At 73.1% G+C, this 57671-nt stretch carries 48 protein-coding genes, 1 tRNA gene and 1 pseudogene; 35 read left to right on the top strand and 15 right to left on the bottom strand.

Going from position 1 to position 57671, the window contains the following annotated elements:
- Nucleotides 1–264 precede the first annotated feature (264 nt).
- The 3 genes from ABZ920_RS15870 to ABZ920_RS15860 all read right to left on the bottom strand — a co-directional run bounded on the left by ABZ920_RS15870 (nt 265) and on the right by ABZ920_RS15860 (nt 3050).
- Nucleotides 265–1761: a vanadium-dependent haloperoxidase gene (locus ABZ920_RS15870; RefSeq protein ID WP_361504174.1), complete on the bottom strand. Its 1497-nt coding sequence runs from the start codon at nt 1759–1761 to the stop codon at nt 265–267.
- Nucleotides 1762–2270: 509 nt separating this feature from the next.
- Nucleotides 2271–2705 carry a cupin domain-containing protein gene (locus tag ABZ920_RS15865; protein ID WP_361504172.1) on the bottom strand — a complete coding sequence of 145 codons (435 nt, stop codon included), beginning with the start codon at nt 2703–2705 and terminating at the stop codon, nt 2271–2273.
- Nucleotides 2706–2976: 271 nt separating this feature from the next.
- Nucleotides 2977–3050, bottom strand: a tRNA-Gly gene (locus ABZ920_RS15860).
- Nucleotides 3051–3790: 740 nt separating this feature from the next.
- Between ABZ920_RS15860 and dcd the strand changes: the two genes are divergently transcribed.
- Together dcd and ABZ920_RS15850 are read left to right on the top strand one after the other, a co-directional pair.
- Entirely contained in the window at nt 3791–4366 is a 576-nt protein-coding gene (gene dcd, locus ABZ920_RS15855) for a dCTP deaminase (RefSeq protein WP_361504169.1), read from the top strand.
- Nucleotides 4367–4377: 11 nt separating this feature from the next.
- A complete protein-coding gene (locus tag ABZ920_RS15850; protein WP_361504166.1) occupies nt 4378–4887 on the top strand; it encodes a phosphoribosyltransferase in 510 nt (169 codons plus the stop codon).
- A 165-nt stretch (nt 4888–5052) separates the two neighbouring features.
- Here ABZ920_RS15850 and ABZ920_RS15845 read toward each other — a convergent pair whose 3' ends face one another.
- Nucleotides 5053–6246: an alcohol dehydrogenase catalytic domain-containing protein gene (locus tag ABZ920_RS15845; protein ID WP_361504163.1), complete on the bottom strand. Its 1194-nt coding sequence runs from the start codon at nt 6244–6246 to the stop codon at nt 5053–5055.
- Between the two features lie 306 nt (nt 6247–6552).
- On the opposite strand from ABZ920_RS15845, the gene ABZ920_RS15840 reads away from it, so the two are divergent.
- From ABZ920_RS15840 to ABZ920_RS15830, 3 genes and pseudogenes are all read left to right on the top strand, one after another.
- Nucleotides 6553–6762 carry a hypothetical protein gene (locus ABZ920_RS15840; protein WP_361504160.1) on the top strand — a complete coding sequence of 70 codons (210 nt, stop codon included), beginning with the start codon at nt 6553–6555 and terminating at the stop codon, nt 6760–6762.
- Between the two features lie 98 nt (nt 6763–6860).
- Nucleotides 6861–7322, top strand: a pseudogene (locus ABZ920_RS15835) (Na+/H+ antiporter NhaA); the annotation flags it as partial.
- Nucleotides 7323–7385: 63 nt separating this feature from the next.
- A complete protein-coding gene (locus tag ABZ920_RS15830) occupies nt 7386–7685 on the top strand; it encodes a hypothetical protein (RefSeq protein WP_361504157.1) in 300 nt (99 codons plus the stop codon).
- A gap of 526 nt (nt 7686–8211) precedes the next feature.
- Here ABZ920_RS15830 and ABZ920_RS15825 read toward each other — a convergent pair.
- On the bottom strand, nt 8212–9210 hold the full coding sequence (locus ABZ920_RS15825; protein WP_361504154.1) for a Yip1 family protein: 999 nt from the start codon (nt 9208–9210) through the stop codon (nt 8212–8214).
- Nucleotides 9211–9351: 141 nt separating this feature from the next.
- On the opposite strand from ABZ920_RS15825, the gene ABZ920_RS15820 reads away from it, so the two are divergent.
- Nucleotides 9352–9729 (top strand): antibiotic biosynthesis monooxygenase, encoded by a 378-nt coding sequence (locus ABZ920_RS15820; protein WP_361504151.1) that lies wholly within the window; start codon nt 9352–9354, stop codon nt 9727–9729.
- A 112-nt stretch (nt 9730–9841) separates the two neighbouring features.
- Here ABZ920_RS15820 and ABZ920_RS15815 read toward each other — a convergent pair whose 3' ends face one another.
- Nucleotides 9842–12109, bottom strand: coding sequence for a (Fe-S)-binding protein (locus ABZ920_RS15815; RefSeq protein ID WP_361504148.1), 2268 nt, complete (start codon nt 12107–12109; stop codon nt 9842–9844).
- A gap of 282 nt (nt 12110–12391) precedes the next feature.
- On the opposite strand from ABZ920_RS15815, the gene ABZ920_RS15810 reads away from it, so the two are divergent.
- The 7 genes from ABZ920_RS15810 to ABZ920_RS15780 all read left to right on the top strand — a co-directional run bounded on the left by ABZ920_RS15810 (nt 12392) and on the right by ABZ920_RS15780 (nt 21020).
- Complete coding sequence (locus ABZ920_RS15810; protein WP_361504145.1) at nt 12392–13720, top strand: undecaprenyl/decaprenyl-phosphate alpha-N-acetylglucosaminyl 1-phosphate transferase; 1329 nt, start codon at nt 12392–12394, stop codon at nt 13718–13720.
- A 94-nt stretch (nt 13721–13814) separates the two neighbouring features.
- Nucleotides 13815–15659 (top strand): molecular chaperone DnaK, encoded by a 1845-nt coding sequence (gene dnaK, locus ABZ920_RS15805; protein WP_361504142.1) that lies wholly within the window; start codon nt 13815–13817, stop codon nt 15657–15659.
- Nucleotides 15656–16369 (top strand): nucleotide exchange factor GrpE, encoded by a 714-nt coding sequence (gene grpE, locus ABZ920_RS15800; RefSeq protein WP_361504139.1) that lies wholly within the window; start codon nt 15656–15658, stop codon nt 16367–16369. The genes dnaK and grpE overlap by 4 nt, the downstream gene beginning before the upstream one ends.
- Nucleotides 16370–16405: 36 nt before the next feature.
- Nucleotides 16406–17581, top strand: a complete 1176-nt coding sequence (gene dnaJ / locus ABZ920_RS15795; protein ID WP_361504137.1) for a molecular chaperone DnaJ — start codon at nt 16406–16408, stop codon at nt 17579–17581.
- A gap of 5 nt (nt 17582–17586) precedes the next feature.
- Nucleotides 17587–18042 (top strand): helix-turn-helix domain-containing protein, encoded by a 456-nt coding sequence (locus ABZ920_RS15790; RefSeq protein ID WP_361504239.1) that lies wholly within the window; start codon nt 17587–17589, stop codon nt 18040–18042.
- Nucleotides 18043–18467: 425 nt separating this feature from the next.
- Nucleotides 18468–19571: a substrate-binding domain-containing protein gene (locus ABZ920_RS15785; RefSeq protein ID WP_361504236.1), complete on the top strand. Its 1104-nt coding sequence runs from the start codon at nt 18468–18470 to the stop codon at nt 19569–19571.
- Between the two features lie 405 nt (nt 19572–19976).
- Nucleotides 19977–21020 (top strand): helix-turn-helix transcriptional regulator, encoded by a 1044-nt coding sequence (locus ABZ920_RS15780; protein ID WP_361504134.1) that lies wholly within the window; start codon nt 19977–19979, stop codon nt 21018–21020.
- Nucleotides 21021–21069: 49 nt separating this feature from the next.
- On the opposite strand, the gene ABZ920_RS15775 is transcribed toward ABZ920_RS15780, so the two are convergent.
- Nucleotides 21070–22053, bottom strand: a complete 984-nt coding sequence (locus tag ABZ920_RS15775; RefSeq protein ID WP_361504131.1) for a helix-turn-helix transcriptional regulator — start codon at nt 22051–22053, stop codon at nt 21070–21072.
- Nucleotides 22054–22208: 155 nt separating this feature from the next.
- Between ABZ920_RS15775 and ABZ920_RS15770 the strand changes: the two genes are divergently transcribed.
- Both ABZ920_RS15770 and ABZ920_RS15765 read left to right on the top strand, forming a co-directional pair.
- Nucleotides 22209–22442 (top strand): hypothetical protein, encoded by a 234-nt coding sequence (locus ABZ920_RS15770; RefSeq protein ID WP_361504129.1) that lies wholly within the window; start codon nt 22209–22211, stop codon nt 22440–22442.
- Between the two features lies 1 nt (nt 22443).
- Nucleotides 22444–22779, top strand: coding sequence for a hypothetical protein (locus ABZ920_RS15765; RefSeq protein ID WP_361504126.1), 336 nt, complete (start codon nt 22444–22446; stop codon nt 22777–22779).
- Nucleotides 22780–22946: 167 nt separating this feature from the next.
- On the opposite strand, the gene ABZ920_RS15760 is transcribed toward ABZ920_RS15765, so the two are convergent.
- The gene (locus ABZ920_RS15760; RefSeq protein WP_361504124.1) at nt 22947–23360 is read right to left on the bottom strand and encodes a TIGR03618 family F420-dependent PPOX class oxidoreductase; all 414 of its coding nucleotides are present in this window, start codon (nt 23358–23360) and stop codon (nt 22947–22949) included.
- A 131-nt stretch (nt 23361–23491) separates the two neighbouring features.
- On the opposite strand from ABZ920_RS15760, the gene clpB reads away from it, so the two are divergent.
- Both clpB and ABZ920_RS15750 read left to right on the top strand, forming a co-directional pair.
- Nucleotides 23492–26089 carry an ATP-dependent chaperone ClpB gene (gene clpB, locus ABZ920_RS15755; protein ID WP_361504121.1) on the top strand — a complete coding sequence of 866 codons (2598 nt, stop codon included), beginning with the start codon at nt 23492–23494 and terminating at the stop codon, nt 26087–26089.
- A gap of 226 nt (nt 26090–26315) precedes the next feature.
- A complete protein-coding gene (locus tag ABZ920_RS15750) occupies nt 26316–26846 on the top strand; it encodes a YbjN domain-containing protein (protein ID WP_361504119.1) in 531 nt (176 codons plus the stop codon).
- A 229-nt stretch (nt 26847–27075) separates the two neighbouring features.
- Here ABZ920_RS15750 and ABZ920_RS15745 read toward each other — a convergent pair whose 3' ends face one another.
- Nucleotides 27076–28281 (bottom strand): pyridoxal phosphate-dependent aminotransferase, encoded by a 1206-nt coding sequence (locus ABZ920_RS15745; protein WP_361504116.1) that lies wholly within the window; start codon nt 28279–28281, stop codon nt 27076–27078.
- Between the two features lie 150 nt (nt 28282–28431).
- Here ABZ920_RS15745 and ABZ920_RS15740 point away from each other — a divergent pair, with 150 nt between their 5' ends.
- The 15 genes from ABZ920_RS15740 to ABZ920_RS15670 all read left to right on the top strand — a co-directional run bounded on the left by ABZ920_RS15740 (nt 28432) and on the right by ABZ920_RS15670 (nt 45394).
- Nucleotides 28432–28815, top strand: coding sequence for a hypothetical protein (locus tag ABZ920_RS15740; RefSeq protein WP_361504114.1), 384 nt, complete (start codon nt 28432–28434; stop codon nt 28813–28815).
- Nucleotides 28816–29172: 357 nt separating this feature from the next.
- Nucleotides 29173–29694, top strand: a complete 522-nt coding sequence (locus ABZ920_RS15735) for a DUF2617 family protein (RefSeq protein ID WP_361504111.1) — start codon at nt 29173–29175, stop codon at nt 29692–29694.
- Nucleotides 29695–29880: 186 nt separating this feature from the next.
- On the top strand, nt 29881–31497 hold the full coding sequence (locus ABZ920_RS15730; protein WP_361504234.1) for a polyamine aminopropyltransferase: 1617 nt from the start codon (nt 29881–29883) through the stop codon (nt 31495–31497).
- Nucleotides 31498–31642: 145 nt separating this feature from the next.
- Entirely contained in the window at nt 31643–33097 is a 1455-nt protein-coding gene (locus ABZ920_RS15725; RefSeq protein ID WP_361504109.1) for an SRPBCC domain-containing protein, read from the top strand.
- A 69-nt stretch (nt 33098–33166) separates the two neighbouring features.
- Complete coding sequence (locus ABZ920_RS15720; protein WP_361504106.1) at nt 33167–33955, top strand: aldose 1-epimerase; 789 nt, start codon at nt 33167–33169, stop codon at nt 33953–33955.
- Nucleotides 33956–33965: 10 nt separating this feature from the next.
- Nucleotides 33966–34538 carry an orotate phosphoribosyltransferase gene (gene pyrE / locus ABZ920_RS15715; RefSeq protein WP_361504103.1) on the top strand — a complete coding sequence of 191 codons (573 nt, stop codon included), beginning with the start codon at nt 33966–33968 and terminating at the stop codon, nt 34536–34538.
- Between the two features lie 171 nt (nt 34539–34709).
- Nucleotides 34710–35741, top strand: coding sequence for a class II fructose-bisphosphate aldolase (gene fbaA, locus ABZ920_RS15710; protein ID WP_361504101.1), 1032 nt, complete (start codon nt 34710–34712; stop codon nt 35739–35741).
- A gap of 277 nt (nt 35742–36018) precedes the next feature.
- Nucleotides 36019–37542: an MFS transporter gene (locus ABZ920_RS15705; RefSeq protein ID WP_361504098.1), complete on the top strand. Its 1524-nt coding sequence runs from the start codon at nt 36019–36021 to the stop codon at nt 37540–37542.
- Nucleotides 37543–37588: 46 nt separating this feature from the next.
- Complete coding sequence (locus tag ABZ920_RS15700; RefSeq protein WP_361504095.1) at nt 37589–38002, top strand: DUF3151 domain-containing protein; 414 nt, start codon at nt 37589–37591, stop codon at nt 38000–38002.
- 161 nt (nt 38003–38163) lie between these two features.
- The gene (locus ABZ920_RS15695) at nt 38164–39072 is read left to right on the top strand and encodes a tryptophan 2,3-dioxygenase family protein (RefSeq protein WP_361504092.1); all 909 of its coding nucleotides are present in this window, start codon (nt 38164–38166) and stop codon (nt 39070–39072) included.
- Nucleotides 39065–40321, top strand: coding sequence for a kynureninase (gene kynU, locus ABZ920_RS15690; RefSeq protein WP_361504089.1), 1257 nt, complete (start codon nt 39065–39067; stop codon nt 40319–40321). The genes ABZ920_RS15695 and kynU overlap by 8 nt, the downstream gene beginning before the upstream one ends.
- A 528-nt stretch (nt 40322–40849) precedes the next feature.
- On the top strand, nt 40850–41788 hold the full coding sequence (locus ABZ920_RS15685) for an alpha/beta hydrolase (protein ID WP_361504086.1): 939 nt from the start codon (nt 40850–40852) through the stop codon (nt 41786–41788).
- A gap of 185 nt (nt 41789–41973) precedes the next feature.
- Entirely contained in the window at nt 41974–43341 is a 1368-nt protein-coding gene (locus ABZ920_RS15680) for a histidine kinase (RefSeq protein WP_361504083.1), read from the top strand.
- Nucleotides 43338–44090 carry a response regulator transcription factor gene (locus ABZ920_RS15675; RefSeq protein ID WP_361504080.1) on the top strand — a complete coding sequence of 251 codons (753 nt, stop codon included), beginning with the start codon at nt 43338–43340 and terminating at the stop codon, nt 44088–44090. Before ABZ920_RS15680 ends, ABZ920_RS15675 begins: the two co-directional genes overlap by 4 nt.
- 80 nt (nt 44091–44170) lie before the next feature.
- Nucleotides 44171–45394 (top strand): cytochrome P450, encoded by a 1224-nt coding sequence (locus ABZ920_RS15670; protein WP_361504077.1) that lies wholly within the window; start codon nt 44171–44173, stop codon nt 45392–45394.
- Between the two features lie 7 nt (nt 45395–45401).
- Here ABZ920_RS15670 and ABZ920_RS15665 read toward each other — a convergent pair whose 3' ends face one another.
- Together ABZ920_RS15665 and ABZ920_RS15660 are read right to left on the bottom strand one after the other, a co-directional pair.
- Nucleotides 45402–47036, bottom strand: a complete 1635-nt coding sequence (locus ABZ920_RS15665) for an ABC transporter permease (RefSeq protein WP_361504074.1) — start codon at nt 47034–47036, stop codon at nt 45402–45404.
- A complete protein-coding gene (locus ABZ920_RS15660; RefSeq protein WP_361504071.1) occupies nt 47033–48010 on the bottom strand; it encodes an ABC transporter ATP-binding protein in 978 nt (325 codons plus the stop codon). The genes ABZ920_RS15665 and ABZ920_RS15660 overlap by 4 nt, the downstream gene beginning before the upstream one ends.
- 195 nt (nt 48011–48205) lie before the next feature.
- On the opposite strand from ABZ920_RS15660, the gene ABZ920_RS15655 reads away from it, so the two are divergent.
- Nucleotides 48206–48703, top strand: coding sequence for a helix-turn-helix domain-containing protein (locus tag ABZ920_RS15655; RefSeq protein ID WP_361504068.1), 498 nt, complete (start codon nt 48206–48208; stop codon nt 48701–48703).
- A gap of 55 nt (nt 48704–48758) precedes the next feature.
- Here ABZ920_RS15655 and ABZ920_RS15650 read toward each other — a convergent pair whose 3' ends face one another.
- Nucleotides 48759–49616, bottom strand: coding sequence for a diacylglycerol kinase family protein (locus ABZ920_RS15650; RefSeq protein ID WP_361504065.1), 858 nt, complete (start codon nt 49614–49616; stop codon nt 48759–48761).
- A gap of 187 nt (nt 49617–49803) precedes the next feature.
- On the opposite strand from ABZ920_RS15650, the gene ABZ920_RS15645 reads away from it, so the two are divergent.
- Entirely contained in the window at nt 49804–51087 is a 1284-nt protein-coding gene (locus ABZ920_RS15645; protein ID WP_361504062.1) for an adenylosuccinate synthase, read from the top strand.
- Between the two features lie 172 nt (nt 51088–51259).
- Here the strand turns inward: ABZ920_RS15645 and ABZ920_RS15640 are convergent, their stop codons facing one another.
- From ABZ920_RS15640 to ABZ920_RS15630, 3 genes are all read right to left on the bottom strand, one after another.
- Complete coding sequence (locus ABZ920_RS15640; protein WP_361504059.1) at nt 51260–51910, bottom strand: hypothetical protein; 651 nt, start codon at nt 51908–51910, stop codon at nt 51260–51262.
- 222 nt (nt 51911–52132) lie between these two features.
- Complete coding sequence (locus ABZ920_RS15635; RefSeq protein ID WP_361504057.1) at nt 52133–52834, bottom strand: GntR family transcriptional regulator; 702 nt, start codon at nt 52832–52834, stop codon at nt 52133–52135.
- Between the two features lie 116 nt (nt 52835–52950).
- Entirely contained in the window at nt 52951–54306 is a 1356-nt protein-coding gene (locus ABZ920_RS15630; protein ID WP_361504054.1) for an aspartate aminotransferase family protein, read from the bottom strand.
- A gap of 371 nt (nt 54307–54677) precedes the next feature.
- On the opposite strand from ABZ920_RS15630, the gene ABZ920_RS15625 reads away from it, so the two are divergent.
- Nucleotides 54678–57149 (top strand): serine/threonine-protein kinase, encoded by a 2472-nt coding sequence (locus tag ABZ920_RS15625; protein ID WP_361504051.1) that lies wholly within the window; start codon nt 54678–54680, stop codon nt 57147–57149.
- The last annotated feature ends 522 nt before the right edge of the window (nt 57150–57671 follow it).

Here is a 57671-nt window from a genome sequence, read left to right as displayed (position 1 = left end):
GTCAATGCGTCACCTTCCGCGATACCGCACGCGGGGCTGCCGGTCAGGGCGGCAGCGCTCGCCCGCCGCCGGATGACCCGCCGGTCACGCGGCACGAAGACCGGCGATCGGCCGGCGCCCGGCCGCACTGCTTGACGCGGCCCCGGGCGTCCGGAAGTCGCCGGAGAGCCGGACTTCTCCCGGCCTGGGCCCGGACCCGCTGTGCGAGCCCAGGCCCAGCGCTGTTCCCGGGCGGTAGCCGACCCGGGCGAGAGGGGCGGAACGTCAGACGGCGAGGGTGCTGCCGTCGAACCGGCTCAGGGTGAACACCGCGTTCTCGAGGGTGACTTCCTTCGTCTCGCGCAGCACGCCGATGGCGATCTCCTCACCCAGCCGCACGGCCTCCGTGAAGTCGGTGCGCCAGTGCACACCGGCCATGTTGCGGCCCGTAGCGATGTTGGCGGCGACCTTGTTCAGCTCACCGCCGACCGTGAGCCGCCCGGCGTCCGGGCCGGTGTACGGCTCCAGGGCGGTGCCGTCGGTGCTGGGCACGACCGGATCGGCCAGGACATGCGACTCGTCGAACCACGCCTTCAGGATCGTCACGCACGCCCCCGCGACGGTGGCGTGCCCGGACCCGTACGAGGGATGGGTCGGGCTGCCCTCCGGGAACGCCTGCGGCAACAGGTAGCTGCCGTACTTCTCGAACACCCGCTTGACCGCGACGGAGTCCAGCACCTCACCGTCGATCGGGTACTCGCGCTGCCCGCGCAGCTGCTGGTGGACCCGCCCGCCGAACTCCTCCGGCCGCAACCGCCGGTGCACGTACCACTTCTGGAACCACGCCGCCTTCAGCGCCCGGGTGGCCACCTCGGTGACGAGCGAGAGGATGTGCGGCCTGCCGTACGTCCCGAAACCGATCTGGTTGCGCGAGAAGTTGTACGGATTGCCCGGATCCGCCGGCGCGTTCATGCCCAGCAGGATCAGAGCGGCGTTGAGATACGCCTCGTACAGAGCGTCGAAGTGCACGTAGTGCGCCAGGTCGCGCGGAGTCTGGATGTAGCGCCGCGTCGCAAGGTCCCGCTCGTCCTCCTCGGGTTCGGAGCCGTTCTGCACTTCCAGCCAGTCGCCCCAGGTGGTCAGGTGGTCGACCGGGCGGGCCAGGGTGTCCTGCCGCTGCGGGATCAGCAGCGTGCCGTACGGGATGTCCTTGAGCAGGAACTGCGAGAGGTACGGCCCCACCAGGTCGCCCCGAGTGCCGCCACGGAAGATGGTCTGCGCGGTGACCTGGCCGTTCTGCTTGGGAGCCCTGAAGTCCGACAGCCCGCTGAGCTCGGTGGCCGCCTCTGCGACCAGTTCACTGTCGCCGAACCGCGTGAACAGCACATCGCGGCACAGCGCCATCCAGTACAGCTCCACCGCCTCGGCGGAGTTCTCCGCGCTGTCGATGCGGGGTGCCGGCCGGACGGCGAGTGCCTGGCCGTCCGGGCCCTGGAGGTCGAAGGAGGCGCCGGCCTGCGGGTTGACCAGCTTTCGGGTGTCCCCGAGCGGGATCCGCTCGAAGTCCTCGTAGCTCCCGGTGGCCAGCGCACGGCGCAGCAGGTGGTAGGCGGTCGGGTCGACCTCGCCGAACTTGTTGTGCGGCAGCGCCTTGGAGTAGTTGGCCACGAACGGGTGGTCCGTTTCCTCCCCGTTGGCGCCGTGGACCGGCACGTGGCGCTGGAACTCGGCCTCGGCGGCCCGGACCCGTGCCTCGCGCGCGGCTGAACGACGATCGCTCATGTGAATCCCCCGTGTTCCCCGTGAGAGGTGCGAAGTGCACCACATCGCATGAGACATCCTGAGTCGCAGGGCGGTTGCGCAGAACACGGGCAATCGAGAAGATCTGCACATCCAAGAAGCAAGCCTCCGAAAAGAGCCAAAACGGAGACTCTAGTTCCGAGTGACCTGACCACGCAGGCCGGCGAACTGGAGCCGGCGATCCTCGGCCTGCCCGGCCTCCGCCACCCGCAACAAGACGGTCCGCCGACTCCGGCGGCGGACCAATAAGAAAGATCGAGGCTGGCGGGGCGGCGTCGTGGTCGGGCTCGGTGGAGGAGACACCTCGGTGCTCCCCGGACTCGTCCGGGGAGCACCGACATTTTTCTTGCTGGTGGCGGGGTCTTCCGGCGCCTTCTTCGAGGTGCGCCCGGCCGCGAGATTCGGCTGGTCAGAGCGTTCTGCGCCTTGCGGTAGCCAGTCTCATCCCGCAAACCCGCCGCGGGTGCCTCCAGCAGCCGCCGCCGCAGTGATCACTGGAAGGGGCAGCCGGGGTTCGGCGCATCCTCCGAGAACGGGGCGCCGTGCGGCAGGACGTAGAGCACGTCCAGGACGAGGGGCGTGTCACCCATGTTGCGGCCGATATGGACGTAGCCGGCTCCGGCCGGTTCCTGAATGGCGCTGCCTGTGGGGTACACGCCGTCGGAGGCGCAGGTGGAATCGAAGTGGCTGAGGGTGCCCTGCTTGACGATGCCGTACAGCGGACCGTCGTGGTAGTGCCAGCCTGTGCTCTGCCCGGGCGGGACGGTGATCTCCCGCAGGGTGTAGTCGGTGCCGTTCACGGTGGTCTGATGGATCACGCGGGCGGTGATCCCCGGTCCCGGAGGCGTGGCCTGGGCGGTGCCGCAGACCAGGACGGTGCCAGCGGTCACCACCCCTGTTGTGGCGATACGGAGAGCGTGGCGCATGCGGGGCCTCCTACAGGTACGAGAGCCGATACCGCCGTGAACATAAGCCTGGACAGGGCCTGTTGGGGCCGGAACCCGCTCATCCGCAGCCGACCTCGGACGGTGGCGCCTCATGAGGGAGGAGGATTGCCCGGTCCGTCACTCTGATCTGGTCGACCGCACCGCAGGACGTGGCACGGCTGTGGCACGGGGACTGCATGTTGTGGTGCGCGCACCGTGGACCGGTCTAGACAACAAAGAACCCCCGGGTCGCTGACCTGGGGGTTTTGCTTGGAGCGGGTGACGAGAATCGAACTCGCGCTCTCAGCTTGGGAAGCTGATGTTCTACCATTAAACTACACCCGCGTAAGACGTCGACCGGAGTCGGTGTCCCGATGCTCGCCCACTCTACCTCATCGCAGGCCCTCGCTGTTGAGAGCGGGGGCCTGAGCGCGTCTCAGGGGAGTGAACGAGGTGCAGGGCGCCGGAGTTGGGGCATACGGTAAGCGCGGGGGAGTGGGGGCGCCGTGAGATCGGGGAGCCCCCTGGAGAGCCGTCTCGTTGATCCCGTAATGTGGCTTTTGTCGTCAGGCGGCAAGGCCCGACGCGGCTCTGGGGAAGGGACTCTTGGACTTGATGGAGCGCACCGTCGTCCGTTGTGCCGATGGGCACGTGTTCAGCACCGCTTCGTTCCCGATGCAGAAGGCCGAGCGGCTCGGTCCCGGTCGGCTCATGAGGTGTCCGGGGTGTGCCCGGCTCCGCAGTGTGGTGCCGGTGCCGGTGCCGGTCGTGCTGGAGATGGAGAGGCGCTGAACGGCAGTCGTGCGGCCCGCCGCGCGGCAGTGGCCGGCCGGTAGCGGGTCCGGTGGGCCGTTGAGCGGCCGGCGGGTCCGTACAGGCTGACAGTGACCGTTCTGTAGCACGCCGTCGCAGTACGTGGTGGGCAGGCCGTGGCCGTCCGTAGTGAGCCGGTGGCCGGTTGGCCGGCTCAGGGACCGGCGGTGGTCCGGGCCCGCCGACGGGGCAGGCAGGCGGCGGCAGAGGTGGCGCAGCGCGTGGAGTCGTCCGGTTGTGGGCGCTCCGCGCGCCTTGCGTATCCTCGGTGCGTGCTTCTCTCAGACAAGGACATCCGGGCCGAGATCGACGCCGGCCGGGTGCGGATCGATCCCTTTGACGAATCCATGGTGCAGCCGTCGAGCATCGACGTGCGCCTCGACCGCTACTTCCGGGTGTTCGAGAACCACCGCTACCCCCACATCGACCCCTCCGTCGAGCAGCCCGACCTCACGCGGCTCGTCGAGCCGGAGGGCGACGAACCCTTCATCCTGCACCCCGGTGAGTTCGTGCTCGCCTCGACCTACGAGGTCATCACGCTCCCCGACGACCTCGCCTCCCGGCTCGAGGGAAAGAGCTCGCTCGGGCGGCTCGGGCTCGTCACCCACTCCACCGCCGGGTTCATCGACCCCGGGTTCTCCGGTCACGTCACGCTCGAACTGTCGAACCTCGCGACCCTGCCGATCAAGCTGTGGCCCGGCATGAAGATCGGCCAGCTGTGCATGTTCCGGCTCAGCTCGCCCGCGGAGGCGCCCTACGGCAGCGAGCGCTACGGGTCGCGCTACCAGGGACAGCGAGGGCCCACCGCCTCCCGGTCCTACCTCAATTTCCATCGGACCCAGGTGTGAGAGAAGCAGGCATGAGCGACGTACGAGAGAACCTCAGCTACGAGCAGTTCGGCGCGGCCGTCCGCGAGCTGGCGCAGACCATCGCCGACGACGGGTACGAGCCCGACATCGTGCTGTCCATCGCACGCGGCGGCGTCTTCGTCGCCGGTGGTCTCGCCTACGCGCTGGACTGCAAGAACATCCACCTGGTGAACGTCGAGTTCTACACGGGCGTGGGCACCACCCTGGAGATGCCCGTCATGCTCGCCCCCGTCCCGAACGCGATCGACTTCTCCGACAAGAAGGTCCTGATCACCGACGACGTCGCCGACACCGGCAAGACGCTCAAGCTGGTCCGTGACTTCTGCCTCGACACCGTCGCCGAGGTGCGCAGCGCCGTGATCTACGAGAAGTCGCAGTCGCTGGTGAAGTGCGAGTACGTCTGGAAGCGCACGGACGACTGGATCAACTTCCCGTGGAGCGTTTTGCCTCCGGTGAGCAAGTCGGGCGAGGCGCCGAAGGAGAACAAGGAAGCGCTCTGACCTGGTGACTCCGCTGCGGCACCCAGAGTGCCGCAGGCTGCCCTCAGTCCAGCCCCTTGCCGGGGCCGCTAGGGATCGTTCGTCAGCGTTGGTTGTCGCTGCTGAGCAGCCCCGCACGGCCCGCACCTTCCCCGAGCGGGGACTGCCGGCCGGGCAGGGCGGGCCTCAGGCGGGAATGAGGCCGTGGGGGTCGATGATGTACTTGAGGGGCACTCCCGTGTCGAAGGTCGCGTAGGCCTCGGGGGCCTCGTCGAGGCTGATCACCTTCGTGTTGAGCAGGGCGCTCAAGTAGGGCATGCGGTCCCACAGGATCGCCATCATCAGTTCGCGGTTGTACTGCATGACCGGTGCCTGCCCGGCGGTGATCCGCGGCGACTTGATCCAGGCCTTGCCGAAGTCGATCGGGTACGTTCCCTGTTGCTCGGCCTCCGACTTCGCGAGCGGGTCGGGGCCGTAGACGCCGATGACTCCGGTGGCTCCGCCCGCGCGGGTGGCGTCGATCACCTGGTTGATGGCGTAGGCCGGGTCCATGTCCTCGGCCTGGCTGCCGATGCCGTGTGCCTCGGTGCCGACGTAGTCGACTGCGCAGTCGACCCTGGGTTCGCCCAGGATGGCCTCGATCTGGTCGGTGAGCGCTGCGTCCTGGGTCAGGTCGATCGTCTCGCAGCCGTTCTGCTTCACCAGTTCCAGGCGGTCCTTGTTGTGGTCGCCGACGATGATGCAGGACGCCCCGAGGAGGCGCGCCGCTGCTGCGGCGCAGCGACCGACCGGGCCGGCGCCGGCGATGTAGACGGTCGAGCCCACCTTGGCACCGCCCTCCATGAGACCGTGGAACGCGGTGGGCAGGATGTCCGAGAGCACCGCCAGGTCACGGATCTTCGCCATGGCCTGGTCCTTGTCCGGGAACTTCAGGAGCTGGAAGTCGGCGTACGGGACGAACATGTACTCGGCCTGGCCACCGTCATAGTCGCCCAGGTTGAAGCCGTATGCTCCGCAGTCCACCTTGGGGTTGGTGGTCTCGCAGACGTCGGTCCGGCGCGCCCTGCAGTTGCGACATCGGCCGCAGGCGACGTTGAACGGGACGGAGACGAGGTCGCCCTCACTGAGGAACTCGACGTCGGGGCCGACCTCGATGACCTCTCCGGTGTTCTCGTGCCCCATCACCATTCCCTCGGGCACCGGGAAGGACCCGCGGTAGATGTGCAGGTCGCTACCGCAGATGTTGGTGGCGACGAGCCTGAGGATGGCGCCATGCGGGGCGCTTTTCCCGTTCGGCATCTGAAGTTTCGGGAAATCGCGGGACTCGACGCGCATGTCTTTCGGGGCATGGAAGACGACGGCGCGGTTGCTGCTTGCCATGACTATCTCCTCTGCTGATCCAGGGCGACTCGGCCGTGGAAGTGCCGGCAGTCATTTCGGTGGCTTTGCGACCTCGGCTTTTCCCAACGTAGGGCTGCCACCCGACGTACGCACGCCGGAAGCGGACCCCCTGTGCCCGCGTGCCATCGCACTGGTAGGCCGCAGTTGGCAGTCTGCGCGCCGGGTACGCCGCGAAGGCCTTCCAGCCAGGAGCTCCCGTATGGACCGTCCGCTCATCCCAGTGACGCTGCCCGAAGTCCCGCGGTGACTCGTCGGCCCGGCCGCTGTCCGGCCTCGCCTCTGCTGGTGACGGGCGCGATCCTCACGGTCGCGGGTGCCGCCCTCTACACGATGCGCCCCGAGCGGCCCGAGCCGTACGGTGCCCCGGCACGGGTGCTCGCCGTCGTTGCCGCCTGGTGGTGCGCCTCCCGCCAGGACTGGTCACAACCTGACACCGATGTGATCAGGCGCAGGGGTGGTGGGCAGACAGCGGCCCGCCTGGTGGATACGGTGTAAAGAACGCGTCAAAAGTGGCGCGCGGTGTGCCGGGAAGTCTGGTCGGCGTCCTGGGGGCAGTGTGTCCTCTCGTCGTCGACATACCGGAGGCCACTGCCATGGCCGGCACCCGCTCACCCTTCCTCGCTCTGCTGCCGCTGCCCGAACGGCAGGCGATCACCCGGGCCCTGCGTACCGAGACCGTCGGCGGCCTGGTCCTCCTCGGTGCGGCCGTCCTCGCGGTGATCTGGGCCAACAGCCCGTGGAGCGGGGCGTACGTGTCCGTGCGCGACTTCCACTTCGGGATACGGGCCCTGGGCCTGGACCTGTCGGTGGGGCACTGGACGGCCGATGGGCTGCTGGCTGTGTTCTTCCTCATCGCGGGGATCGAGCTGAAGCGCGAGCTGGTCGTGGGCGAACTGCGCACCCCGGCCACCGCCGCGCTGCCCGTGATCGCCGCGGTGTGCGGGATGGCGGCACCCGCAGTCCTCTACCTGGCCACCACGTGGGCGGGTGGCGGCAGCCGCGCGGGCTGGGCGGTCCCCATGGCCACGGACATCGCCGTCGCCGGGGGGCTCGTCATGGCCGCAGCCGGCCGCCTGTAACGCTCACCCCCGCCCCGGCACCGACAGGAACCCACGACGATGATCTGGCAGTGGATCGGCCTGGCCGTCTTCTCCCTCACCCTGCTGCCCGCCGGAGCGGCCATGGCCGCCGGCCGCGTACCGGCCCGCCTGCGCGCCAGGCTCACGCCCGTGCGCGTCCACGGCTGGGCCGTCCTCGCCCTATACGCCGTGGCACCCCTGAACGCGATCCCCCGCCTGGCCGGGGCTGCCCCGGAACTGAGCCTGGCCCTCACCGTCGCGGCGGGAATCGTCGCGGTCGCCGGAAGTCTTGTACTCGGCCTGGCCCGCCTCGCAACGCCCGGGAACGGCACCCCATGACACGGAAACTCCGCCTGCGTACTCCGCTCTCGGTCATCGCCTGGTGGGCAGCCCTGACCGGCAGCCTCTGGCTGGCGGGCACGGCTCTCGGACATCCCTCGCCGCTCACCGGATGCGCCGCGTCCGCCGCTCTCCTGGTGGCGGTGGGGGAAGCCGGTGACTGGCTGCGGCAACGCTGGACCGCACGACGAAACGGCCGCTCAGCGCCCTAACGCCCGCCTGCCTGTCCGCACCGGCACCGCCCACCCTTGGCCGGGGACCTCCTCACGGCGCTCAGCTGTCTCCGCCGTCGTCATCGTCGTCGAGGCCCGCCGTATCCGGGTCGCGCAGCGGGCGGAGGCCCGCCGCCGGCCGGGGTGGAGGCGGTGAAGCTGTAGCCGCCAGGGACGTTGCGAGCCGCGCGATGACGTCTTCGGCCGTTCCGCCCTAGCCCTCGCCCTGGGTGCGACAAGGCCCCCGGTGGACGGTGGTCCCAGCCGGGGGCCCTCGTGTGGGCCGGCGCCGATCGCGCGGCGCGTCGTGGCGTCTAGAACGTGCCCAGCTTCACGATCGACAGCAACGCCACCAGCTGGATCGCGCTCGCGCCCAGTGCCTTCGGCCACGGCAGGTCGTGGGAGCGGCTGACCATCAGGGTCAGCAACGCGCCGGCGGCGACCCAGGTGGCCCAGCCGAGCAGCTGGACGAAGCCGGCGTCGCCGCCCAGGAACATGGCGACGAGCAGGCGCGGCGCGTCCGTGATGGACATGATCAGCATGGAGAGGCCGACCGTGGGCTGCCAGGCGCCGTCGCCGCCGAGCTGGCGGGCCAGGGTGTGGGTGACCACGCCGAGGACGAACGCGCTGAGCACCATCGCCACGGCGGTGATGAGCACGATCGGGACCGCGTTGGAGAGGGTCGCGTTGATGGCGTCCTCGCGGGCGCCGTCGAACCCGAACACGGCGATCAGGCCGTAGAGGAACGTCACGATCAGGGCGGGGCCCCACATCGTGTAGTCGCGCATCCGCAGGAAGGTCTGCCGGGGGGACAGCACGATCCCGCGCAGCAGGTCCTTCCAGTGCAGGCGGGGGCCGACCGGGGCGTCCGGGGCCGAGCCCGCGCGGTAGGTGCCGCCCTGGTTGTAGGGGTCCTCGCCGACCGCGAAGGCCTGGGTGTGCCCCGGGTTGTTGGCGGCGTACGGGTCGGGGCCGCCGTGCGCGTGCGCGCCGTCGCCGAAGTACTCCGGCTGGCCGTGGCCGCCGTGGCCGCCGCCGTTCACCGGAGGCCACTGGCCGCCCGCGGACCCGCCGCCCCCGTACTGCGGTTGCTGCTGCGGGTACGGCTGCGGCGCCGGGGGATAGCCGTACGACGGGCCCTGGGGGGCCTGCTGCCCGTACGGGGGTTGTTGCGGTCGCGCTTGCGGGGCGCGGTCGTCCCGGCCGCCGCGTCCGATCCTGAATCCAGCCACGTAATCGAACGTACCTGGTCCCGCAGAGTGACGTGCCCGGGCCCGGTGTCCCGGCCGGGGTTTGCGGCCGAGCTGTGACATCCCCTAAGGGACGTCAGGGGCGGGTCCGGGGTGGGTGCGGGCGGTGCGGCGGGCGCGGGGCGGTGCCCGCCGAACGGGGGACGGGCGGTTTCGGGGCGCCGTCGCGAGGCCCCGCCGTCGTGCGGGGGGCAGGATGGGGGCATGAGCGTAGTGAAGATCAACGTACTGACCGTGCCCGCCGAGCAGCGGGAGGTCCTGGAGCAGCGGTTCGCCTCCCGGGCGCACACCGTGGAGAACTCCGACGGCTTCGAGTGGTTCGAGCTCCTCCGCCCGGTCGAGGGGACGGACACCTACCTCGTCTACACCCGCTGGCGGGACGAGGAGTCGTTCCAGGCCTGGATGGAGGGGCCCATGAAGGCCGCACACCAGGGCGGCGGCGGTGACGGCGCCCAGGGCGCCCAGGGCGGCGAGGGCGGCGGGCAGGGCGGCGAGCGGCCCCGCCCCGCGGCCACCGGGTCGACCCTGTGGTCGTTCGAGGTGGTGCAGCAGGCGGCTCCCAAGGGCCGGAAGAGCGCGTAGCCGGCGGGGCCCGCGGCCGGCCCGCCCTCCGGAGCGCCGTGGGAACGGCCGGCGCCCCCTGCCCGGGCGGGCAGGGGGCGCCGGTTCGGTCGGACGGGGCCCGGCGGGCCGGTTACTTCACCGGCTCCGGCTCGGGCGCGCTCTCGGCCTCCGCCTCGCCCGCCGGGTCGGCCGGCGTCCTGACGGAGTCGAGCAGCAGCTGGGCGACGTCCACGACCTGGACGGACTCCTTGGCCTTGCCCTCGTTCTTCTTGCCGTTGACCGAGTCGGTCAGCATGACCAGGCAGAACGGGCAGGCGGTGGAGACGATGTCCGGGTTCAGGGAGAGGGCCTCGTCGACGCGCTCGTTGTTGATGCGCTTGCCGATCCGCTCCTCCATCCACATCCGCGCGCCGCCGGCGCCGCAGCAGAAGCCCCGCTCCTTGTGGCGGTGCATCTCCTCGTTGCGCAGGCCGGGGACCTTGCCGATGATCTCGCGCGGGGGCGTGTAGATCTTGTTGTGGCGGCCCAGGTAGCACGGGTCGTGGTAGGTGATGATGCCCTCGACCGGGGTCACCGGGACCAGCTTGCCCTCGTCCACCAGGTGCTGCAGCAGTTGCGTGTGGTGGATGACCTCGTAGTCGCCGCCGAGCTGCGGGTACTCGTTGCCGATCGTGTTGAGGCAGTGCGGGCAGGTCGCGACGATCTTCTTCGCGGACTGCGGCTTCTTCGTGGCCGGGTCGTCGTCGTCCTCGCCGAAGGCCATGTTCAGCGCGGCGACGTTCTCCATGCCGAGCTCCTGGAAGAGGGGCTCGTTGCCGAGGCGGCGGGCGGAGTCACCGGTGCACTTCTCGTCGCCGCCCATGATCGCGAACTTCACGCCGGCGATGTGGAGCAGCTCGGCGAAGGCCTTCGTGGTCTTCTTGGCGCGGTCCTCGAGGGCGCCGGCGCAGCCGACCCAGTACAGGTACTCGACCTCGGTGAGGTCCTCGATGTCCCTGCCGACGACCGGGACCTCGAAGTCGACCTCCTTGGTCCACTCCAGGCGCTGCTTCTTCGCCAGGCCCCAGGGGTTGCCCTTCTTCTCCAGGTTCTTGAGCATCGTGCCCGCCTCCGAGGGGAAGCTGGACTCGATCATCACCTGGTAGCGGCGCATGTCGACGATGTGGTCGACGTGCTCGATGTCCACCGGGCACTGCTCGACGCAGGCGCCGCAGGTGGTGCAGGACCACAGGACGTCCGGGTCGATGACGCCGTTCTCCTCGGCGGTGCCGACGAGCGGGCGCTCGGCCTCGGCCAGCGCGGACGCCGGGACGTCCTTCAGCTGCTCCTCGGACGCCTTCTCCTCGCCCTCCATCGTCTTGCCGCCGCCGGCCAGCAGGTAGGGGGCCTTGGCGTGCGCGTGGTCGCGCAGCGACATGATCAGCAGCTTCGGGGAGAGCGGCTTGCCGGTGTTCCAGGCGGGGCACTGCGACTGGCAGCGGCCGCACTCGGTGCAGGTGGAGAAGTCGAGCAGGCCCTTCCAGGAGAACTGCTCGACCTGGGAGACGCCGAAGACGTCGTCGTCGCCCGGGTCGGTGAAGTCGATGGGCTTGCCGCCGCTGGTCATCGCGGGCAGGGCGCCGAGGGCGGTCGAACCGGTGGCGTTGCGCTTGAACCAGATGTTCGGGAAGGCCAGGAAGCGGTGCCAGGCCACACCCATGTTGGTGTTCAGGCTCACCGTGATCATCCAGATCATGGTGGTGCCCAGCTTGATCATGGCGAACAGGTAGGTGAGGTTCTGCAGCGCGCCGAGGCTGAGCCCCTTGAAGGCCAGGACCAGCGGGTACGAGGCGAAGTACGCGGCCTCGTAGTGGTCGACGTGGTGCAGCGCGCCCTCGAGACCGCGCAGCACCATGATCGCCAGACCGATGGTGAAGATGACGTACTCGACGAAGTACGCCTGGCCCATCTTGGAGCCCGCGAAGCGGGACTTGCGGCCGGGCCGGGACGGCAGGCTCAGCAGGCGGATCACCATCAGGGTGACGATGCCGAGCGTGGTCATGGTGCCGATGAACTCGATGTAGAGCTCGTACGGCAGGAAGCCGCCGAGGACCGGCAGCGTCCAGTCGGCCTGGAAGAGCTGGCCGTAGGCGTTGATGATCGTCGGCGGCAGCGTCAGGAAGCCGATGGCCACGAACCAGTGGGCGACGCCCACGATTCCCCACCGGTTCATGCGCGTGTGGCCGAGGAACTCCCGCACCAGGGTCACGCTGCGCTGGTAGGGGTTGTCGGTCCGGCTGCCGGCGGGCACGGGCTGGCCCAGCCGGAAGTACCGGACGAACTGGCCGATGGCGCGTGCGAGCAGAGCAACGCCGACCACGGTCAGGACCAGCGACACGATGATCGCGGCGAGTTGCATGGGGGCTCCTCGGGCCTGCGAGGGTTCTCGAGACGAGTCTGATGAGGTCTGATGGAGATCGAGCGGAGATTACTAAGCGGTAACTTATGCAGTCCGTTCGAGACTACCCCCATCCTCCGCCGCAATGTAGCCGCCCGGTCGGTGATCTGCGTCGCTGAGGGGTGCCTGACCTGCCGGGGGTGCGCCCCGCGTGGACCCGGCGGGGACCGCCCGGGGACGACGCCACGCCCGTCGCGACGTGTCATTCATCGCAAATCGTGACATTCGCCTTAGCGTAAATTCGTGCTCTACGGGATCGCCACCGCCATCGTCTCCCTCCTCCTCGCCGCCTCGCTCGCGGCGCTGCTGCGGGTGCCCGCGCTGCGGCTGGGCCTCCTCGACCGGCGCCGCGCCCGGCCCGTACCGCTGCTCGGCGGAGTGGCCGTGGTGGCGAGCACCTGCGCCGTCGCCGCGGCGGGCGACTGGACGGGCGTCGCGCCGCTCGGGCACGGGGTCGCCCGACTGCTCGCCGCCGGCGCCGGGGTCGCCGTCCTCGGGCTGGTCGCGGACGTGTGGCGGCTCAAGACGTCGTTCCTGCTCCTCGGCACGGCCGTCGCGGCGGCGTTCGTGGTGCCGTACGGCGAGACGGGGGTGCCCGCCGGGATCCTCGCCGTGCTCTGGATCGCCTGCGTGGCCGCCGCCTTCCGGGGGCTCGACCACACCGACGGCCTCGCCGGCACGGTGGGCGTGCTCACCGCCTTCGGCGCGGGCGCCTGCGCCGCGGCCGAGGTGATGGACGACGTGGCGGTGCTGCTGAGCGTGCTGGCCGCCGCCCTCACCGGCTTCCTGATGCACAACTGGCATCCGGCCCGGACGACGTTCGGGGCCTGCGGCACGCTCTTCACCGGGTTCGTGGTCGCCTCGGCGGCCGTGCTCGCCCGCACCGGGTACGGCCTGCTGTCCACCGCCTCCGTGCTCTTCCCGCTCACCGCCGTCGCCGCGGCCGACGCCCTGCTCGTGGTGCTGTCCCGGCGGCTGGCCGGGCGCCCGGTGGTGCGCCGCGGCCCCGACCATCTCGCGCACCGGCTGCGCCGGCTCGGGCTGACCCCGCCGGGCGCCACCGTCCTGACCGGCGTCGGCACCTTCGCCGCGGTGCTCGTCGGGGTACTCGTGCACGTCGGCTGGGTGTCGCGCACGAGTGCGCTGTGGGTGGCCGGGGTGAGTCTGGTGGCCGTGCTGGGGCTGCTGCGGGTCCCCGTGTACGGCCGGCGGCAGGGCGACGGCACGGGGACGGTGCGGCGGCCGGCCGACGGGCCGGGCACGGGGATCCGCCGTCCGGGTGATGCGTACGCGACCGGCCGCCGCGCGGCCGACGGACCGGGCGCGCTCCGCCGCCCGGGTGATCCGTACGCGATCGCCCGCCGTGCGGCCGACGGTCCTGGGGCCGACGGTCACGCGACCGGGCGGCGCCCCGCCGATCCGTACGGGACCGGCCGGCGTGCGGCGGACGCCGTGGAGCGGCGCGACGGCGACCCGCACGGCACCCGGCCCCCCTCGGACGGGAGGCCGCGGCCGCCGCAGCAGACGAGATCACCGCAGGTCGACACGCCGTTGCGTGTAAGGAACGGATAAGTCTTGAGCCGAGTCGGCTCAGGTCTGTTGACCCAGCGCGGGCCCTCAGGCACACTTGAGTCCGTTCCACTCAAGTCAGCTGGAGGAAATCACCATGGCACGTGCGGTCGGCATCGACCTGGGCACGACTAACTCCGTCGTCAGCGTTCTGGAGGGCGGCGAGCCCACCGTCATCACCAACGCCGAGGGTGCCAGGACCACGCCGTCCGTCGTCGCCTTCGCCAAGAACGGCGAGGTGCTGGTCGGCGAGGTCGCCAAGCGCCAGGCCGTCACCAACGTCGACAGGACCATCCGGTCGGTCAAGCGCCACATGGGCACCGACTGGAAGATCAACCTCGACGGCAAGGACTTCAACCCGCAGCAGATCAGCGCGTTCGTGCTGCAGAAGCTGAAGCGGGACGCCGAGGCCTACCTGGGCGAGAAGGTGACCGACGCGGTCATCACCGTCCCGGCGTACTTCAACGACGCCGAGCGCCAGGCCACGAAGGAGGCCGGCGAGATCGCCGGTCTGAACGTGCTGCGCATCGTCAACGAGCCCACCGCGGCCGCCCTGGCCTACGGCCTCGACAAGGACGACCAGACCATCCTGGTCTTCGACCTCGGTGGCGGCACCTTCGACGTCTCGCTGCTGGAGATCGGCGACGGCGTCGTCGAGGTGAAGGCCACCAACGGCGACAACCACCTCGGTGGTGACGACTGGGACCAGCGTGTCGTCGACTACCTGGTCAAGCAGTTCCAGTCCGGTCACGGCGTGGACCTGAGCAAGGACAAGATGGCCCTCCAGCGCCTGCGCGAGGCGGCGGAGAAGGCCAAGATCGAGCTGTCCTCGTCCACCGAGACCTCGATCAACCTGCCCTACATCACCGCCTCGGCCGAGGGTCCGCTGCACCTGGACGAGAAGCTCACCCGCGCGCAGTTCCAGCAGCTGACCGCGGATCTGCTGGAGCGCTGCAAGACGCCGTTCCACAACGTCATCAAGGACGCCGGCATCTCCATCAGCGGCATCGACCACGTCGTGCTCGTCGGTGGCTCCACCCGTATGCCCGCCGTCGCCGAGCTCGTCAAGGAGCTGACCGGCGGCAAGGAGGCCAACAAGGGTGTGAACCCGGACGAGGTCGTCGCCATCGGCGCCTCGCTCCAGGCCGGTGTCCTCAAGGGCGAGGTCAAGGACGTCCTGCTCCTCGACGTCACCCCGCTGTCCCTCGGCATCGAGACCAAGGGCGGCATCATGACCAAGCTGATCGAGCGCAACACCACGATCCCGACCAAGCGGTCCGAGATCTTCACCACGGCCGAGGACAACCAGCCGTCCGTGCAGATCCAGGTCTACCAGGGCGAGCGCGAGATCGCGGCGTACAACAAGAAGCTCGGGATGTTCGAGCTGACCGGTCTGCCGCCGGCGCCCCGCGGCGTCCCGCAGATCGAGGTGTCCTTCGACATCGACGCCAACGGCATCATGCACGTGACCGCGAAGGACCTGGGCACGGGCAAGGAGCAGAAGATGACCGTCACCGGCGGCTCCTCGCTGCCGAAGGACGAGGTCGACCGCATGCGCCAGGAGGCCGAGCAGTACGCGGAGGAGGACCACAAGCGCCGCGAGGCCGCCGAGACCCGCAACCAGGGCGAGCAGCTCGTCTACCAGACCGAGAAGTTCCTCAAGGACAACGAGGACAAGGTCCCGGGCGAGATCAAGACCGAGGTCGAGGAAGCCGTCGCCGAGCTGAAGGAGAAGCTCAAGGGCGAGGACTCCGCCGAGATCCGCAGCGCCACGGAGAAGGTCGCGGCCGTCTCCCAGAAGCTGGGCCAGGCCATGTACGCCGACGCCCAGGGCGCCCAGGCCGCCGGCGGCGCGTCCGCCGGTGCCGGTGAGGCCAAGGCCGACGACGACGTGGTGGACGCCGAGATCGTCGACGACGAGCGCAAGGACGGTGCCGCGTGACGGAGGAGACCCCGGGCTTCGACGAGCAGCAGCAGGCTCAGCAGGGCCAGCAGCAGCCGGCGCAGCAGCCCGACGTCCCCTCCGGCGCCACCTCTGACGACGCCGAGCCGCAGGCCGCCTCCTCCGCCAAGGAGGAGGGGGCGGCCCCGGCCGGGGACGCGGCACAGACCGCCGGCCTGACGGCGCAGCTGGACCAGGCCCGCACGGCGCTGGCCGAGCGCACGGCGGACCTGCAGCGGCTGCAGGCGGAGTTCCAGAACTACCGGCGCCGGGTCGAGCGCGACCGGGTCGCGGTGAAGGAGATCGCGATCGCGAACCTCCTCACCGAGCTCCTGCCCGTGCTAGACGACATCGGGCGCGCACGGGAGCACGGCGAACTGGTGGGCGGTTTCAAGTCCGTCGGCGAGTCGCTGGAGACCGTGGCGGCGAAGATGGGGCTGCAGCAGTTCGGCAAGGAGGGCGAGCCCTTCGACCCGACGATCCACGAGGCGCTGATGCACAGCTACGCGCCGGACGTCACCGAGACGACGTGCGTGGCGATTCTGCAGCCCGGGTACCGGATCGGCGAGCGCACCATCCGCCCCGCGCGGGTGGCCGTGGCCGAGCCGCAGCCGGGCGCGCAGACGGTCCGGCCGGCGGAGGACTCCGCCGCGGCCAAGCCCGCCGAGCAGGCCGAGGACAAGGAGAACGGTGGCCCGGACGAGGGCTGACGTCGAAACGAACGCAGGAAAGGAGGGGCGTCGGGGATGAGCACCAAGGACTTCATCGAGAAGGACTACTACAAGGTCCTCGGCGTCCCCAAGGACGCCACCGAGGCCGAGATCAAGAAGGCGTACCGGAAGCTCGCCCGCGAGTTCCACCCGGACGCCAACAAGGGCAACGCCAGGGCCGAGGAGCGCTTCAAGGAGATCTCCGAGGCGAACGACGTCCTCGGCGACCCCAAGAAGCGCAAGGAGTACGACGAGGCCCGCGCCCTGTTCGGCAACGGCGGGTTCCGCCCGGGTCCGGGCGCGGGCGGCGGCTCCTTCAACTTCGACCTGGGCGACCTCTTCGGAGGCGGCGCCCAGGGCGGGGGAGCCGGCGGCTTCGGCGGTGGCATAGGTGACGTCTTCGGGGGCCTGTTCAACCGGGGCGGCACGGGTGGCCCGCGGACCCAGCCCCGGCGCGGCCAGGACATCGAGTCCGAGGTCACGCTGAGCTTCACGGAGGCCATCGAGGGCGCGACGGTGCCGCTGCGCATGTCCTCGCAGGCGCCGTGCAAGGCCTGTTCGGGCACCGGCGACAAGAACGGCACGCCGCGCGTGTGCCCGACCTGCGTTGGCACCGGGCAGGTGGCGCGCGGCTCGGGCGGCGGGTTCTCGCTCACCGACCCGTGCCCGGACTGCAAGGGCCGTGGCCTGATCGCGGAGCACCCGTGCGACGTCTGCAAGGGCTCGGGGCGCGCCAAGTCGTCCCGGACCATGCAGGTGCGCATCCCCGCGGGCGTCTTTGACGGCCAGCGGATCCGGCTGCGCGGCAAGGGCGCGCCGGGCGAGCGGGGCGGACCGGCGGGCGACCTCTACGTCGTCGTGCACGTCGGCTCCCACCCGGTCTTCGGCCGCAAGGGCGACAACCTCACCGTCACCGTGCCGGTGACGTACCCGGAGGCCGCCCTCGGCGGCGAGGTCCGGGTGCCGACGCTCGGCGGGCCGCCGGTGACGCTGAAGCTGCCTCCGGGCACGCCGAACGGCCGTACGATGCGCGCCCGTGGCAAGGGCGCGGTCCGCAAGGACGGCACCCGCGGGGACCTGTTGGTCACCGTGGAGGTGAGTGTTCCGAAGGACCTGTCGGGGAAGGCTCGTGACGCGCTGGAGGCGTATCGCGAGGCGACCGCGGGCGAGGACCCGCGGGCGGAGCTGTTCGAGGCCGCGAAGGGAGCATGAGGGAGATGGACGGCCGCCGCCGCAACCCGTACGAACTGACGGAAGACACACCGGTGTACGTCATCTCGGTGGCCGCCCAGCTGTCCGGACTGCATCCGCAGACCCTCCGTCAGTACGACCGGCTGGGCCTGGTCTCCCCGGACCGCACGGCCGGGCGGGGCCGCCGCTACTCGGCCCGCGACATCGAACTCCTGCGCCAGGTGCAGCAGTTGTCACAGGACGAGGGCATCAACCTGGCCGGCATCAAGCGGATCATCGAACTGGAGAACCAGGTCGCCGCGCTGCAGTCCCGCGTCGCGGAGCTGCAGTCGGCCCTGGACGGCGCGGCGGCCACGATGCGCCAGCGCGAGGCGGCCGTCCACGCCTCCTACCGGCGCGACCTGGTCCCGTACCAGGAGGTCCAGCAGACCAGCGCGCTGGTGGTGTGGCGGCCCAAGAAGCGCCAGCAGCAGTCGGACTGACCCGCACACGAGTGGAACACCAGGGCCGGGAGGCGTCGACCTCCCGGCCCTTCCGCGTGCCCGGCGCGGGGCGTGACGCGTGTCCGGGCGCGGTGGTGCGGTGCCCGCGATCGGGATGGCCGGGTTCGTTCGGTTGTCCGGCCGGGAGCGGAACTGGCGGGCGAGGAAGGCCACGTGGCGACTCGTGGGGAATCGCGGCGGTTGTGGTGATCTCTGCCGGCTCGTGAACCGACCGCACGGTGAAGGGCCGGTAAAGGGCGGTTGCAGAGAGTTCCGCAGACCCTTCACGAGATAGCGGAGCGTGCTGTTGTCATGTCGTTAAGTGGCATCTCTTGACGCCGGTGCCCGGTGCCGCGTTGGCTTTTCAGTCACCTGGGTCGCACTGCTGCACCCACGTCCGGAAGGCACCAGAAGTGAGCTCCTCGATGCGTCGTATCGCCATAGCCGTGGTCGGCTCCACGCTGACCCTCTCGCTGTCCGCCTGCGGTGCGTTCGGCGGGTCGGAGAGCGAGAGCGACGCCGGACCGACCAAGGGCGCCGAGGTGACGGTGGGTCTGCTGCTGCCGGAGACCGCGAACACGCGGTACGAGAAGTTCGACTACCCGATCATCAAGCGGAAGGTCGCCTCGCTCACCCGGGACAAGGGCCGGGTGCAGTACGCCAACGCCGAGGCGGACGCCGACCGCCAGAACGACCAGATGCAGAAGATGATCGACGACAAGGTCGACGTCATCCTGCTCGACGCGGTCGACTCGCACGCCGTCGCCGGCCAGGTGAAGAAGGCCAAGGACGCCGGCATCGCGGTCATCGCCTACGACCGGCTGGCCGAGGGCCCGATCGACGCCTACGTCTCCTTCGACAACGAGCTGGTCGGCGAGGTGCAGGGCCGGACGCTGCTGGAGGCGATGGGCCCGGGCGTCGACACCTCCAAGAAGATCGTCATGATGAACGGCTCGCCCACCGACCCGAACGCCGCGCAGTTCAAGGAGGGCGCGCTCGCCCAGCTGAACGGCAAGGTGACGATCGCCGAGGAGTTCGACACCAAGGGCTGGAAGCCGGAGAACGCCGAGGCGAACATGGCCGAGGCGATCAATAACATCGGCAAGGGCGGCATCGCCGGTGTCTACTCCGCCAACGACGGCATGGCGGGCGGTGTCATCAAGGCCCTCAAGGCCGCGGGCGTCACCAAGATGCCGCCGGTCACCGGTCAGGACGCCGAACTCGACGCGGTGCAGCGGATCGTCAGCGGCGAGCAGTTCATGAGCGTGTACAAGTCCTACCCGACGGAGGCCGAGACGGCCGCCGAGATGGCCGTCGCCAAGGTGCAGGGCAAGGACATCCAGTTCGACTCGCTCACCCGCGACAGGGTCAGCAGCCCCACCAACAGCAACATCCCGGCGCAGCTCGTCTCCGTCGTCGCGCTGACCAGGAGCAACATCGAGGACACCGTCATCGCCGACGGCATCTACAAGAAGTCCGACATCTGCGCCGGCAAGTACAAGTCGGCGTGCGACGCCATCGGCCTGTAACAGGCCGGAATTCGCCCCCGGAGGCGGACAAAGCGGCGTGCGGACGGCCCTTCCCGAGGGGCCGTCCGCCGCTCTTTTTCCGGGGCCGTCCGTGCCGCCTCCTCCGGGGCCGTCCGCGCCGTTCTCGCGCGCCGGTCCCGCCGGGTGAGGTTCCGGTCGCCGATCGCTCCCGGCCCTGCCCGTGTTCGCACGTGCGACGGCCTCCCGTGCCCGTACGGGGCCGTGCCCCCGCGCGGCTCGGCCCGCGCCCGTCACGTTGCTGCAACGCCTGTGCCGGAGGGTCGGACGCAGTGGGCCATACCCGTGCTTTCCGGCCGCCGTCATGGGGGTACCCGTGTTGCGGAGCTGGTCCGGTCCGCGCATAGTTGCGCTGCGGAAGAGGCGGAACCGGGGGTGTGATGGGCCATGGCCGGGCACGGGACGGAGGAGCATCCTCACGGTGCCGACCGACTGTGCGAGGCCGGGGATCGCGTGTATTCCCGGGCCGTACGGCGCGGCCGGGTGTCCCGCCGCGACGCCGAGCCGGTGCCGTGCCTGCTGGAACTGGCCCTGCTGCACCCCGACCCCGACGACATGGACTGGCTGGTGCCCACGGCGCCGCAGGAGGTCATCACCCGCCTGCTGCGCGGGATGTACGACGAGGTCAGCGAGAGCCACCGGCGGGTCGGCTCGGTGGTGGCGGCGTTCGAGCGGTACGCCGGCCTCGGCCGCGAGGTCAGGGTGCCCTCGGCCGCGGCGGAGGGCACGGCCATCCGCGTCCTGGACGGCCTGCCCCGCATCCAGGCGGCCATGGACGAGGCGACGGAGGCGTGCCGCACGGAGGTGCTGACGGTCCAGCCCGGCGGCATCCGGCGCGAGCACGAGCTGTCGGAGGGCCTGCACCGGGCCCTGGCGCTGCGCGGCCGCGGCGTGCGCATGCGCGACCTGTACACCCACGTGGCGCGGCACGGCCAGGGACTGCTCACCTATCTGGAGCTGATGGGCGACGCCGTCGAGGCGCGCACGCTGGACGAGGTCATCGACCGGCTGATCCTCTTCGACCGCACGGTCGCCTTCATCCCCGCCAACACCGACCGCACGATGGCGCTGGAGCTGCGCCACCCGGCCCTCGTGGAGTACCTGTTCACGGTGTTCGAGCGGCTGTGGCGGCTGGCGATCCCGCTGACCGCGCCGCTGCCGGACACCGGGATCGAGGGCATCTCCCACCGCGAGCAGTCCATCGCCGCGCTGCTGGCCGAGGGCCACCAGGACGCCGTGATCGCCGAACGGCTCGGCATCAGCGTCCGCACCTGCCGTGCGCACATCGCGCGGCTGTCGGAGACGCTGGGCGCCGCGAGCCGGACGCAGCTGGGCGTGCGCATCGCCCAGGCCGGGCTGGACGGGCCGCCGCGCACCGCGGCCCTGCCCGCGGTCCCCGGGCCGGGCCGGCCGTTCCCGACCGGCCGCTGATCCGGCCGGCCGTCGGCCCGGCGGGGCCGGCCGTCCGTGACGGCGGTCCTCACGGCTTCTGGTCGAGGATTCCCGACTGGGCGATGAGGAAGCCGAGCTGGGCCCGGCTGCCGCTGCCGAGGGCGGTGGCGAGCTTGGCGATGTGGGCGCGGCAGGTGCGCACGTTCATGCCCAGGCGGCGGGCGATGGCCTCGTCGACGTGGCCTTCGACGAGGAGCTTGGCGATCGAGTGCTGGATCTCGGTGATGCCGTCGGGGGCGGTCTCGTAGGGCGCGCCGGCGCTGAGGGGCACGGCCCGGTTCCACATGAACTCGAAGACCTGGATGAGGTAGCGCACCAGGCCGGGGTGGCGCAGTTCCAGCGCGACCTGCCGGTCCTCGCGGATGGGAATGAAGGCGACGGTGTCGTCGCAGACGACGAGCCGTTCGACCAGCTCGTCGATCGTGCGTATCTCGACCTTGCCGTCGGCGATCTGGTCGACGTAGGCGAGCCGTTCGGGGCTGTGCCGGGCCGTGTGCTGGTACAGAGTGCGGAGTTTGACGCCGCGTTCGAGCAGCGGCTTGTCGCGCTCCAGTCCCTCCAGGGTCCTGCGTTCGGGCCGGCGGCCGCTCGGCTGGACCGTGAGCATCTCCGTCCGGCACTGGGCGGTCGCCAGGTCCAGGGCCGCGTTGATGCGGTCCAGTCCCTCCAGGACCGTGATCGCGTGGGTGGGGGCGGCGGCCTGCGCGCTGAGGGCCATGAACGGCTCGAAAGCATCCGCCAGTTCGATGGACCGCCGCCGGCGGTCGCTGATCTCCCGTTCGAGGGGGTTGAGCCGCTGGGCCAGGGCGACCCCCGGGGGGACCGGGCGCAGCCAGTTCGCGTCGTCGGGATCGGGGTGGAGCAGGGCGAACTCCGTGAGGCAGGGGGCGGATTCCGCGTCCGCGCGCGCGACACGCCCCATGCGCAGGGCATTCGCGTAGAGTCGGCTGCCTTCCTCGCACAGCTCGGTCACGGCATGGGGATGTGTGGCTTTAGTCCGATTCGTTGTCAAATCTCCACCCCCCAGGGTCCTGAACGTGCAGGAACATGATGCACCGATTGTGTGGCCATGACGTGCCTGAATGAGCCATCGTCTTACTCGACGGGGGAAGAGGGGACCTTCAAGTGAGGACGAAGCCGACTATGCGTAAGAGAATGCTTCGCTCGGTGCTTGTCGCCATCTTCTCTGCCGTTGTGGCCTTCGGATCGCTGAGTGGCCTCTCCGGCGCGAAGAGCGACGCACGAGCGGACAGTGTCTGGTCCGTGGCGCCGGCCCGGGTGGACGCCGACGGGGACGGCGCCACGGGCACGGACGACAGCGTCTGGTCCTTGGCGCCCGTCACGACGGGCGACGCCGGCGGCGACACTCCGCTCGGAACAGACGACAGCGTCTGGAGCTGACGTGAGCACTCCACCCGACGACCGCTCCTTCCGACGGGAAATGGCGACCGCCTACCGTTCCGGCTGGCACTTCATCGACCTGGTCACCGCCATCCCCCACAGCGGTGACTCGCTGATGGTGACCGTCTTCGGTGAACCGGTCGTCGTCACGCGGGACGAGGACGGAGACGTACGGGCGTACCGGTGCCTGCGGCGGCCTCGGGGGGCGCCGCAGCCCGTGCGATGTGCCGTCCGGTACGGAATGATCTTCGTGAACCTCGACCAGCGAGACCACCGGCAGGTGGCCCCGGAGACCGCCACCTCCAGAACCATCTCGGCCACCCCCCGCAGTGCCTGACGCGATTCCCCCGTCGTAACAGATCGCTCAGGCGCTTCCCCCCGCAGCGGCGTCACCGTGACCTGAACACGGTGACGCCGCTGCAGTTTCGGGGGGACATGTCCGGACTCCCGCCGCGGGCACGCCGGCTGGAAACGGCTGGTGCCCCGCCCCGCACCGTGACGGCGTCAGGCGCTCCCCAGCGCCCCCGTCAGTTCGATCTCGATCACCACCCGGGACGGATTGGGCCGCGGCGCCCGGTAGCGCTCGGCGTACCGCCGCTCCGCCTCCGTGACCCGCTCCGGCTCGCTCCGGACGAACGCGCGTCCTTCGAGGGTCGCCCACCGGCGCCCCTCCACCTGGCACACCGCGACCGGTGCCCCCTCGGGCCCGGCCGCGCGCACGTGCCGCGCCTTCGCGCTCGTTCCGCTGGTGATCACCCGGGCCAGCCGCGCCCCGGGGTCGTACGTCACTCCGACGGGCACCACGTGCGGGGTGCCGTCCGCACGGACGGTCGTCAGCGTGCACAGGTGCCGTTCCCGCCAGAAGCTGAGGTACGGCGCGTCGGGGTCGCCCGGGTCGCGGGCATACGTGGAGACCATGGCCCGGAACTTAGTGCGCCCGGATGTCCCGCGCCGCCCTTGAGTGGAATAGACTCAACTTTGTGCACGTTGACTGAGTCAGGGACCGAGACGCAGGCAGAGGGCCGACGCCATAGAAGGAGAAGGGGACTGTGGACGCCGAGCTGACCAACAGGAGCCGGGACGCGATCAACGCGGCCAGCAACCGGGCCGTGACCGAGGGGCACCCGGACCTCACCCCCGCGCACCTGCTCCTCGCGCTGCTCGAGGGGCAGGAGAACGAGAACATCATCGACCTGCTGGCGGCCGTGGACGCCGACCAGGCCTCCGTCCGCGCCGGGACCGAGCGCCTGCTGGCCGCGCTGCCCCGCGTGACCGGGTCCACCGTCGCGCCGCCGCAGCCCAACCGCGACCTGCTCGCGGTGATCGCGGACGCGCAGACCCGGGCCAAGGAGCTCGGGGACGACTACCTGTCCACCGAGCACCTGCTCATCGGCGTCGCCGCCAAGGGCGGCGCGGCCGGCGAGGTGCTCACCCGGCACGGAGCCAGTGCCGGCAAGCTGCAGGACGCCTTTGCGAAGGCGAGGGGAGGACGCCGGGTGACCACACCTGACCCGGAGGGCCAGTACAAGGCCCTGGAGAAGTTCGGCACCGACTTCACGGCCGCGGCCCGCGAGGGCAAGCTCGACCCGGTCATCGGCCGGGACCAGGAGATCCGCCGCGTCGTGCAGGTGCTGTCCCGCCGCACCAAGAACAACCCGGTCCTCATCGGCGAGCCCGGCGTCGGCAAGACCGCCGTCGTCGAGGGGCTGGCCCAGCGGATCCTCAAGGGCGACGTGCCCGAGTCCCTCAAGGACAAGCGGCTGGTGGCCCTCGACCTGGGCGCGATGGTGGCGGGTGCCAAGTACCGCGGCGAGTTCGAGGAGCGGCTGAAGGCCGTGCTCTCCGAGATCAAGGAGAGCGACGGGCAGATCATCACGTTCATCGACGAGCTGCACACCGTCGTCGGCGCCGGCGCGGGCGGCGACTCCGCCATGGACGCCGGCAACATGCTCAAGCCGATGCTGGCCCGCGGCGAGCTGCGCATGATCGGCGCGACCACGCTCGACGAGTACCGCGAGCGCATCGAGAAGGACCCCGCGCTGGAGCGCCGCTTCCAGCAGGTGTTCGTCGGCGAGCCGAGCGTGGAGGACACCGTCGCGATCCTGCGCGGGCTCAAGGGACGCTACGAGGCCCACCACAAGGTGCAGATCAACGACTCCGCGCTGGTGGCCGCCGCGACCCTGTCCGACCGGTACATCACCTCCCGCTTCCTGCCCGACAAGGCCATCGACCTCGTCGACGAGTCGGCCTCCCGGCTGCGCATGGAGATCGACTCCTCCCCGGTGGAGATCGACGAGCTGCAGCGCGCCGTCGACCGGCTGCGGATGGAGGAGCTGGCCCTCAGCAAGGAGACCGACAAGGCCTCCAAGGAGCGGCTGGAGAAGCTGCGCCGCGACCTCGCCGACAAGGAGGAGGAGCTGCGCGGCCTGACCGCCCGCTGGGAGAAGGAGAAGCAGTCCCTCAACCGCGTCGGCGAGCTGAAGGAGAGGCTCGACGACCTGCGCGGCCAGGCCGAGCGCGCCCAGCGCGACGGCGACTTCGACACCGCCTCCAAACTGCTCTACGGGGAGATCCCGACACTGGAGAAGGAACTGGAGGCCGCCTCGCAGGCCGAGGAGGAGGCCGCCAGGGACACCATGGTCAAGGAGGAGGTCGGTCCCGACGACATCGCGGACGTCGTCGCCTCCTGGACCGGCATCCCGGCCGGCCGCCTGCTGGAGGGCGAGACGCAGAAGCTGCTGCGCATGGAGGACGAGATCGGCAAGCGGCTCATCGGGCAGTCCGAGGCCGTGCGCGCCGTCTCCGACGCCGTCCGCCGCAGCCGGGCCGGCATCTCCGACCCGGACCGCCCGACCGGCTCGTTCCTGTTCCTCGGCCCGACGGGCGTGGGCAAGACGGAGCTGGCCAAGGCGCTCGCGGACTTCCTCTTCGACGACGAGCGGGCGATGGTCCGCATCGACATGTCGGAGTACAGCGAGAAGCACAGCGTGGCCCGGCTGGTCGGCGCCCCGCCCGGGTACGTCGGCTACGAGGAGGGCGGCCAGCTGACGGAGGCGGTGCGCCGCCGCCCGTACAGCGTCGTCCTGCTCGACGAGGTGGAGAAGGCCCACCCGGAGGTCTTCGACATCCTCCTGCAGGTGCTCGACGACGGCCGCCTGACGGACGGCCAGGGACGGACGGTGGACTTCCGCAACACCATCCTGATCCTGACCTCCAACCTGGGCAGCCAGTTCCTGGTCGACCCGCTGACCAGCGAGGAGGAGAAGAAGGAGCAGGTGCTGGAGGTGGTCCGCTCCTCCTTCAAGCCCGAGTTCCTCAACCGCCTGGACGACCTGGTCGTCTTCTCCGCGCTGACCAAGCCGGAGCTGGAGCGGATCGCACAGCTCCAGATCGACCGGCTGGCCCGGCGGCTGGCGGAGCGCCGCCTGAGCCTGGAGGTCACCCCCGAGGCGCTGGCCTGGCTCGCCGAGGAGGGCCTGGACCCGGCGTACGGCGCCCGTCCGCTGCGCCGCCTGGTGCAGACCGCGATCGGTGACCGGCTCGCCAAGGAGATCCTCTCGGGCGAGGTCACGGACGGCGACACGGTCCGCGTGGACCGCCACGGCGAGGGCCTCCTCGTCGGCCCGGCCACCGGCAAGATGCTGTAGAGCACGATCCCCGTCCCCGTGGAACGCCTCGGCCCCCCTCACCGTGAGAGGAGCCGAGGCGTTCGCCGTGCGAGGTGTCGGAGCGGGGCCGGACCGGGTACTCGGCAGGCGGCCCGCCCCGGTGACCGGATCGTGTCAGCCCTGGGCTGACAGGGGGCGCCGGGGCTTGCCACCACCCTCCCCGCATGGGGGAGGATGGCGAGATCCGTACGAAGGGAAAAACACGGTGAGCATCGACCCGTCCTCGATTCCGAACTTCGGGGGCCAGCCCGAGCCGCAGCCCCAGGGACCGGCGGGCCCCGTCGTCCCGGATCAGGACCTCGTGAAGCAGCTCCTGGACCAGATGGAGCTCAAGTACGTCGTCGACGACGAGGGTGACCTCGCGGCGCCGTGGGAGCAGTTCCGTACGTACTTCATGTTCCGCGGCGAGGGCGACCAGCAGGTCTTCTCGGTGCGGACGTTCTACGACCGGCCCCACAAGATCGACGAGAAGCCGCAGCTGCTGGAGTCCGTCGACGACTGGAACCGGCGCACCCTGTGGCCCAAGGTCTACACCCACACCCACGACGACGGCACCGTCCGCCTCATCGGCGAGGCCCAGATGCTGATCGGCATGGGCGTCAGCCTGGAGCACTTCGTCTCCTCGACGGTCAGCTGGGTCCGGGCCGCGATCGAGTTCGACAAGTGGCTCGTCGAGCAGCTCGGCCTCGAAGAGGAGATCAACGACACCGAGGACACCGGAGACGACGGCGAGTAGTCCCGCCGCCGGACCCCGCAGCGGCGCGTGCGTGACCACCGGCACGCGCCACGGATCGGCGAGAGCCCGGCCCGGGCCCCCGCCCCGACGGCGTGCGGCCCGCAGCCGGGTTCTCGCCACCGCGCCGCCGGCGTGCCCGAGCCGTCGGTGAGCGGTTCGCCGCCACCCGTGCGCGGGCGCGTCGGGCGGGCGGCGGCGGTGGGCCGGGCCGCGTACCGGGCGGCCGGAGTCAGCCCGCCAGCGCCTTCAGGCGCGCGGCCGCCTCCTGCAGCACCGTGATCTGCTTGCAGAAGGCGAAGCGGACGAAGGGCGCGCCCTGCTCCCGGTGGTCGTAGAAGACGGCGTTCGGGACGGCGACGACCCCCGCCCGCTCCGGCAGCGCCCGGCAGAAGGCGATGCCGTCGCTCTCGCCGAGCGGGCGGATGTCGGCGGTGACGAAGTAGGTGCCCCGGGGCCGGAACACCGTCAGTCCCGCCGCCGACAGCCCCTCCGACAGCACCTCCCGCTTGGCGCGCATGTCGTCGCGGAACGCGGTGAAGTACGACTCGGGAAGGGCGAGGGCCTCGGCGACCGCGTACTGGAACGGGCCCGACGCCACGTACGTCAGGAACTGCTTCGCCGAGCGCACCGCCGTCACCAGCGCGGGCGGCGCCGTGATCCAGCCGACCTTCCAGCCGGTGAACGAGAACGTCTTGCCGGCGCTCCCGATCGTCACCGTCCGCTCGCGCATCCCGGGGAAGCCGGCGAGCGGCAGGTGCTCGGCGCCGTCGAAGACGAGGTGCTCGTAGACCTCGTCGGTGACCACCAGCAGGTCGCGTTCGACGGCGAGCTCCGCGATCGCCGCCAGCTCCTCGCGCGTGAGCACGGTGCCGGTCGGGTTGTGCGGGGTGTTGATCAGCAGGAGCCGCGTCCGGCCGGTCACGGCGGCCCGCAGCTCGTCGAGGTCGAGGCGGAACGCCGGCCCGTCCGGGCCCTGCTGGTGCGGGCGCAGCGTCACGGGCACCCGCCTGCCGCCCGCCATCGCGACGCAGGCCGCGTAGGAGTCGTAGTACGGCTCCAGGGCCACGACCTCGTCGCCGGGCTCCACCAGCGCCAGCAGGGAGGCGGCGATGGCCTCGGTGGCGCCCGCCGTGACGAGCACCTCCGTGTCCGGGTCGTACTCCAGCCCGTACCGCCGGCTCTGGTGCGCGGCGACCGCGGCACGCAGCTCGGGGACGCCCGGGCCCGGCGGGTACTGGTTGCCGCGTCCGTCGCGCAGCGCCCGCACGGCCGCCTCCCGGATCTCCTCGGGGCCGTCCGTGTCGGGGAAGCCCTGTCCCAGGTTGATCGCGCCCGTGCGCACGGCCAGGGCGGACATCTCGGCGAAGATCGTCGTCCCGAACTCGGCGAGCCGGCGGTTGAGCGGGGGGCGTGCACTGGAGGTCATGCCGGCCATCCTGCGCCGAAGCTCTGGAGTTGCTCAAGTGTGCTTTGGCTGTCGTGGTGGCCGGGCATCCCCCGGTCACGCAAGGAGCGAGGCGCCCACGGGGGGCTGCTTCGGGGGAATTCCGGAGGGACTCCGGAGTATCGGAAGGAGGGTGGCGCCATGGCTTTCGGCATCATCCTGGCAGTGGCAGGGGTCGTCTTCGCGGCGGTGCTGGTGTCCGCCGTACGGGGGAACGCCCGCAGGAACAGCCGGGCCGGACGGGTGGCGCGGCCGTACCGCGGCAGCGCCGGCCGCGGCGCGCGTTCCCGCGGCGGCGACAGCAGCGGCAGTGACACCAGCGCCGCGTGGTGGGTCGCGGCCGGGGACGTGGGCGGCTCGTCCGACGACGACCGTTCCGGTGGCCACCACGCGGGCGGGGGCCACTCCGGCGGCCACCACTCCTGCGGGGGCGGGGGCCACTCCTCGTGCGGTGGCGGATCCTCTTCCTCCTGCGGCGGCGGCTCGTCGTGCGGAGGCGGCGGCGGATGCGGCGGAGGCGGCTGACACGGGGCAGCCGAGCTCCGCACGGGGCGGCCGCACGGCGCGGGGCGTTCCCGGGACTGGCCTCCCGGGGGCGCCCCGAGTGGCTTCCCGCACGCCGGGTCCCGTGCCGTATCCCGCTCAAGGGTTGAACAGTTGAACTGACGAGCCCTCTGAAGGATGGAAAGCCTACCAAGTTGGGTAAAAAGGCTGTGGCGGCCCCACTGTTCATGATTCCCTCTAAAACGCCGACGCAGCCCCCTCGGGACGTCCCGCACACACACGTCTCCTGCGCTGGGCCGACCGAGCTGTCCTCCCGCGTCCACCGGGGGGCGCCGGTCCCTGCCTCCCCGTCTTTCTGCGTGCCAGCGGAGCCCATCCATGCTCACGACCCTGAACACCTCTTACACCGATACGCGCGCGGCCGACCTGGCCTGGGCCCTGGGGCGCGAGCCGCTGCCCGCGCTGGCCACACTGGATCTCGAACTGGTGGACGCGAAACTGCAGTTGAGGCTGCTGGGCGCCTCCCACCAGGTGCTCCTGGAGGACGGCAGGGGCACCTGCTCGGAGACGGTGGCGTGCATGCCGGGCTCCAGGACCCCGCTGCCGCTCGGGGTCGCCAAGCGGACCGACGACTGGGAGTACGAGTTCGCCGCGCGCGTCGAGGTCCTCTCGCCGGGATCGTTCGCCGGCCGCGCCCAGGAGTTGCTGGCCCTCGTCTCCGACCACCCCCATGGGCTCGCCGGCGTCTTCCCCGGCAGCCCGCACGCGTTCACCGCGATGCTGGCGCAGCGCCACGGGGGCCAGGTGCACTGGCGCACCTGGCACGCCTATCCGCAGGACGGGCAGCTGGTGGCGACGCGGACGAAGGTGGGGGCCCGTTCGCGCGCGACGGCCGGGTAGGTGAGCCGTTCGGCGCCCGCCCTGCCGCGGCGCGCGCCGGGGCTCGCGCCTGTTCACCCGTTCCGGTTGCACGCGTGTGGGTGACGAAGCGTGGCACACCGGTGACGTAACGTCGCAGTCGTGATCGAACCGCACGCCCCGGCCCCGCCCCGTACGGCCGCACGACGGACGGCCCGGCCCGGCCCGGTGCCGCCGGGTCCGGCGCCGGCCCGCAGCAGCCCGGCACCCCTGCCCGTCCGACCGGGAACGGGCCGGTTCCTCGTCCTCACGGGCGTGTTCGTCTGCGCGGCCTGCGGACTGGTGTACGAGCTCGAACTCGTGGCGCTGGCCGCGTACTTGATGGGCGACTCGGTCACCCAGGCGTCCGTCGTGCTGTCCGTCATGGTGTTCGCCATGGGCATCGGCTCCCTCGCGGCCAAGCGACTGCGCCGGTTCGCCGCCGCCGGCTTCGGCGCCGTCGAGGCGGTGCTCGCCCTGATCGGCGGCTGCAGCGCCATGGTGCTGTACGCGGTGTTCGCCTGGACCGGCGACTGGGGCGGGCTGTGGGCGGACGGCCCGCGCTTCCTGCTGGTCGCCTTCTCCCTCATGATGGGGCTGCTGATCGGCGCCGAGGTGCCCCTGCTGATGGAGCTGATCCAGCGCATCCGGCGCCAGGACGCGGGCGGCGCGGTGGCCGACCTGTTCGCGGCGGACTACGTCGGCGCGCTCGTCGGCGGCCTGGCCTTCCCCTTCCTTCTCCTGCCGCTGCTGGGCCAGTTGACCGGTGCGCTCCTGACCGGCGCGGTCAACGTCGTCGCCGGCGGCGCTCTGGTCCTCGGGCTGTTCGGGCGGGACCTGACCCCGCGCGCCCGCGGGCTGCTGCTGGTCGCGAACGTCCTCGTGCTCGGCGTGCTGGTCTCGGCCGCCGCCCTGGCCGGCGACTTCGAAAGGGCCGCGCGGCACGCGGTGTACGGCACGGACGTCCGCGTGGCGGTGCAGAGCGGCGTCCAGGAAGTGGTCCTCACCGGCGGCACCCGGGGCCGTCCGCTGAACCTGTACGTGGACGGGCGGCTGCGCGCCGGCCGGGACGAGCGCCACTACCACGAGGCGCTCGTCCACCCCGCGATGGCCGGACCGCACGCGCGCGTGCTCGTGCTCGGCGGCGGCGACGGTCTCGCGGTGCGCGAGGTGCTGCGCCACCCGGGGGTGCGCCGGGTGGACGTCGTCACCCCGGACGCGGACGTGGTGCGGCTGGCACGGACCGACCCGGCGCTGTCCCGGCTGGGCGGGCACGCCTACCGGGACCCGCGCGTGCGGGTGACCACGGCGGACCCCTTCGGCCGGCTGCGGGAGGTGCCGCCGGCGACGTACGAGGTGGTGATCGGGGACCTGCCCGACCCGGGCCTCACGGCGAGCACGAAGCTGTACGCCCAGGAGTTCTACGGCCTGGCCCGGCGGACGCTGGCACCCGGCGGGCGGCTGGTGGTGCACGCGGGGCCCGTCTCCTCCCGCCCGCGCGTGTTCTGGACGGTGGAGTCGACCCTGCGGGCGGCCGGTCTGCGGACGGCGGTGTACCGCGTCGGTCACCGCGACGACGCCGGCACCGGGCCGGGCCGCACGGCGGACGCTGCCCTCCGCCCGCCCCGCGACTGGGGGTTCGTCCTGGCCGCCCGGACGGTCCCGGTGCTGCGCCTGGACCCGGAGGCCCCGCGTCCGCGCACGCTGAGCCCGGCCGCGCTCGCCGCGGCCGCCCGCGCGGCCGCCCGCACCCGCCTGGCGGGGCTGCCGCCGTCGACGCTGGTCCACCCCCGCTACACCGGCTGACGCAACGTTCCTGTGCACTGCGGTGCGGGGTGACGGGAGGCGCCGGGGGCCCGCCGCGCGGGGCCGTGGTGACGCCGGTGCGGCATGGGGCGAGTTGTGCGCGAGCGGGGGTACGACACGCCGCCACTGGGTACCCTCGGCTGACATGGAGCACGAGGTGTTCGTTCCGGTTCCGGCCCCGCCGCTGAGGGAGGCACTCGCCGATCCCGCACGGGTGGCCCGGGCGGTCCCCGGGCTCCAGCAGGACGCGACCGCCGGTGAGGACGGCGCGGAGGCCGGGAGCGGGGGCGGATCGGTCGCCGGACGCCTGAAACTGCGCGTCGGCGGGCACACCATCACCTACCGCGGCACGCTCCGGCTCTCCCGGCGCGACGACGGAGCCTGCACCGTCGAGGCCGACGCCGCCGAGTCCCGCGGCACCGGCACGGCCGGTCTCGCCCTCACGCTCCGGGTCCACGAGACCGACGGCGGCGCCACCGTCGCCTTCGACGGCACCGCCACGGCGGACGGCCGGGTCACCGCGCTGCCCGCCGACACGGTGCGCACCGCCGTGGTGCGCCTGCTGAACCGTTTCGCACAGAACCTGGCGGAGGGGCTCGGAGACACCGCCTCGGCGGAGCCGCCGCCCGCGACGGCCGCCGAGGACGGGGACGCGGAGGAGGCGGCCGGTACCGCTGCCCCCGCCGGGGCGCGCGGGGCCGCCGAGTCCCAGGGCACCGAGGACTTCTCCCCGTCGAGGACCGGGGAGTTCGACGCCGCGCCGGAGGCGGACGACGCCCCGGCACCGATGCCGGACGGGGGCCGCGCCGAACGCGCCGGGCAGGCCGACGACGATGCCGCTCGGCCTGCCGGGGGCTCGGGAGGTGCCGAAGCCGGGACAGCCGAGTCGCCCGAGGGGGAGCAGGCAGGTCCGTCGTCCGCGGAGCGGGAGGGTGTCGAGGCCGGGCCGGACGAGCGGGCGGCTGTCCGGTCGCCCGAAGGGTCGGAGGGTGCCGGGGCTGGTGCAGCCGAGCCGGCCGAGCGCGATGGCACCCGGGGGACCGGCGGGCCGGTGGAAGCACGTCCTGGAGGCGGTGAGCCGGCCGACGCCGAGGCCGACCGGTCGCGGCCGGGAGCCGGCCGTTCGGCCGAGGAGCCGGAGGGTGCCGGGGCGGGGGACGCCGACGAGGAGCCCGGGGCTGGGCCCGCCGCGGCCGCCGAGCGCGCCTCCGTCTTCGACGTCGAGGTGCCGCCGCCCTCCCTCGACCCGCTCGCCGACGCCGATGACGCCGACGACGCCGATGCCGGCTCCGGCGACGACGCCGAGGACGGCGGCCGGGGCGACGGCGGCGGGGAGGCAGCCGGTGAGCCGCAGCGGCCCGTGTCCGAGGACTTCGACGACGCCGCCGAGCCGCCCGCCGAGGCCGCGCACGCGCGGCGGACGATGATCGGGCGCAGCGCGGAGGAGGTCGACCACGCGCCGCCGCGCGGCCGCTACGCCCCCGTTCCCGCACCGCTGACCGTCTCCACCAGCCCCGTCCTGCGCTGGGCGGCCCCGGCCGCGGCGGTCGTCGTGGTGTCGGCGATCGTGCTGGGCCGCGTGCTCCGGCGGCACCGCTGAGCGGGGCGTCTTCGCGCCACCCCCACCGGACGCCGAACGCGCTCTTGATCGGCCCAGTAGCCTCGTTGCGTGAGCATCGAAGAGATCACGCTGACCGCGGGCGACGCGGAAGTGACCCTGCAGCCGGGCAACGGAGGGCGGGTCGGCGGGCTCCGCGTCGGCGGCGTCGAGCTGCTGCGCCAGGGGGAGCGCTTCGGCTGCTTCCCGATGGTCCCCTGGTGCGGCCGCATCCGGGACGGCCGCTTCCTCGACGGCGCCACGGTCCAGCAGATGCCGCTCAACTCCCCGCCGCACGCCATCCACGGCACCGCCCGCGACGGCGCCTGGCGCACGGCCCGCACCACGGGGACCGAGGCGGTCATGACGTACGACCTCGTCGACCCCTGGCCCTATCCGGCCCGCGTCACCCAGGTGGCCACCCTGAGCGAGGACGCGTTGACGCTGGCCATGGCGGTGGAGACGTACGCGTCCTCCTTCCCCGCCCAGATCGGCTGGCACCCGTGGTTCCGGCGCAACCTCGGCGGTCAGGACGTGCGGATCGACTTCGACCCGGCCTGGCAGGAGGAGCGCGGCGGCGACCACCTGCCCACCGGGCACCGGCTCGACCCCAAGCCGGGCCCCTGGGACGACTGCTTCGGCATGCCCGGCGGCGTCGACGTCACGCTGACCTGGCCCGGGCAGCTGGAGCTGAGGGTGACCAGCCCCGAGGAGTGGGTCGTCGTCTACGACGAGCAGGAGGCCGCCGTCTGCGTGGAGCCGCAGACCGGTCCGCCCAACGGCCTGAACACCCTCCCGCGCCTGGTCACGCCGCTGGAGCCGCTGGAGGCCACGACGACCTGGTCCTGGCGGCGCCCGTAAGCTGACAGGCATGAGTGACGTCAACGCCGTAACCCCGTCGGACCCGCGCGGCGCGCTGCTGCAGCAGATCAAGGACAAGGCCGTGGTGCACGGCAGGGTGACCCTCTCCTCGGGTCTGGAGGCCGACTACTACGTCGACCTGCGCCGCATCACCCTCGACGGCGAGGCCGCGCCGCTGGTCGGGCAGGTGCTCCTGGACCTGACCGCCGACCTCGACTACGACGCGGTCGGCGGCCTGACCATGGGCGCCGACCCGGTCGCCGCGGCGATGCTGCACGCCGCCGCCGCCCGCGGGCGCCGGCTGGACGCGTTCGTGGTGCGCAAGGCGGCCAAGGCGCACGGCCTGCAGCGCCGCGTCGAGGGCCCCGAGATCCGCGGCCGCCGGGTGCTGGTCGTCGAGGACACCTCCACCACCGGTGGTTCCCCGCTCACCGCGGTGGAGGCGGTGCGCGAGGCGGGCGCCGAGGTCGTCGCCGTCGCCACGATCGTCGACCGGGCGACCGGCGCGGCGGAGAAGATCCAGGAGGGTGCGGGTGTGCCGTACCTCTACGCGTACGCGAAGGACGAGCTGGGGCTCGACTAGGTCCTGAGGGCCTGGCCGGCGGGCCCGGCCGCCACCGGTCATCCACAGGCTGGACAGGGTGTCCGAAGGAAGCGGCGTCGTCTGCGAAGATGGGGCCGACGAGGACGTCACCCCCTAGGTCAGGGCCTTCAGTACGCAGAAAAGCAACCCGCACATACGAGGAGCGGACAGATGCCCATCGCAACCCCCGAGGTCTACAACGAGATGCTCGACCGGGCGAAGGCAGGCAAGTTCGCCTACCCGGCCATCAACGTGACGTCCTCCCAGACCCTGCACGCGGCCCTGCGCGGGTTCGCGGAGGCGGAGAGCGACGGCATCGTCCAGATCTCCACCGGCGGCGCCGAGTTCCTGGGCGGCCAGTACAGCAAGGACATGGTCACCGGTGCCGTCGCGCTGGCCGAGTTCGCGCACATCGTCGCCGAGAAGTACCCGGTCAACATCGCGCTGCACACCGACCACTGCCCGAAGGACAAGCTCGACGGGTACGTCCGTCCGCTGCTCGCGCTCTCCGAGAAGCGCGTCCAGGCCGGCCTCGACCCGCTGTTCCAGTCCCACATGTGGGACGGCTCCGCGGAGACCCTCGCCGACAACCTGAAAATCGCCCAGGAGCTGCTGGAGCGCGCCCGCGCCGCCAAGATCATCCTCGAGGTCGAGATCACCCCGACCGGCGGCGAGGAGGACGGCGTCTCCCACGAGATCAACGACTCCCTGTACACGACGGTCGACGACGCGATCCGCACCGCCGAGGCCCTCGGCCTGGGCGAGAAGGGCCGCTACCTGCTGGCCGCGTCCTTCGGCAACGTCCACGGCGTGTACAAGCCGGGCAACGTCGTGCTCCGTCCCGAGCTGCTGAAGGAGCTCAACGAGGGCGTGGCGAAGAAGTACGGCCTGCCGCCCGGCAGCAAGCCGTTCGACTTCGTCTTCCACGGCGGCTCCGGCTCCACGGAGGAGGAGATCCGCACCGCCCTGGAGAACGGCGTCGTGAAGATGAACATCGACACGGACACGCAGTACGCGTTCACGCGTCCGATCGCCGACCACATGTTCCGCAACTACGACGGCGTCCTGAAGGTCGACGGCGAGGTCGGCAACAAGAAGGCCTACGACCCGCGCACCTGGGGCAAGCTGGCCGAGGCGTCGATGGCGCAGCGCGTCGTCCAGGCCTGCGGCCACCTCCGGTCCGCGGGTTCGAAGATCAAGTAACCCGCGACCGGTGACGGTCGGGCCCGGTGCCGGTGACGGCGCCGGGCCCTTCGCATGTCCGGGGTGCGGTGGCGCGGCGCCGAGGGGCCCCGGGCGCCGTGCTCCGCCGGCCCGGTGCGGCAGCCGTCCCTCGTGGGTGTGGTTGCGGTGGGGGGTCCGGTGGGGCAGCCGTCGCACGTGGCAGCGGCTGCGGCTGCGGGGCCGGGGTCCGGCCGACTCCCTCCGGCGTGCGCTGCGGCGCTGGCCGCGATCCGGGCGGCGCGGGATGATTCCCCTCATGGCCGTCGTCGCCCAGGAGGCCCCCGCCGTCCGGCTCGGCTCCCCGCGGGGGAGGTGGATCCTGCTGACCACCGTGCTCGGCTCGAGCATGGTGCTGCTGGACTCCACCGTCGTCAACGTCGCCCTGCCCCGCATCGGCCGCGACCTCGACGCGGACCTCGGTGCACTGCAGTGGACCGTCAACGCCTACCTGGTGACGCTCGCCGGTCTGATCCTCCTCGGCGGCGCGCTCGGGGACGATTTCGGCCGCCGCAAGGTGTTCGTCGTCGGGGTGGTCTGGTTCGCGGCCGCCTCGCTGCTGTGCGGGCTGGCCCCGCATCCCGGCGTCCTCGTGGCCGCCCGGGCCCTGCAGGGGGTGGGCGGCGCGCTGCTGACGCCCGGCTCGCTCGCGCTGATCCAGGCCTCCTTCCACCCGGACGACCGGGCCCGGGCGGTCGGCCTGTGGTCCGGGTTCGGCGGCATCGGCGCCGCCGTCGGCCCGTTCCTCGGCGGCTGGCTGGTGGACGGTCCCGGCTGGCGCTGGGTCTTCCTGCTGAACGTCCCGCTCGCGCTGCTCTGCGCTCCGATCGCCGTGCGGCACGTCCCGGAGTCCTCGGGCGGCCCGGTCCACGGCCGCTTCGACGTGGTGGGCGCCGTCCTCGGCGCCGCGTCCCTCGCCCTGGTCACGTACGCGCTCATCGAGGCCGGCGGCGGCTCCCCGGCCGTCGTGGTGACGGCCGCCGCGGGCGTGCTGGCGGGTGTGGTGTTCGTCGGGTGGGAGCGGCGCCGCCGGGACCCGATGCTGCCGCTCGACATCTTCCACTCCCGCCAGTTCACGGCGGTCAACCTGGTCACCCTCTGCGTCTACGCGGCCTTCGGCGGCTTCTTCTTCCTCACCGCGCTCCAGCTCCAGGTGGTGGTGGGCTACTCGGCGCTCCAGGCGGGCACCGCCCTGCTGCCGACCACGGCCCTGATGCTGCTGCTGTCGTCCCGCTCGGGCGCCCTGGCCGAGCGCATCGGCCCGCGGATCCCGCTCACCGTCGGACCGCTGCTCTGCGCGGCGGGCATGCTGCTGATGACCCGGGCCGGCGAGGGCGCCGGCTACCTCGCCGACGTGCTGCCGGCCGTGCTGGTGATGGGCGCCGGCATGGTCACCCTGGTCGCCCCGCTGACCGCCACCGTCCTGGCCTCCGTCGACACCCGCCGGGCGGGCCTGGCCAGCGGCGTCAACAACGCGGCGGCCCGCGCGGCCGGGCTGGTCGCCGTCGCCGCGCTGCCGCTGCTGACCGGGATGGGACCGGAGGCGTACCGGTCGGCGGGCGCCTTCGACGCCGCGTTCCGGCGGGCGATGCCGCTGTGCGCGGGCGTGCTGGTGGCGGGGGCGGTGCTGGCCTTCGCCACGGTCCGCCGGCCGGCCCCGCGCTGCCGCCGCCCGGAGTGCCGCACCCACGGCTGCGTGACCGCTCCGCCGCTGGAGGACGGCGCCGGCGGGCCGGGGCACGCGGGGCCCGAGGGCGCCGCCGGGGGACGGGCACCGGCGTGAGGAGCCGCCCCGTTCCGCCGCGCGGGTCATGCAGCACACTGAACCCATGACGATTCACGAGAACCTCCTGGGCGGCCCGCCCCCCACCCACCTCCCCGACGACCCGGAGCCCCGCGAACTCCTCGCCAAGGGCACCCCGCCCGCCGAGGTCGCGGGCCGCTACCCGGCGTCGTCGCTGGCGTGGGCGCGGCTGGCGGACGACGCCTTCGAGCGGGGCGCGGCCGTGGAGTCGTACGCGTACGCCCGTACGGGCTACCACCGCGGGCTGGACGCGCTGCGCCGCAGCGGCTGGAAGGGCCACGGCCCGGTCCCCTGGGAGCACGAGCCGAACCGCGGCTTCCTGCGCGCCCTGCACGCCCTGGCCCGCGCCGCGCAGGCCATCGGTGAGCAGGAGGAGTACGCGCGCTGCACGCAGTTCCTGAAGGACTCCTCGCAGACGGCGGCCCAGACGCTGGGCTGATCCGGACGGCGGGTCCCGGCGCCCGCCGGGACCCGGCCCGCCCCGCCGGGCGGGCCTTGCGATCGGCGCGGGCGATGCGCAGGATGCCGGTGGGGACCGGGGCCCCCGTGCCGGCATCGGCAGGGGCGGACCGCTACCCGGAGTTCATGCAGGAGACAGCGATGTCCCAACAGGCTCAGCGGTCGTACGACACGTCGTCGGGGACGGTGGCACAGGCGCCGTCCGAGACGTCGTCCGAGGCGTCGTACGAGACTCAGGAGCCCGAGACCCCGCATCTCGATTTCGAGGGCACCACGCCGTACGAGGACTACGTCAAGGCGGACGTGCTCACCCACCTCCAGCACACCCTCTCCGACGATCCCGGGGAGATGGTCTTCCTGGTCACCACCCAGGTGATGGAGCTGTGGTTCACCGTCATCGTCCACGAGTGGGAGACCGCGGCCCGCGCCCTGCGCGCGGACGACGTCCCGACGGCCGTCGCCGCGCTGAAGAGGTCGGTGCGCGAGCTGGAGGCGCTGAACGCCTCCTGGAAGCCGCTCGGCCAGCTCACACCGGCCCAGTTCAACTCCTACCGGGGCGCCCTCGGTGAGGGCTCCGGCTTCCAGTCGGCGATGTACCGGCGCCTGGAGTTCCTGCTCGGCGAGAAGTCGGCGTCGATGCTCGTCCCGCACCGCGGCGCGCCGCGCGTGCACGCCGAGCTGGAGAAGGCGCTGCACCAGCCGAGCCTGTACGACGAGGTGGTGCGGCTGCTGGCCCGGCGCGGGCACGCGATCCCGGACGCGGTGCTGCGGCGCGACGTCTCGCAGCGCTACGAGCCCTCGGAGGAGGTCGAGGCCGCCTGGGCGGAGGTCTACCGGTCGGATGCCGCCGACGAGCTCGCCCGCCTCGGGGAGGCGCTGACGGACGTCGCCGAGCTGGTGTGGCGCTGGCGCAACGACCACCTGGTCGCCACCCGCCGCGCGATGGGCGCGAAGCCCGGCACGGGCGGCTCCGCCGGGGTGGCCTGGCTGGAGAAGCGCGCCCGCAAGAGCGTCTTCCCCGAGCTGTGGACGGCGAGGTCCCATGTCTGAGACGACTGCCCCGGCCGGTGACCTCGCCGCCCGGGCGGGCAAGCTGGACGCCGAGGACGAGCTGGCCGCCCTGCGGGACCGGTTCGTCCTCGACGACGTGACCTACCTCGACGGCAACTCGCTCGGCGCGCTGCCGGCGGCCGTCCCGGACCGGGTCGCCGACGTGGTCCGCCGCCAGTGGGGGCGACTGCGCATCCGCTCCTGGGACGAGAGCGGCTGGTGGACCGCGCCGGAGCGGATCGGCGACCGGATCGCCCCGCTGGTCGGGGCGGCGCCCGGGCAGATCGTGGTCGGCGACTCCACCAGCGTCAACGTCTTCAAGGCGCTGGTGGCGGCGGTGCGCCTGGCCCGGGAGGCGGGCGGCGGCGACCGGGACGAGATCCTGGTCGACGCGACGACCTTCCCCACGGACGGGTACATCGCGCGGTCCGCGGCCCGGCTGACGGGCTGCGCGCTGCGGCAGGCCGACCCGGCGGAGGTGCCCGGGGCGCTGGGGGAGCGCACCGCCGCGGTGCTGCTCAACCACGTCGACTACCGCACCGGCCGCCTGCACGACCTGCCGGCGCTCACGGCCGCGGTGCACGCGGCGGGGGCCCCGGTCGTCTGGGACCTGTGCCACAGCGCGGGCGCCCTGCCGGTCGGCCTGGACGCGCACGGCGTGGACCTGGCCGTCGGCTGCACCTACAAGTACCTGAACGGAGGCCCGGGCTCACCGGCGTTCCTGTACGTGCGCCGCGACCTGCAGGACCGCTTCGACTCGCCGCTGCCGGGCTGGAACTCCCACGCCGAACCCTTCGGCATGCGGCCGGACTACGCCCCCGCGCCCGGCGCCGTGCGCGGCCGGGTCGGCACCCCCGACATCCTGTCCATGCTCGCCCTGGAGGCGGCGCTCGAAGTGTGGGACGGCGTGTCGGTGGAGGCCGTACGGGCCAAGTCGCTGGCGCTGACGGACTTCTTCCTGGAGTGCGTCGCCGCGTACGTGCCCGCTGGGCGGGTGGAGTCGCTGACCCCGGCGGCCCACTCCGAGCGGGGCAGCCAGGTCGCGCTGCGCTGCTCCCCCGGGCTCCCGCCCTCGGCCGGGCCGGGCGGTGCGCTGACCGCGGAGGAGGTGATGAGGCGGCTGACCGAGCGCGGAGTGGTCGGCGACTTCCGCCACCCGGACGTGCTCCGCTTCGGCTTCACCCCGCTCTACGTCGGTTTCGCCGACGTGGAACGGGCGGCGCGGGTGCTGGCGGAGATCCTGGCGTAACCGCACGGGCTCTCTCGGCCTCTCCGGGGAGTACGCCCCCGCCGTGGCGCACGCGGCGGGGGCATTCCGGGGCACCGCGACGGCCGGGACCTCGCGTGGGCGGGCCGGTCATCGGGGCGAGAGCGGGCCCACCGGGGCGGGGCGGGCCGGTCACAGGGCCCGCGGCGGTATCGGCCGCCCGGGCATCGGCCGCCCGGGCATCGGCCGCCTGCGGCGTCCGGGTCCGGCCGGGGGACGGCGGCCCGTGCCACCGGATGCGGGACGCGTTCCCCGCGCGGGGGTAGCCACCGTACGGTTCCCTTGACGGTGGAGCGGCGGCCTCGGGAACGGGACGCGGCACCGCGAGCCGGCGGCGGTGAGGCTCTTGCGCCGGACATGCCGCAAACGTGACGAAAACGCCGCCCCGCCACCCCTCACCGAGCGTGACGTCCCCGTGTTCGCGCACGTCATCCGCCTGATACCGTCCCGGCCAACGGCCGAACACACATCTGGTCCGCCAATTCCTTGACGTAGCTGAGAGGTTGGAGCATGCCGGACGCCGCCGCAGAGCCGGAGAACGCCGCCGCCCGGGGTACGGCGGCGGCCAGGGACGCCGTGGCGCGGGACGCCGCGGAGGAGGAGTCGGCCCTCTCGCACCCGCCGGTCGCCCCGGACGCCACCGCCGCCTACGGCGACCACGCCGACCAGGTGATCGACTTCTACGCCCCGCGCGCCACCGGCACCGCCCCGGCGCCCTCCGCGACCGCCCCACTGGTCGTGGTGCTGCACGGCGGTGCCTGGCGGGCCCCGTACGACCGCCGCCACATCAGCCCGTTCGCGGACTTCCTGGCCCGCCGCGGCTTCGCCGTGGCCAGTGTGGAGTACCGGCGCGGTGCCGCCGCGGCCGGGGAGGGCGAGGCCCCGGTCGCGGGCCGCTGGCCGGACACCTTCGACGACGTGGCGGCCGCGCTGGACGCCCTGCCCGCGCTGGTCCGGGAGGCGCTGCCCCAGGCCGACACGCGCCGCACGGTGATCACCGGCCACTCGGCGGGCGGCCACCTGGCGCTGTGGGCCGCGGCCCGGCACGTCCTGCCCGCGGACGCGCCCTGGCGCACCGACCGGCCCGCCCCGCTGCGCGGTGTGGTCGCCCTCGCGCCGATCGCCGACTTCGCCGTCGCGGAGAAGCTGGACGTCTGCGGCGGAGCCGCGCTCCAGCTTCTCGGCGGGCCGGACGAGTACACCGGACGCCGCGCCTGTGCCGACCCGGCGCTGCTGCTCCCCACCGGCATCGCGACCACCCTGGTGCAGGGCCGCACCGACGTGGTGGTGCCGGAGCTGGTCGCCGAGTCGTACGCCGAGGCGGCGGCGAAGGCCGGCGAGATGGTGGGCCTGACCCTGCTGGCGGACGTCGGCCACTTCCCGCTGATCGACCCGGCGGCGGACGCCTGCGCGGTGGTGGCGGAGGAGATCGCACAACTGGCGTGGTGAGCGGCGGCGGGCGGACCCGGCCGGGGACCCGGCCCGTCCGCTCGCGCCGGCCCGGCGGCCGGCGGCCCGGCGCACGTCCCGCCCGTCGTACCTCCCTCGCCGTCCCGTAGTACCTGAGGCGGACGCCGGGGAACCCCTCTCACTGGTGACGACCGCGCACCCCGCCTGCCCCTACGGTTCTCAGCGTGACCGAGACGACGCAGACGCAGACGACGCCGGACGGCGCGTTCCGTCCGTACCAGCCGCGCAGCCCGGAGTACCGGCTGGCCGCCGACGCCCTCCGCGGGCTGCGGCAGGACCTGTTCCACGACGCCTTCGCCTTCCGTCCACTGCCCCGCAGGGACCCCGGCGGGCCGCTGACCGGGCGGCTGTCCGGCCGCGCACGGGAGTACGCGGCCTGGATGCCGCACTCGGTGGTGGTGGCGGCCGGACTGCTGGCCATGCTCGTCGCGTGGGGGAGCAGCGGCGACGGCCTGGCGGCCGCGGTGTGCGGCCTGCTGGTCCTGGCGCCGGTGCTGCTGACGCTGGCCCGCCCGGTCGGCGCCTTCTGGGCGTCGCTCCTGTCGACGGCCGTCGTGAGCGTCGTCAGCGCGTCCTGGGGCGCCGGTCCGTGGCCGCCCGGGGCGTTCGTCTCCCACCTGACGGTCCTGACCGTCGTGGCGATCCGCACCCGGCCGCGCACGGCGGCGTGGATGTGGGTGCTGACCGGAGCCTTCGCGCTCTTCGTCACGGCCCTCTTCGGCACCGGCTACTACGGCAGCGACGGCGCGCCGATGATGGTCGTCGCCGCGTTCGTCCTGCTGGCCGTGACCGTGTGGCACATCCGCCGGTCCGCCGAGCAGGAGGTGACGGCCCAGCAGACGGTGACGGCGCACGAGCGCTCGCGCCGCACCCTGCTGGAGGAGCGCACCACGATCGCCCGCGAGCTGCACGACGTGGTGGCCCACCACATGTCCGTGGTCGCCATCCAGGCGGAGGCGGCCCCCTACCGCGTGCAGAACCCGCCGCCGGAGCTGGAGAAGGCCTTCGCCACCATCCGGGAGAACGCGGTCGCGGCGCTCACCGAACTGCGCCGCGTGCTCGGCGTCGTGCGCGCGGAGGACTACGAGGCGCCGGAGGCCCCGCAGCCCACGCTCGCCGACCTCGGCGCGCTCCTCGACAACGTGCGGGAGGCGGGCCTGGACGTGGAGAAGGTGGTGACCGGCGCGGTGCGCGAACTGCCGCAGGGCGTGGAGCTGTCGGCGTACCGGATCGTCCAGGAGGCCCTGAGCAACACGCTGCGGCACGCCCCCGGCGCGAGCGCCCGGGTCGAGATCGGTTACGTCCTGGGCGGCCTCGGCCTGCGCGTCGTCAACGGCCCGGCGCCCCGGCCGTCCCCCGTGAAGCCCTCGCCCGGCGCCGGGCACGGCATCACCGGCATGCGCGAGCGGGTGGCCATGCTGGACGGCGAGATGACGGCGGGCCCGGCGGACGGCGGTGGGTACGAGGTGGCGGTGTTCCTGCCGGTCGCCACGGCCGTCGGGCGCCCGGACGGCGAAGAGGACGGCGCATGACCGGCGGCACGAGCGGCACGCCCGGTACGAGCGCTGCGAGCACGGCCGCCCAGAGGAGCACGGCAGGCGCGGCCGATGAGCCGGCCCCGATCCGCGTCCTGATCGCGGACGACCAGATGATGGTGCGCGAGGGCTTCTCGGTCCTGCTGAACGCCATGCCCGGCATCGAGGTCGTCGGCGAGGCGGTCAACGGCCGCGAGGCGGTCGACCGGGTGCGGGAACTCGCTCCGGACGTGGTGCTGATGGACATCCGCATGCCCGAGCTGAACGGCATCGAGGCGACCCGGGAGATCGTGGCCGCGGACGGCACCGCGAAGGTGCTGGTGCTGACCACCTTCGATCTGGACGAGTACGTGTACCAGGCGCTGCGGGCGGGGGCCTCCGGGTTCCTGCTCAAGGACGCCTCGGCACGGCAGCTCGCCGACGGGGTGCGGGTGGTGGCCGCCGGTGAGGCGCTGCTCGCGCCCTCGGTGACCAGGCGGCTGATCACGGAGTTCTCCAAGCTGGCGCAGCCCCCGCGCCCGGTCCCGGCCGCGCGGGCCGCGTTCGGGGACCTCACCGAGCGGGAGACCGAGGTGCTCGTCCTCATCGCGCAGGGGCTGTCGAACGCGGAGATCGCCGGGCGGCTGGTGGTCGCCGAGTCCACGATCAAGACCCATGTCAGCCGGATCCTGGTGAAGCTGGGGCTCAGGGACCGCACGCAGGCCGCCGTCTTCGCCTACGAGGCCCGCCTGGTCACCCCCGGCTGACGAGTCGCGCCCCCCGTCCGCCCCGCCCCGGCCGCCGGAACCCCTGGCCGGCCGGGGGCGGACCGGGCTAGCGTCCGTCCATGGCAGCTTGGGAGCTCTCGCAGGTCTTCGACCCCTGGGACCCGGCGTTCGTGGCCGACCCGTACCCCGCCTACGCCGAACTGCGCGCCCGCGGCCGGGTCCTCCCCTACGAGCCCACCGGCCAGTGGCTGGTCCCGCACCACGCGGACGTCTCGGCGCTGCTGCGCGACCGGCGGCTGGGCCGGACCTACCGGCACCGCTTCACCGACGAGGACTTCGGCCGCACGCCCCCCGACCCGGCGCACGAACCGTTCCACGTCCTCAACGACCACGGGATGCTCGACCTGGAGCCGCCGGACCACACCCGCATCCGGCGCCTGGTGTCGAAGGCGTTCACGCCGCGGACGGTGGAGCGGCTGCGCCCGTACGTCCACGAGCTGGCCGACGGGCTGGCCGCGGATCTGGTGGCGGCGGGCGGCGGCGATCTGCTGACGGACGTCGCCGAGCCCCTGCCGGTGGCCGTCATCGCCCAGATGCTGGGCATCCCCGAGGCGGACCGGCACCGGCTGCGGCCCTGGTCGGCGGACATCTGCGGGATGTACGAGCTGAACCCGTCCGAGGAGACCGCGGCGAAGGCGGTGCGGGCGTCGGCAGAGTTCTCCGACTACCTGCGGGACCTGATCGCCGCCCGCCGCGCGGCTCCGGGCGAGGATCTGATCTCGGGCCTCGTCGCGGCCCACGACGAGGGCGACCGCCTGACCGAGCAGGAGGTGGTCTCCACCGCCGCCCTCCTCCTCAACGCCGGCCACGAGGCCACGGTGAACGCCACCGTCAACGGCTGGTGGGCCCTGTTCCGCAACCCCGGCGAGCTGGCGGCGCTGCGGGCCGACCCCTCCCTGATCCCGTCCGCCGTCGAGGAGCTGCTGCGTTACGACACCCCGCTGCAGCTCTTCGAGCGCTGGGTCCTGGACGACATCGAGATCGGCGGCACGACGATCCCGAGGGGCGCGGAGGTCGCGATGCTCTTCGGCTCGGCGAACCACGACCCGGAGGTCTTCACCGACCCCGGGCGCCTGGACCTGACCCGCGCGGACAACCCCCACATCTCCTTCAGCGCCGGGATCCACTACTGCATCGGAGCCCCGCTCGCCCGCATCGAGCTGGCCGCCTCGATGGCGGCCCTGCTGGAGCGGGCTCCGCGGCTCGCCCCGGTGGCGGAACCGGAACGGAAGCCGAACTTCGTCATCCGGGGGCTGAAGGAGCTGAAGGTGACGACCGGCTGAGGGGCGGTCACGTGGTCAGGTCCCGCCGGCGCAGCCCCGCGAGGCCCGCCGCGGCCAGCGCCGCCGCGAGCACCACGAGCGCGCCCACCGGCCCCCACCGCATCGGCCCGCCCGGCAGCTTCGGCAGATGCCCGAACGGCGACAGGTCCAGCACGACCTGCGGGACGTCCAGGGCGGGGCCGACCCAGCCGATGAGCAGGACGGCCCCGGCCACGCCCCACGCCGCCGGCGCGCCCCGCGGCAGCACGCCGTACAGCAGGACCGCGACACCGCCGATCACCCACACCGCGGGCACCTGCGTCAGGCACGCCCCGAGAAGGGGCCCGGCCTGCCTGCCGTACCCGGCGGCGAGGCCGAGACCGGCCAGCAGCATCAGCCAGGCCGAGCCGCCGAAGGCGATCACCAGGTGGCCCGCGGCCCACCGCGTCCGCCCCACCGGGGCGGCGAGCACCGGCTCCGCCCGCCCCGACGTCTCCTCCCCGTGCAGCCGCAGCACGGACGCCACGACGAACAGCGCGGCGACCAGGCCGAACATCCCCGTCATCGAGGCGAGGAAGGTGTCCGTCAGGCCGGCCCGGCCGCCCATCCGCTCGAAGATCTCGCGGGCCCGGTCGTTGCCGCCGACCAGGTCGGCCGCGCTCTGAGTCATCGCGCCGTAGACGACGCCCGCCAGGAGGAAGCCGGCGCTCCAGCCGAGCACGGCGCCCCGCTGCAGACGCCGGGCGAGCGCGCCCGCCGTCCCGAGACCGCCCTGAGCCGGTCCGGCTCCGGCCGGCAGGAGGCCCGTCCCGGTGTCCCGGCGCCCGGCCAGGACGTAGGCCGCCGCCGCCTGGACCGCCACCGCCGCGGCGAGCAGGACGAGCACCCACCAGCGTTCGCCGGCGAAGGGCCGCACGTTCTCCAGCCAGCCGAGCGGCGACAGCCAGGTCGGCACCGACGAGCCGCCCCCTGTGGCGGGCGCCCCGGAGGCGCCGGCCCCGGCCGACGCGTCGCCCGCCGCGCGCAGGACGAACGCGGCGCCCAGTACGGCCGCCGTCAGGCCCCGCGCCAGGCGGGCGCTCTGCGTCAGCTGCGCCATGACCGCCGCGGCCGTGGCGAAGACCATGCCCACGCCCGCCACCGCGAGCCCGAGGGCCAGTGCCCCGGCGGCACCCTGCGCGGCCAGGCCGCCCGCGATCAGCGCGGCGAGGGCAGCGTTCGCGACGGCCGCCGCGAGCAGCGCCGCCGTCAGGGGCGCCCGGCGGCCGACCGTCCCGGACGACAGCAGCTCCTGCCGTCCGCTCTCCTCCTCGTCGCGGGTGTGCCGGACGACGACGAGCAGACTCGTCACGGCCGCGAGGATCCCCGCGTACAGCCCCGCCCGCCAGGCCGTCAGCGCGCCCAGGGAGTCGCCGAACACCGGGCCGACCATCGCGCGCAGCGAGCTGTTCACGGCCATCTGGCGCACCAGGTCGGCGCGTTGGTCCGGGGTGCCGTACAGGCCGTCCAGCGTGCTCGGCATGGACAGGACCATCAGGGCGGTCACCGCGACCCAGACGGGGATCAGGACGCGGTCGCGGCGCAGCGCGAGGCGCAGCAGCGTCCCCGTGCCGGCCAGGTGGCGGCGCAGGCCCGTGCGCACGGGGTGGGCCGCGGTGGTCATCGGGTCACCTCGTCGGTCCCGGTGTCCTCGGCGGCGCCCCCGGCCGAGTGGCCGGCGGTGTCCTGGGCCGGGCCGTCGGCGGTGTCCTCGGTGTAGTGCCGCAGGAACAGCTCCTCCAGCGTCGGCGGGGCCGACGTCAGCGACCGCACGCCGGACGCGGTCAGCGACCGCAGCACCTCGTCCAGCCGACCGGTGTTCACCTGGAGGCGGACCCGGTTGCCGCGGACGTCGAGGCCGTGCACGCCGGGCAGCTGCGCCAGCCCGTCGGGCGGGGCCGCGAGCTCGGCGACGACGCTGGTGCGGGTGAGGTGGCGCAGGTCGGCGAGCGACCCGCTCTCCACGGTCCGGCCCCTGCGGATGATGCTCACCCGGTCGCAGAGCTGCTCGACCTCGCTGAGGATGTGGGAGGACAGCAGGACCGTCCGGCCCCGCTCGCGCTCCTCCTCCACGCACCGCCGGAAGACCTCCTCCATCAGCGGGTCGAGGCCCGAGGTCGGCTCGTCGAGGATGAGCAGGTCGACGTCGCAGGCGAAGGCGGCGACGAGGGCGACCTTCTGCCGGTTGCCCTTGGAGTACGTCCGCCCCTTCTTCGTCGGGTCCAGTTCGAACCGCTCGACCAGCTCCGCGCGGCGCCGCCGGTCCAGGCCGCCGCGCAGCCTGCCGTACAGGTCGATGACCTCGCCCCCGGACAGGTTGCGCCACAGCGTCACGTCGCCGGGGACGTAGGCGATCCTGCGGTGCACGTCCACCGCGTCCGTCCAGGGGTCGCGGCCCAGGACCCGGGCGACGCCGGCGTCGGCGCGCAGCAGGCCGAGCAGGACCCGGATGGCGGTGGACTTCCCTGCGCCGTTCGGTCCCAGGAAGCCGTGGACTTCTCCCGTCCCGACCCGCAGGTCGAGCCCGTCCAGCGCGCGGGTCCTGCCGAACGACTTGTGCAGTGCGGACACCTCGACGGCGAGGTCGGCCTTCGTCATGCTTCAGAAGCTACGCTTCTTTCAGAACTTTGTGAAGTTAAGGAAGGTAGTGAAGCATAGATAGACTGGGAGGCGGACAGGCGGCCGGGCGCGGCGGCGGTGACGCGGCCGGCAGCCCGGTCGACGGCCCGGTCGGGCGGTGGGGCCGGCGGTCCGGCGACGGGCGGGCGGAAGCGGCGGCGGAGAGGAACGGCGATGACGGAAGCGGGCGCGGCCCGGCGGGACCCCGAGGCGGTGTCCCAGTTCGTGGAGGGGTTCGCGGCGCAGCTCGTCGAGGCCGGCATGCAGCGGATGCCGGCCCGGGTGTTCGCGGCCCTGCTCTCCTCCGACTCCGGTTCGCTGACCTCCGCCGAACTCGGCGAACAGCTCCGGGTCAGCCCGGCCGCCGTCTCCGGGGCGGTGCGCTACCTCGCGCAGCAGCACATGGTCTCGCGCGAGCGCGAGCCCGGCTCCCGGCGCGAGCGGTACCGGGTGCACAGCAACCAGTGGTACGAGGCCCTGACCAACCGCGACGCGGTGCTGAAGCGCTGGGAGCACGCCCTGCGCGAGGGCGTCGACCGCCTCGGCCCGGGCACCCCGGCCGGCCGGCGCCTGGCCGAGACGCTGGCCTTCTTCGAGTTCGTCGACGGTGAGATCGCCGCGATGATGGAACGCTGGCGGGAGTACCGCGAGAAGACGTTCGGGCAGGACTGACCCTCGGGCCCCCACCGGGCCACTGACCCGCAGGCCCCGACCGGGCCCGGTGGCCTCACGGCGCCACCGGCAGCGTCAGCGACCAGGCGCCCTCCCGCACCGTCCACGTCCGTGTGCGGACCGGTCCGGAGACGACCGCGTCGGCCCGGTAGCGGAAGTCCGCCCCCGACACGGTCACCGTCCGCCCCTGCGCCCGGACCGGCGAGGCCTCCGCACCCACCGACAGCGGCCGCACCTCCACCTCCGCCACCCCGCGCTCGCCCGGTCTGACCGACACCGCCTCCACCGGATGGTCCAGGTCCATGACCGTCACGCCGTCGACCTCCACCCGCAGCCGGGAGGGCCCGGGCCCGGCGAGCACCGTCGGCCGGGCCGGGCGGGCCACCCAGGTCCTGACGAGGGACTGGCACGTCCTCAGCCACGGGTGCCCCGCGCCGGCCGGGACCGCCGTCGCCCCCGCGGGCGCCTCCCGCAGCCCGAGCGGCGGGATGCGCAGCGCGCCGAGCACGACCCCGTCGCTGTCGTCGACCAGCAGGTCCAGCCGCCGTTCGGCCCCGTCGAGCACCGCCCGCGCCGCCGCCACCGCGCCGGCCGGCAGGCCCAGGGAGCGGGACAGGGCGACCGCGCCCCCGACCGGCACCACCGACAGCGCGCATCCGGCCAGCTCCCGCCGCCGGTGCAGCACGGACACCGCCCGCAGCAGCGCCCGGTCGTCGCCGACCACCACCGGCCGCCGCGAGCCCCGCCGCGCGAGGGCACGGGCGAATTCCTCGGACCCCTCCGGCAGGCAGACCTTGGCGGACGCGCCGGCGCTGAGCACGTCCTTCGCGATCCGTACGGACTCACCGTCGGTCCGGCGGGCGACCGGGTCGATGACCACCAGCAGCTGGTCGGAAGTCGCCACCTCGGTCATGCCTCGCTTCCTCGGGTAGCATCTTTGTGCAAGAGCCCCTTGCGCGATTGCGCCAGGGGCTTCGTCTATTCCGGGGCATCCGGTCCGACGGTCGTGCGGCCAACGGTGGTCGCGGTGCACGCGGCGGTGAATCCTCCGCGTACGCCTCCGACCTTGGACATGCCCCGCCCGGAAGGGGTGTACGCGCGTGCCCGCACTTGTGCTGCTCGGTGCTCAGTGGGGTGACGAAGGCAAGGGAAAGGCCACCGACCTGCTCGGTGGCTCGGTGGACTATGTGGTGCGCTACCAGGGCGGCAACAACGCCGGCCACACGGTGGTCGTGGGTGACCAGAAGTATGCCCTCCACCTCCTCCCTTCCGGAATCCTGTCTCCCAGTTGTACGCCCGTCATCGGAAACGGCGTCGTTGTCGACCCGTCGGTCCTGCTCTCCGAGCTGAGCGGTCTGAACGAGCGCGGCGTCGACACGTCGAAGCTGCTGATCAGCGGCAACGCGCACGTCATCACGCCGTACAACGTCACCATGGACAAGGTGACCGAGCGCTTCCTGGGCAAGCGCAAGATCGGCACCACCGGCCGCGGCATCGGCCCGACGTACGCCGACAAGATCAACCGGGTCGGCATCCGCGTGCAGGACCTGTACGACGAGTCGATCCTGACCCAGAAGGTCGAGGCGGCCCTCGACGTCAAGAACCAGATCCTGACCAAGCTGTACAACCGGCGCGCGATCGCGGTGAACCAGGTGGTCGAGGAGCTGCTGGGCTACGCCGAGCAGATCGAGCAGTACGTCGCCGACACCGTGCTGGTCCTCAACCAGGCGCTCGACGACGACAAGGTCGTCCTCTTCGAGGGCGGCCAGGGCACGCTCCTGGACATCGACCACGGCACGTACCCCTTCGTGACCTCGTCGAACCCGACCGCGGGCGGCGCCTGCACGGGCGCCGGCGTCGGCCCGACCAGGATCAGCCGCGTCATCGGCATCCTGAAGGCCTACACCACCCGCGTCGGCTCCGGGCCCTTCCCGACCGAACTGTTCGACGAGGACGGCGAGGCGCTGCGCCGCATCGGCGGCGAGCGGGGCGTGACCACGGGCCGCGACCGCCGCTGCGGCTGGTTCGACGCGGTGATCGCCCGCTACGCGACCCGGGTGAACGGCCTGACGGACTTCTTCCTGACCAAGCTCGACGTCCTCACCGGCTGGGAGCAGATCCCGGTCTGCGTGGCCTACGAGATCGACGGCCGGCGGGTCGAGGAACTGCCCTACTCCCAGACCGACTTCCACCACGCGAAGCCGGTCTACGAGTACCTGCCGGGCTGGCAGGAGGACATCTCCAAGGCCAAGACCTTCGGAGACCTGCCGAAGAACGCGCAGGCGTACGTCAAGGCACTGGAGGAGATGTCCGGGGCCCCGATCTCCGCGATCGGCGTGGGCCCGGGCCGCGACGAGACGATCGAGATCAACTCGTTCCTGTAGCGGCCCCGGCGCTCCCGCGCCCGCGGATCGCGTGCACCGCGCCCCCGCCCGGCTCCGGCCGCGGCGGGGGCGCTGCCGTTCGGGGGCGGCGGCCGGTGGGCGTTCCCCTTGGGGGCGGCCGCCCGCCGCTCCTCGCGTGGGGAGCCGGGCGCCGGGCGGCGGTTCGCTCGGCTCAGCTGAAGACGATCATCGAGCCCTGGGCCAGGCTCCGGGTGGCCGCCGCGTGCAGGCCCAGCCACACGTGCCGTTCGCGGGCGAAGGGGCTGGGGTCGTACGGCGCGGGCGCGGCCGGCTGCTCCAGCTCCGTGGGGCCCGGCGGGGGCGCGGGCGCCGCCGGGGGGTTGGCCGGATCGATGCCGATGGCCGGGGCGACGAACTCCAGCTCCCGCAGCAGGGCCTGGGAGGAACCCAACGGGCCGCCTCCGGCGAGGAGCTCGTCGTTGGACAGCGGGTGCGGGAAGTCGAGGGGGACGTAGGCGCCCGCGTGGTCGTAGTGCCAGACGAGGTGGGACTGCTGCGCGGTCGTCTCGAACATCTCGAGCAACTGCTCGTAGTCCCCGCCCAGTTCGTCCACCGGGGTCAGGGGCAGCCCGCACAGCTGGAGCAGGTGGGCCCGGCGCAGGAAGTGCAGTGCGTCGTAGTCGAAGCCGGCCACCGGCGCCACCTCGCCGGTCAGGCCCGGCATGTACTGGTAGACCGGCACCGGCGGGAGCCCGTTCTCGGTCAGCACCTTGTTGTACTGGGCGAGTTCCTCGGCGAACGGGTTGTCGGGGGTGTGGCACAACACGTCGACGAGCGGTACCAGCCACAGGTCACAGGCCAAGGAGGGCTCCTCGCGTAGGGCGAAGCGGAGTGGTCTTCGGCGGTCGGGGGAGTAGAAGCGTAGTCGCTGCGGAGCCGCTCGGCCTCCCTCGGGCAGGTCCCCTGCCCACCCGCCGGCCGGGCTCCGCCTTTCCGGTCGCCGGTCCGCCGTCCGGCCGTTCGCGGGTCCACCGGGCGGGCCGGACGCGGGTCCGCCGGGCGGCCGGACGGGTGACCGCCCCGGTCAGCCGTCCCCGAGCCGCTCGACGAGGGCGAGGGTGTGCTCGTTGTAGTCGGCGACCGCCGCGCGGGCGGTCGCCGTGTCGCGCCGCACCAGGGCGTCGACGAGTCCGGTGTGCCCGGACCACAGCAGGCCGCGCAGGTCGGTCATGCGGCGCAGGTGCTGCACCAGGCACACCCAGGACTGCACGCGCATCCGGTGCAGGAAGTCCGTGAGGTAGGCGTTGCCGAACAGGACGCCCAGTTCGCGCCAGAAGCGCAGGTCGTAGCCTATGAGGACGGTCAGGTCGCCGGCGGCGGCGGCGCGCTGCGCCTCCTCGCCGCGCCGGCGCACCCCGGCGAGGGTGGCCGCGGCACACGGGTCCCGCGGGTCGCGCAGGGCCGCGTGGGAGTCGTCCAGGGCCCGGAACATGCCGTCGGTGACCAGGCTGCGGGCCTCGATCATCTCGCGGAAGTCGGCGAGGGAGTACTCGCGCACGTGGAAGCCGCGGTGCTGGTCGGCCTCCAGCAGGCCCTGGGCGGAGAGGTCGACGAGGGCCTCACGGACGGGGGTGGCCGACACCCCGTACTGTTCGGCGATCTCCTTGACCGTGAACTCCTGCCCCGGCTTCAGCCGCCCGGCCAGGACCTCGTCCCGCAGCGCGTCGGCGATCTGCTGCCGCAGGGTGCTGCGCGTCACGGCACCGGTACCGCTGTTGCCGGGCATGGTCGGGGCGTCTCCTCGCGCGTGCGGATGGCGTGCTCGTACGTCTACGTCCATGTGTACGAGCACGCCACCTTACGCGTTCGATTTTGCCCCGGGCCCGGGCGTGCGGGCGCGTGTCACACGGTGTACTCGTCGGCCACGGACAGCGCCGCGTCCAGGGCCGCCAGGCCCTCCTTCAGCTCGGCCTCGCTCGCGTTGCACGGCGGCACGACGTGCGTGCGGTTCATGTTCACGAAGGGCCACAGGCCGTTCGCCCTGGCCGCGGACGCGAACGCCGCCATCGGCGCGTTGGCCTCGCCGGCCGCGTTGTACGGCACCAGCGGCTCCCGGGTCTCCCGGTTCCGCACCAGCTCCAGGGCCCAGAACATGCCCACGCCGCGCACCTCGCCCACCGACGGGTGCCGGTCGGCCAGCGCCCGCAGCCCCGGCTCGAGGACCTCGGCGCCGAGCCGCTTCGCGTTGTCGACGACGCCCTCCTCGGCCATCACGTTGATCGTCGCGACGGCGGCCCCGCACGCCAGCGGATGCCCGGAGTAGGTCAGGCCGCCGGGGTAGGGCCGCTTGCCGAACGTCTCCGCGATCTTCCCGGAGATCGCCACCCCGCCCAGCGGCACGTATCCGGAGTTGACCCCCTTGGCGAAGGTCATCAGGTCCGGCACCACGTCGAACAGGTCCGCCGCGAACCACTCACCGGTCCGCCCGAACCCGGCCATGACCTCGTCCAGGACGAAGACGATCCCGTGCTTGTCGCACAGTTCGCGCACCCCGGCCAGGTAGCCGGCGGGCGGCACCATGATCCCCGCCGTGCCCGGCACGGTCTCCAGGACGATCGCCGCGACGGTGCCCGGCCCCTCGAAGGCGATGGTCGTCTCCAGGTGCTCCAGCGCCCGGGCGCACTCCTGCTCCTCGGTCCCGGCGTAGAAGCGCGAGCGGTACAGGAACGGCGCCCAGAAGTGCACCACGCCGGCCGTGCCGCTGTCGGAGGCCCAGCGCCGCGGGTCGCCGGTGAGGTTCACCGCCTGCTGGGTGCCGCCGTGGTACGAGCGGTACGCCGACAGCACCTTGGGCCGGCCGGTGTGCAGCCGGGCCATCCGCACCGCGTGCTCGACGGCGTCCGCGCCGCCGTTGGTGAAGAAGATCTTGTCCAGGTCGCCCGGCGTCCGCTCGGCGATCAGCCGGGCCGCCTCCGACCGGGCCTCGACGGCGAACGCCGGCGCGAACGTCGTCATCGTCGCGGCCTGCTCCTGGATCGCCGCGACGACCTTCGGGTGCTGGTAGCCGATGTTGGTGAAGACGAGGCCGCTGGTGAAGTCCAGGTAGCGCCTGCCGTCGTAGTCCCAGAAGTACGAGCCCTCCGCGCCGGCCACGGCCAGGGGATCGATGAGCTCCTGCGCGGACCAGGAGTGGAACACGTGCGCACGGTCGGCGGCCTTGACGGCCGCTCCGGCTGCGGGATTCGGCTGAGGAGTCATGCGGCGAGCGTAGGTGTCCGCCGTACGGGGGCGACATCGGCGTCCTGTCTGCGCTCCCGGGCTTTCCACGACAGGTTGTCGATGGGCGGCCCGGGGGCGCGACGGCCGGGCCGGCGGGGGCGCCGGGACGCCGAGCCGGGGAGGCCGGGCGACCGCGGAGGCGGGGGCGGTGACGGCGGGAAGGTGACGGGGCGACGGGCGGGGAAGGCGTGCGGCCCGGTACCGGCCCCGGTGGCGGGGCGGCGGACCTGCCCGCGCCGTTACGCAACCGTAGACGGCGGCCCGGCTCGTCCGGCCGTGCCCCCGCACTATCCTCTGGCTGTTGCGCGGGGGCGCTTCGGGGGATGTTGTCGGGGGGAGGCGGCGCGGCCGTGGAGAATCTCGGGGCCGGCGATCCGCAGCGGATCGGTGCGTACCGGCTGGTGGCACGGCTCGGGGCCGGCGGCATGGGGCAGGTGTACCTGGCCCGGTCCGGCCGGGGGCGGACCGTCGCGGTCAAGCTGGTCCGGCGCGAGCTCGCCGAGCAGGAGGAGTTCCGGGCGCGGTTCCGCCAGGAGGTGCAGGCCGCGCGGCGCGTCGGCGGGTACTGGACGGCGCCCGTCCTGGACGCGGACACCGAGGCCCCCGTGCCGTGGGTGGCCACCGGGTACGTCGCCGGGCCCAGCCTCCAGCAGGTGGTGGGACGCGACCACGGCGCGCTGCCGGAGCGGTCGGTGCGCATCCTCGCGGCCGGCCTCGCCCACGCGCTGCAGGACATCCACGCCGCCGGGCTCGTCCACCGCGACCTGAAGCCGTCCAACGTGCTGGTCACGATCGACGGGCCGCGCGTCATCGACTTCGGCATCGCGCGGGCCCTGGAGACCGTCACGGACGGCGGGCTCACGCGCACCGGCGCCCTGGTCGGATCGCCGGGCTTCATGGCGCCCGAGCAGGTGCGGGGCGACCGGATCACCCCGGCGTGCGACGTCTTCTGCCTCGGTTCCGTCCTCGCCTACGCCGCGACCGGCGTCCTGCCCTTCGGCGGCGCCGACGACGGCGCGCACGCGCTGATGTTCCGCATCGCCGAGGAGGAGCCCGTCCTGGAGCCGGTGCCCGAGGGCATCGCCGACCTGGTGCGCGCCTGCCTCCGGAAGGACCCGGCCGCCCGGCCGACGCTGCACCAGGTCCTCCAGCGCACGGGCGCCGAGGACACGGTGGCGGACGGCCGCTCGCGCGACCCGTGGCTGCCGGGCGCGCTGGTGGCGCAGCTGGGGCGGCACGCCGTGCGGCTCCTGGACGCGGAGAACGCGGAGGAGCCCGGGCAGGCGACGGAGCCCGGCCCCACCGCCCCGGCCCCGCTGCCGCAGGGCACGCCGGGCACCCCGGCCGGGGGCGCGGGGCCCGCCGCGGGCGCGCCGTCCCCCTCCGGGACGGGCCCCACCGCGGGGGGCGCGGGCGCCGCCGGGGTGGGGGCTGCCCGGGCTGGAGCCGTGGGAGCGGGTGCCATCGGGGTGGGGGCCGCCGGGTCTGGAGCCGCCGGAGCCGGGGCCGGGGCGAATGCGGGGGTCACCACGGGAGCCGGAGCCGTCGGTGCCGGTGCAGGGGCCGGCGGGGTGGGTGCCGCGGTCGTCGCGGACGGAGCAGGGGCACACAGCGCGGTCCCGGGTACGCCCCCGGCCGCCCCGGCGACGCCCGGAGCCTCCACGCCGCCCGGGTCCGCCCCCGCGACCCCGGCTGCCGGCACCCCGGGGAACCCGGGAGCCGGTCCGGGGCAGCCCGCCGACGCGGGGGCGCCCGTCACGGTCATGGGCGGGCCCGCCGCAGGCCGGCCGTACACCCCGGGCGCCGGGCAGGCCGTACCGGCGCACGCCCAGGCCGCCGGCGCCTCCGTACCCGCTCCGCCACCCCCCGCGCATCCGGGTGGCGCGGGTCCCGCCCGGACGGACCACCTCCCCACCGTGATCGCGGGCCCCACGCCCCCGCCGGGCCCGGCGCCCGCCCACCCCGCCTACGGCCATCCGCAGCAGCCCGCCGGCCACGGCCACCCGCAGCCCGCCGCCTACGGCTACCCGCAGCAGCCCGCCGCCTACGGCTACCCGCAGCAGCCCGCCGCCTACGGCTACCCGCAGCAGCCCGGGGGCTGGTCCGCGCAGCCCGGGGTGCCGGCGCCGCACCCGTACGGCGGTCTCGGCCCGACCCCGCCGTACGGGCCGCCGCCGGTCGGCTCCACCCCGCCGTACGGGCCGAACCCCCTGCCGGCCCCGGAGCCCGCGCGCGCCGACCGCCGCTCCACCGCGCTGCTGGTCGCGCTGGCGCTGGTCGTGGCGCTCGGCGCGGGCGGCTCGGTGTACGCCCTGATGAGGGGCGGGGACGGCAACGGCCAAGGCAACGGCCGGCCCGGCCCGACGCCGACCGCCGGCGCGTCCACGGCCGAGGGTTCGACGACCGCGGAGCCCTCCCCGGTGGCCTCGTCACCGGAGTCCGCCTCCCCGTCCGCCTCGCCGTCCGAGGGCGCGGTCCCGGCCGCGTACGTCGGCACCTGGACCGCGACGATCGACAACGCGAGCGGGGTGAACACCCGCCAACTGGTCATCAGCCAGGGCGAGGTGGGCGACAGCGTCCTCACCCTCGTCGCCGACGGGCCCTCCGGCAGCGGCACCTACCACTGCGAGTTCACGGCCCGGCTCATCCAGCAGCCCGCCGCGGACGGGTCCCTGCAGATCGGTCCGTCCACGGTCACGGCCGGCGAACCGCTCTCCTCGTGCACCCCGGGCGCGGCCACGGAGGTCACCCTCCTGCCGGACGGCACCCTGGACCGCGTGAACACGAGCAACGGCGAGAAGCTGACGTACGCCAGGCAGTGACCTGCCGGCCCCCGCGCACGCCCTGGGCGGTGCCCGGGACCGGGCTTGCCGTAGGCCCGGCGCGGTGGCCGGGGACCGTGCCGCGAGGCACGCCCGGCGCGCCGCCCGGGGGCCTCGCCGTGCCGTGGGCCCGACGTGCCGCCCGGGCACCCTGCCGCAGGCCCGGCGCAGGGCCCGGGGCCCCGCGGTACACCCGGGAACCCCGCCCTGCTCCCGGCGCGGCACCCAGGCCTTGGCCCCGACGCGCCGTCCGGGGCGCCCTGCTGCGGCCCCGGCGCAGGTTCCGGTTGTCCCGTCCGTACGCCCGGGAACCCCGTTCTACGCCCGGTGCGGCACCCCGGCTGTCGGCCCGACGTGCCGCCCAGTCACCCTGCCGTGGGTCGGCGCGGGCCCCGGGAGCCCCGCCGTACGCCCGGGAACCCCGTCCTACGCCCGGTGCGGCACCCCGGCTGTCGGCCCGACGTGCCGCCCAGTCACCCTGCCGTGGGTCGGCGCGGGCCCCGGGAGCCCCGCCGTACGCCC

The sequence above is a fragment of the Streptomyces sp. NPDC046831 genome (assembly GCF_040645305.1).
Taxonomy (GTDB): domain Bacteria; phylum Actinomycetota; class Actinomycetes; order Streptomycetales; family Streptomycetaceae; genus Streptomyces.
The sequence above is the reverse complement of the archived record's forward strand: the minus strand, read 5'-3'. Positions and strand labels throughout refer to the sequence as shown.

Coding starts and splice junctions, on each gene's coding strand:
- ABZ920_RS15850 (WP_361504166.1), top strand. CDS start 4,378: ATGAGCGACGTACGAGAGAACCTCAGCTACGAGCAGTTCGGCGCGGCC.
- ABZ920_RS15740 (WP_361504114.1), top strand. CDS start 28,432: ATGGCTTTCGGCATCATCCTGGCAGTGGCAGGGGTCGTCTTCGCGGCG.
- ABZ920_RS15685 (WP_361504086.1), top strand. CDS start 40,850: ATGCCGGACGCCGCCGCAGAGCCGGAGAACGCCGCCGCCCGGGGTACG.
- ABZ920_RS15635 (WP_361504057.1), bottom strand. CDS start 52,834: ATGCCCGGCAACAGCGGTACCGGTGCCGTGACGCGCAGCACCCTGCGG.
- ABZ920_RS15785 (WP_361504236.1), top strand. CDS start 18,468: ATGCGTCGTATCGCCATAGCCGTGGTCGGCTCCACGCTGACCCTCTCG.
- ABZ920_RS15870 (WP_361504174.1), bottom strand. CDS start 1,761: ATGAGCGATCGTCGTTCAGCCGCGCGCGAGGCACGGGTCCGGGCCGCC.
- ABZ920_RS15790 (WP_361504239.1), top strand. CDS start 17,587: ATGGACGGCCGCCGCCGCAACCCGTACGAACTGACGGAAGACACACCG.
- ABZ920_RS15830 (WP_361504157.1), top strand. CDS start 7,386: ATGATCTGGCAGTGGATCGGCCTGGCCGTCTTCTCCCTCACCCTGCTG.
- fbaA (WP_361504101.1), top strand. CDS start 34,710: ATGCCCATCGCAACCCCCGAGGTCTACAACGAGATGCTCGACCGGGCG.
- ABZ920_RS15705 (WP_361504098.1), top strand. CDS start 36,019: ATGGCCGTCGTCGCCCAGGAGGCCCCCGCCGTCCGGCTCGGCTCCCCG.
- ABZ920_RS15670 (WP_361504077.1), top strand. CDS start 44,171: ATGGCAGCTTGGGAGCTCTCGCAGGTCTTCGACCCCTGGGACCCGGCG.
- pyrE (WP_361504103.1), top strand. CDS start 33,966: ATGAGTGACGTCAACGCCGTAACCCCGTCGGACCCGCGCGGCGCGCTG.
- ABZ920_RS15695 (WP_361504092.1), top strand. CDS start 38,164: ATGTCCCAACAGGCTCAGCGGTCGTACGACACGTCGTCGGGGACGGTG.
- ABZ920_RS15845 (WP_361504163.1), bottom strand. CDS start 6,246: ATGGCAAGCAGCAACCGCGCCGTCGTCTTCCATGCCCCGAAAGACATG.
- ABZ920_RS15745 (WP_361504116.1), bottom strand. CDS start 28,281: ATGGCCGGCATGACCTCCAGTGCACGCCCCCCGCTCAACCGCCGGCTC.
- dnaK (WP_361504142.1), top strand. CDS start 13,815: ATGGCACGTGCGGTCGGCATCGACCTGGGCACGACTAACTCCGTCGTC.
- ABZ920_RS15815 (WP_361504148.1), bottom strand. CDS start 12,109: ATGCAACTCGCCGCGATCATCGTGTCGCTGGTCCTGACCGTGGTCGGC.
- ABZ920_RS15675 (WP_361504080.1), top strand. CDS start 43,338: ATGACCGGCGGCACGAGCGGCACGCCCGGTACGAGCGCTGCGAGCACG.
- ABZ920_RS15660 (WP_361504071.1), bottom strand. CDS start 48,010: ATGACGAAGGCCGACCTCGCCGTCGAGGTGTCCGCACTGCACAAGTCG.
- ABZ920_RS15760 (WP_361504124.1), bottom strand. CDS start 23,360: ATGGTCTCCACGTATGCCCGCGACCCGGGCGACCCCGACGCGCCGTAC.
- dnaJ (WP_361504137.1), top strand. CDS start 16,406: ATGAGCACCAAGGACTTCATCGAGAAGGACTACTACAAGGTCCTCGGC.
- ABZ920_RS15725 (WP_361504109.1), top strand. CDS start 31,643: ATGGAGCACGAGGTGTTCGTTCCGGTTCCGGCCCCGCCGCTGAGGGAG.
- ABZ920_RS15820 (WP_361504151.1), top strand. CDS start 9,352: ATGAGCGTAGTGAAGATCAACGTACTGACCGTGCCCGCCGAGCAGCGG.
- ABZ920_RS15650 (WP_361504065.1), bottom strand. CDS start 49,616: ATGACCGAGGTGGCGACTTCCGACCAGCTGCTGGTGGTCATCGACCCG.
- kynU (WP_361504089.1), top strand. CDS start 39,065: ATGTCTGAGACGACTGCCCCGGCCGGTGACCTCGCCGCCCGGGCGGGC.
- ABZ920_RS15825 (WP_361504154.1), bottom strand. CDS start 9,210: ATGTCACAGCTCGGCCGCAAACCCCGGCCGGGACACCGGGCCCGGGCA.
- ABZ920_RS15865 (WP_361504172.1), bottom strand. CDS start 2,705: ATGCGCCACGCTCTCCGTATCGCCACAACAGGGGTGGTGACCGCTGGC.
- ABZ920_RS15735 (WP_361504111.1), top strand. CDS start 29,173: ATGCTCACGACCCTGAACACCTCTTACACCGATACGCGCGCGGCCGAC.
- ABZ920_RS15780 (WP_361504134.1), top strand. CDS start 19,977: ATGGCCGGGCACGGGACGGAGGAGCATCCTCACGGTGCCGACCGACTG.
- ABZ920_RS15700 (WP_361504095.1), top strand. CDS start 37,589: ATGACGATTCACGAGAACCTCCTGGGCGGCCCGCCCCCCACCCACCTC.
- ABZ920_RS15665 (WP_361504074.1), bottom strand. CDS start 47,036: ATGACCACCGCGGCCCACCCCGTGCGCACGGGCCTGCGCCGCCACCTG.
- ABZ920_RS15630 (WP_361504054.1), bottom strand. CDS start 54,306: ATGACTCCTCAGCCGAATCCCGCAGCCGGAGCGGCCGTCAAGGCCGCC.
- ABZ920_RS15655 (WP_361504068.1), top strand. CDS start 48,206: ATGACGGAAGCGGGCGCGGCCCGGCGGGACCCCGAGGCGGTGTCCCAG.